General features: G+C 36.9%; 55 protein-coding genes and 1 pseudogene (1 of these 56 running past the window's edge). 50 read left to right on the top strand and 6 right to left on the bottom strand.

The features are described 5' to 3' along the window. From yqeH to HMPREF3116_RS04290, 27 genes are all read left to right on the top strand, one after another. A protein-coding gene (yqeH, locus tag HMPREF3116_RS04420) for a ribosome biogenesis GTPase YqeH (protein WP_070467974.1) crosses the window boundary here: on the top strand, positions 1-1,043 show its 3' portion. It extends 85 nt beyond the left edge of the window; only the last 1,043 of its 1,128 coding nucleotides appear in the window; the start codon falls outside the window, past its left edge; the stop codon is at positions 1,041-1,043. Between the two features lie 38 nt (positions 1,044-1,081). Continuing rightward, positions 1,082-1,390 carry a ribosome assembly RNA-binding protein YhbY gene (gene yhbY, locus HMPREF3116_RS04415; RefSeq protein ID WP_083272761.1) on the top strand — a complete coding sequence of 103 codons (309 nt, stop codon included), beginning with the start codon at positions 1,082-1,084 and terminating at the stop codon, positions 1,388-1,390. Positions 1,391-1,406: 16 nt separating this feature from the next. Continuing rightward, positions 1,407-2,069 (top strand): nicotinate-nucleotide adenylyltransferase, encoded by a 663-nt coding sequence (locus HMPREF3116_RS04410; RefSeq protein WP_070467972.1) that lies wholly within the window; start codon positions 1,407-1,409, stop codon positions 2,067-2,069. After that, a complete protein-coding gene (gene yqeK, locus HMPREF3116_RS04405; protein ID WP_070467971.1) occupies positions 2,059-2,673 on the top strand; it encodes a bis(5'-nucleosyl)-tetraphosphatase (symmetrical) YqeK in 615 nt (204 codons plus the stop codon). Before HMPREF3116_RS04410 ends, yqeK begins: the two co-directional genes overlap by 11 nt. Positions 2,674-2,683: 10 nt before the next feature. Continuing rightward, positions 2,684-3,043 (top strand): ribosome silencing factor, encoded by a 360-nt coding sequence (gene rsfS, locus HMPREF3116_RS04400; RefSeq protein ID WP_070467970.1) that lies wholly within the window; start codon positions 2,684-2,686, stop codon positions 3,041-3,043. Positions 3,044-3,051: 8 nt separating this feature from the next. Continuing rightward, positions 3,052-3,819 carry a class I SAM-dependent DNA methyltransferase gene (locus HMPREF3116_RS04395; protein ID WP_070467969.1) on the top strand — a complete coding sequence of 256 codons (768 nt, stop codon included), beginning with the start codon at positions 3,052-3,054 and terminating at the stop codon, positions 3,817-3,819. 34 nt (positions 3,820-3,853) lie between these two features. Then, entirely contained in the window at positions 3,854-5,125 is a 1,272-nt protein-coding gene (locus HMPREF3116_RS04390) for a tRNA(Met) cytidine acetate ligase (protein ID WP_070467968.1), read from the top strand. Between the two features lie 199 nt (positions 5,126-5,324). Then, a complete protein-coding gene (locus HMPREF3116_RS04385) occupies positions 5,325-5,882 on the top strand; it encodes a YceD family protein (RefSeq protein ID WP_070467967.1) in 558 nt (185 codons plus the stop codon). Between the two features lie 26 nt (positions 5,883-5,908). Next, positions 5,909-6,094: a 50S ribosomal protein L32 gene (rpmF, locus tag HMPREF3116_RS04380; protein WP_016897670.1), complete on the top strand. Its 186-nt coding sequence runs from the start codon at positions 5,909-5,911 to the stop codon at positions 6,092-6,094. A 205-nt stretch (positions 6,095-6,299) separates the two neighbouring features. Next, positions 6,300-6,674, top strand: coding sequence for a DUF3397 family protein (locus HMPREF3116_RS04375; protein WP_070467966.1), 375 nt, complete (start codon positions 6,300-6,302; stop codon positions 6,672-6,674). Between the two features lie 225 nt (positions 6,675-6,899). Next, positions 6,900-7,331: a division/cell wall cluster transcriptional repressor MraZ gene (gene mraZ / locus HMPREF3116_RS04370; RefSeq protein WP_070468014.1), complete on the top strand. Its 432-nt coding sequence runs from the start codon at positions 6,900-6,902 to the stop codon at positions 7,329-7,331. 60 nt (positions 7,332-7,391) lie between these two features. Next, complete coding sequence (gene rsmH / locus HMPREF3116_RS04365; protein WP_070467965.1) at positions 7,392-8,342, top strand: 16S rRNA (cytosine(1402)-N(4))-methyltransferase RsmH; 951 nt, start codon at positions 7,392-7,394, stop codon at positions 8,340-8,342. A gap of 45 nt (positions 8,343-8,387) precedes the next feature. Beyond that, on the top strand, positions 8,388-8,828 hold the full coding sequence (gene ftsL / locus HMPREF3116_RS04360; protein ID WP_070467964.1) for a cell division protein FtsL: 441 nt from the start codon (positions 8,388-8,390) through the stop codon (positions 8,826-8,828). Further along, the gene (locus tag HMPREF3116_RS04355) at positions 8,828-10,966 is read left to right on the top strand and encodes a peptidoglycan D,D-transpeptidase FtsI family protein (protein ID WP_070467963.1); all 2,139 of its coding nucleotides are present in this window, start codon (positions 8,828-8,830) and stop codon (positions 10,964-10,966) included. The genes ftsL and HMPREF3116_RS04355 overlap by 1 nt, the downstream gene beginning before the upstream one ends. Before the next feature lie 59 nt (positions 10,967-11,025). Further along, a complete protein-coding gene (mraY, locus tag HMPREF3116_RS04350) occupies positions 11,026-11,973 on the top strand; it encodes a phospho-N-acetylmuramoyl-pentapeptide-transferase (RefSeq protein WP_070467962.1) in 948 nt (315 codons plus the stop codon). Between the two features lie 29 nt (positions 11,974-12,002). Further along, a complete protein-coding gene (gene murD, locus HMPREF3116_RS04345; protein WP_070467961.1) occupies positions 12,003-13,391 on the top strand; it encodes a UDP-N-acetylmuramoyl-L-alanine--D-glutamate ligase in 1,389 nt (462 codons plus the stop codon). Between the two features lie 28 nt (positions 13,392-13,419). Further along, the gene (murG, locus tag HMPREF3116_RS04340; protein ID WP_070467960.1) at positions 13,420-14,517 is read left to right on the top strand and encodes an undecaprenyldiphospho-muramoylpentapeptide beta-N-acetylglucosaminyltransferase; all 1,098 of its coding nucleotides are present in this window, start codon (positions 13,420-13,422) and stop codon (positions 14,515-14,517) included. 43 nt (positions 14,518-14,560) lie between these two features. Continuing rightward, positions 14,561-15,922: a cell division protein FtsQ/DivIB gene (locus tag HMPREF3116_RS04335; RefSeq protein ID WP_083272760.1), complete on the top strand. Its 1,362-nt coding sequence runs from the start codon at positions 14,561-14,563 to the stop codon at positions 15,920-15,922. 191 nt (positions 15,923-16,113) lie between these two features. After that, positions 16,114-17,553, top strand: a complete 1,440-nt coding sequence (gene ftsA, locus HMPREF3116_RS04330) for a cell division protein FtsA (protein WP_070467958.1) — start codon at positions 16,114-16,116, stop codon at positions 17,551-17,553. 23 nt (positions 17,554-17,576) lie between these two features. After that, the gene (gene ftsZ / locus HMPREF3116_RS04325; protein ID WP_083272759.1) at positions 17,577-18,845 is read left to right on the top strand and encodes a cell division protein FtsZ; all 1,269 of its coding nucleotides are present in this window, start codon (positions 17,577-17,579) and stop codon (positions 18,843-18,845) included. Position 18,846: 1 nt separating this feature from the next. Further along, positions 18,847-19,527, top strand: a complete 681-nt coding sequence (locus tag HMPREF3116_RS04320) for a YggS family pyridoxal phosphate-dependent enzyme (RefSeq protein WP_070467957.1) — start codon at positions 18,847-18,849, stop codon at positions 19,525-19,527. A 15-nt stretch (positions 19,528-19,542) separates the two neighbouring features. After that, positions 19,543-20,115: a cell division protein SepF gene (locus tag HMPREF3116_RS04315; protein ID WP_070467956.1), complete on the top strand. Its 573-nt coding sequence runs from the start codon at positions 19,543-19,545 to the stop codon at positions 20,113-20,115. Next, the gene (locus HMPREF3116_RS04310) at positions 20,108-20,362 is read left to right on the top strand and encodes a YggT family protein (protein ID WP_070467955.1); all 255 of its coding nucleotides are present in this window, start codon (positions 20,108-20,110) and stop codon (positions 20,360-20,362) included. The genes HMPREF3116_RS04315 and HMPREF3116_RS04310 overlap by 8 nt, the downstream gene beginning before the upstream one ends. A 98-nt stretch (positions 20,363-20,460) precedes the next feature. Continuing rightward, positions 20,461-21,252: a YlmH family RNA-binding protein gene (locus HMPREF3116_RS04305; protein ID WP_070467954.1), complete on the top strand. Its 792-nt coding sequence runs from the start codon at positions 20,461-20,463 to the stop codon at positions 21,250-21,252. 12 nt (positions 21,253-21,264) lie between these two features. Next, on the top strand, positions 21,265-22,206 hold the full coding sequence (locus HMPREF3116_RS04300) for a DivIVA domain-containing protein (protein ID WP_070467953.1): 942 nt from the start codon (positions 21,265-21,267) through the stop codon (positions 22,204-22,206). Positions 22,207-22,559: 353 nt separating this feature from the next. Then, entirely contained in the window at positions 22,560-25,346 is a 2,787-nt protein-coding gene (gene ileS / locus HMPREF3116_RS04295; protein WP_070467952.1) for an isoleucine--tRNA ligase, read from the top strand. A 1-nt stretch (position 25,347) separates the two neighbouring features. Continuing rightward, a complete protein-coding gene (locus HMPREF3116_RS04290; RefSeq protein ID WP_070467951.1) occupies positions 25,348-25,560 on the top strand; it encodes a cold-shock protein in 213 nt (70 codons plus the stop codon). Positions 25,561-25,699: 139 nt separating this feature from the next. Here HMPREF3116_RS04290 and HMPREF3116_RS04285 read toward each other — a convergent pair whose 3' ends face one another. The 3 genes from HMPREF3116_RS04285 to HMPREF3116_RS04275 all read right to left on the bottom strand — a co-directional run bounded on the left by HMPREF3116_RS04285 (position 25,700) and on the right by HMPREF3116_RS04275 (position 27,901). Beyond that, complete coding sequence (locus HMPREF3116_RS04285) at positions 25,700-25,945, bottom strand: GlsB/YeaQ/YmgE family stress response membrane protein (protein ID WP_070467950.1); 246 nt, start codon at positions 25,943-25,945, stop codon at positions 25,700-25,702. Positions 25,946-26,047: 102 nt separating this feature from the next. Then, positions 26,048-27,253, bottom strand: coding sequence for a toxic anion resistance protein (locus HMPREF3116_RS04280; protein ID WP_070467949.1), 1,206 nt, complete (start codon positions 27,251-27,253; stop codon positions 26,048-26,050). Positions 27,254-27,265: 12 nt separating this feature from the next. Then, positions 27,266-27,901, bottom strand: coding sequence for a 5-bromo-4-chloroindolyl phosphate hydrolysis family protein (locus HMPREF3116_RS04275; protein ID WP_070467948.1), 636 nt, complete (start codon positions 27,899-27,901; stop codon positions 27,266-27,268). A 240-nt stretch (positions 27,902-28,141) separates the two neighbouring features. Between HMPREF3116_RS04275 and HMPREF3116_RS04270 the strand changes: the two genes are divergently transcribed. The 8 genes from HMPREF3116_RS04270 to HMPREF3116_RS04235 all read left to right on the top strand — a co-directional run bounded on the left by HMPREF3116_RS04270 (position 28,142) and on the right by HMPREF3116_RS04235 (position 36,110). After that, complete coding sequence (locus tag HMPREF3116_RS04270) at positions 28,142-28,684, top strand: NUDIX hydrolase (protein ID WP_070467947.1); 543 nt, start codon at positions 28,142-28,144, stop codon at positions 28,682-28,684. Positions 28,685-28,696: 12 nt separating this feature from the next. Beyond that, positions 28,697-29,434, top strand: a complete 738-nt coding sequence (locus tag HMPREF3116_RS04265) for a hypothetical protein (RefSeq protein WP_070467946.1) — start codon at positions 28,697-28,699, stop codon at positions 29,432-29,434. Positions 29,435-29,461: 27 nt separating this feature from the next. Then, complete coding sequence (locus HMPREF3116_RS04260; protein WP_070467945.1) at positions 29,462-30,151, top strand: 5'-methylthioadenosine/adenosylhomocysteine nucleosidase; 690 nt, start codon at positions 29,462-29,464, stop codon at positions 30,149-30,151. A 222-nt stretch (positions 30,152-30,373) separates the two neighbouring features. Beyond that, positions 30,374-30,985, top strand: coding sequence for a 30S ribosomal protein S4 (gene rpsD, locus HMPREF3116_RS04255; protein ID WP_070467944.1), 612 nt, complete (start codon positions 30,374-30,376; stop codon positions 30,983-30,985). A gap of 285 nt (positions 30,986-31,270) precedes the next feature. Then, complete coding sequence (locus HMPREF3116_RS04250; protein ID WP_070467943.1) at positions 31,271-32,986, top strand: septation ring formation regulator EzrA; 1,716 nt, start codon at positions 31,271-31,273, stop codon at positions 32,984-32,986. Between the two features lie 157 nt (positions 32,987-33,143). After that, positions 33,144-34,289, top strand: a complete 1,146-nt coding sequence (locus HMPREF3116_RS04245) for a cysteine desulfurase family protein (protein ID WP_070468012.1) — start codon at positions 33,144-33,146, stop codon at positions 34,287-34,289. A 13-nt stretch (positions 34,290-34,302) separates the two neighbouring features. Further along, on the top strand, positions 34,303-35,520 hold the full coding sequence (gene thiI, locus HMPREF3116_RS04240; protein WP_070467942.1) for a tRNA uracil 4-sulfurtransferase ThiI: 1,218 nt from the start codon (positions 34,303-34,305) through the stop codon (positions 35,518-35,520). 95 nt (positions 35,521-35,615) lie between these two features. Beyond that, positions 35,616-36,110 (top strand): thiol peroxidase, encoded by a 495-nt coding sequence (locus HMPREF3116_RS04235; RefSeq protein ID WP_070467941.1) that lies wholly within the window; start codon positions 35,616-35,618, stop codon positions 36,108-36,110. 108 nt (positions 36,111-36,218) lie between these two features. On the opposite strand, the gene HMPREF3116_RS04230 is transcribed toward HMPREF3116_RS04235, so the two are convergent. Further along, a complete protein-coding gene (locus tag HMPREF3116_RS04230) occupies positions 36,219-36,389 on the bottom strand; it encodes a MerR family transcriptional regulator (protein WP_083272757.1) in 171 nt (56 codons plus the stop codon). 240 nt (positions 36,390-36,629) lie between these two features. Here HMPREF3116_RS04230 and gndA point away from each other — a divergent pair, with 240 nt between their 5' ends. The 5 genes from gndA to HMPREF3116_RS04205 all read left to right on the top strand — a co-directional run bounded on the left by gndA (position 36,630) and on the right by HMPREF3116_RS04205 (position 44,264). Continuing rightward, complete coding sequence (gene gndA, locus HMPREF3116_RS04225) at positions 36,630-38,063, top strand: NADP-dependent phosphogluconate dehydrogenase (RefSeq protein ID WP_070467939.1); 1,434 nt, start codon at positions 36,630-36,632, stop codon at positions 38,061-38,063. 44 nt (positions 38,064-38,107) lie between these two features. Next, positions 38,108-38,815 carry a response regulator transcription factor gene (locus HMPREF3116_RS04220; protein ID WP_070467938.1) on the top strand — a complete coding sequence of 236 codons (708 nt, stop codon included), beginning with the start codon at positions 38,108-38,110 and terminating at the stop codon, positions 38,813-38,815. Next, a complete protein-coding gene (locus HMPREF3116_RS04215; protein WP_070467937.1) occupies positions 38,815-40,341 on the top strand; it encodes a sensor histidine kinase in 1,527 nt (508 codons plus the stop codon). The genes HMPREF3116_RS04220 and HMPREF3116_RS04215 overlap by 1 nt, the downstream gene beginning before the upstream one ends. Before the next feature lie 693 nt (positions 40,342-41,034). After that, positions 41,035-42,813, top strand: a complete 1,779-nt coding sequence (gene spxB, locus HMPREF3116_RS04210; protein WP_070467936.1) for a pyruvate oxidase — start codon at positions 41,035-41,037, stop codon at positions 42,811-42,813. A 233-nt stretch (positions 42,814-43,046) separates the two neighbouring features. Next, positions 43,047-44,264 carry a cobalamin-independent methionine synthase II family protein gene (locus HMPREF3116_RS04205; protein WP_070467935.1) on the top strand — a complete coding sequence of 406 codons (1,218 nt, stop codon included), beginning with the start codon at positions 43,047-43,049 and terminating at the stop codon, positions 44,262-44,264. A 114-nt stretch (positions 44,265-44,378) separates the two neighbouring features. On the opposite strand, the gene yidC is transcribed toward HMPREF3116_RS04205, so the two are convergent. Then, positions 44,379-45,305 (bottom strand): membrane protein insertase YidC, encoded by a 927-nt coding sequence (gene yidC, locus HMPREF3116_RS04200; RefSeq protein WP_070467934.1) that lies wholly within the window; start codon positions 45,303-45,305, stop codon positions 44,379-44,381. 92 nt (positions 45,306-45,397) lie between these two features. After that, positions 45,398-45,676 (bottom strand): acylphosphatase, encoded by a 279-nt coding sequence (locus HMPREF3116_RS04195; RefSeq protein WP_070467933.1) that lies wholly within the window; start codon positions 45,674-45,676, stop codon positions 45,398-45,400. A 160-nt stretch (positions 45,677-45,836) separates the two neighbouring features. On the opposite strand from HMPREF3116_RS04195, the gene HMPREF3116_RS04190 reads away from it, so the two are divergent. The 10 genes and pseudogenes from HMPREF3116_RS04190 to HMPREF3116_RS04145 all read left to right on the top strand — a co-directional run. Beyond that, positions 45,837-46,214 carry a DUF1033 family protein gene (locus HMPREF3116_RS04190; protein WP_070467932.1) on the top strand — a complete coding sequence of 126 codons (378 nt, stop codon included), beginning with the start codon at positions 45,837-45,839 and terminating at the stop codon, positions 46,212-46,214. A gap of 1 nt (position 46,215) precedes the next feature. Further along, positions 46,216-48,639, top strand: coding sequence for a DNA translocase FtsK (locus tag HMPREF3116_RS04185; RefSeq protein WP_210382476.1), 2,424 nt, complete (start codon positions 46,216-46,218; stop codon positions 48,637-48,639). Positions 48,640-48,717: 78 nt separating this feature from the next. Next, entirely contained in the window at positions 48,718-49,296 is a 579-nt protein-coding gene (gene pgsA / locus HMPREF3116_RS04180; RefSeq protein WP_070467931.1) for a CDP-diacylglycerol--glycerol-3-phosphate 3-phosphatidyltransferase, read from the top strand. Between the two features lie 112 nt (positions 49,297-49,408). Next, positions 49,409-50,635 carry a competence/damage-inducible protein A gene (locus tag HMPREF3116_RS04175; RefSeq protein WP_070467930.1) on the top strand — a complete coding sequence of 409 codons (1,227 nt, stop codon included), beginning with the start codon at positions 49,409-49,411 and terminating at the stop codon, positions 50,633-50,635. Between the two features lie 90 nt (positions 50,636-50,725). Then, complete coding sequence (gene recA, locus HMPREF3116_RS04170; RefSeq protein ID WP_070467929.1) at positions 50,726-51,817, top strand: recombinase RecA; 1,092 nt, start codon at positions 50,726-50,728, stop codon at positions 51,815-51,817. A gap of 216 nt (positions 51,818-52,033) precedes the next feature. Continuing rightward, positions 52,034-53,605: a ribonuclease Y gene (gene rny / locus HMPREF3116_RS04165; protein WP_070467928.1), complete on the top strand. Its 1,572-nt coding sequence runs from the start codon at positions 52,034-52,036 to the stop codon at positions 53,603-53,605. A 499-nt stretch (positions 53,606-54,104) separates the two neighbouring features. Next, the gene (locus HMPREF3116_RS04160) at positions 54,105-55,304 is read left to right on the top strand and encodes an ATP-binding protein (RefSeq protein ID WP_070467927.1); all 1,200 of its coding nucleotides are present in this window, start codon (positions 54,105-54,107) and stop codon (positions 55,302-55,304) included. A 30-nt stretch (positions 55,305-55,334) separates the two neighbouring features. Further along, positions 55,335-56,891 (top strand): VWA-like domain-containing protein, encoded by a 1,557-nt coding sequence (locus HMPREF3116_RS04155; protein ID WP_070467926.1) that lies wholly within the window; start codon positions 55,335-55,337, stop codon positions 56,889-56,891. Positions 56,892-56,900: 9 nt separating this feature from the next. After that, complete coding sequence (locus HMPREF3116_RS04150) at positions 56,901-57,350, top strand: hypothetical protein (protein ID WP_070467925.1); 450 nt, start codon at positions 56,901-56,903, stop codon at positions 57,348-57,350. Between the two features lie 58 nt (positions 57,351-57,408). Next, positions 57,409-57,543: pseudogene (locus HMPREF3116_RS04145) on the top strand (MazG-like family protein); the annotation flags it as partial. Positions 57,544-57,671: the final 128 nt, after the last annotated feature.

Here is a 57,671-nt window from a genome sequence, read left to right as displayed (position 1 = left end):
AAACTGCTTATCAGAAAGGTATTGAATCAGGCTTATTATACTGTCAGCGCTGCTTTAAATTGCGTCACTATAATACCTTGGAAAAGGTTTCAACAACGGCTGATGAATTTTTAGCTATCTTGAATACCCTTAGTGAAAAAGATGCATTAATTGTGAATGTGATTGATATCTTTGACGTAGCAGGTTCTTTGATTAATGGATTAAACCGTTTTGCTGGTAGCAATCCGATTTTAATGGTTGCCAATAAGATGGATGCTATACCAAAGGCAGTAAAACACAGCCGGATTGAAAATTGGTTACGTAAATATTTAAAAGATAACGGTGTGAAAGTAGATGACTTAATACTGACATCTGCTAAAAAACGTGCCAATATTGATGATCTGTTGGCTAAAATAGATGAAATGCGTGAGGGACGCGATGTATACGTGATTGGTATGGCAAATGTTGGGAAGTCATCGTTGATTAATCGTATTCTACAAGCGACTGGAATTGAAGCGGATGTGATCACAACGAGTCAGTTTCCTGGGACAACTTTAGATTTAATCGACATACCTTTTGATGATACTGAGAATAGTGAAGCTAGTTTAATTGATACACCGGGAATTATTAATCCAGGTCAAATGACCGCCATCTTAGAAGGGAAAGAATTGGTAGATGCTTTGCCAAATAAAGAAATCAAACCAATGACATTCCAATTAAATCCAGAACAAACCTTATTTTTTGGTGGTTTAGCTAGATTAGATTTTATTGCAGGTGAACGCACATCCTTTACCGTATACATGTCTAGTCAAATCAAAACTCACCGCCGTAAATTAGCTGGTTCAGATGCGTTTTATCAAGAACATCTAGGTGGGATTTTACAACCACCATATCCAGAGAATACGGATAAATTCCCAGAGCTTGTACGAAAAGAATTCTCAATTAAAAAGCCAACAGATATCGTATATCCAGGCTTAGGCTGGGTGTCAGTGAGCGCCCCTGTTCAAGTTGCTGTCTATGTACCAAAAGGAATCGATATTATTACTAGAGAAAAATTAATTTAAATAGCTTGAAAATAACCAAATGAAAGGAGACCGTTATTTTGAACAATAAACAGAAGAAATTTTTACGCAAAGAAGCACATCATTTAAATCCTGTAGCAAATATCGGTAAAAATGGCTTATCAGAAGAATTTATGGTGCAAATTGATGAGGTCTTAGAAAAACGAGAACTGATTAAAATACACCTTTTACAAAATACTGATGAAGAAACGACTGAAGCTGCAACAGAAATCGCTGAAGCTGTAGATGCTTTTGTTGTACAAACAATCGGCCGAGTGATTACTTTATATAGACCTTCTCAAGAAGCGAAATATCAAGAAATTTCAGCTCAAGTTAAAGCATTAGGTTAATTACAGGAGGCAAGTCGTGGCAAAGGTATCATTTCTAAATCAAGAACATGTTCGTTTAATAAATGACCCAGAGACAGAATTAGCATTTGAAGATAATCCTCACAAGCGTATTGGTATCTTAGGGGGCACTTTTAATCCGATTCATAATGGGCACTTATTAATGGCGGAACAAGTCTATGATAAATTAAAGTTAGATGAAGTTTGGTTTATGCCAAATAAAAAACCACCACATGCAGAAAGTAAAGAAACGCTCGCGGATGCCTACAGAGTGGATATGATCGCGTTAGCCATTGAAGACAATCCACATTTTCGACTTGAGGGTATTGAATTAGATAGGGTTGGAAAATCTTACACAGTAGATACAATGGAGATTTTGACAACCTTATACCCAACATATGAGTTCTATTTTATTATTGGTGCTGACATGATTGAAGATTTGCCTAAATGGCATAGAATAAATGACCTGATAAAAATGGTTCATTTTGTAGGCGTTGGGCGTGAGGGTTACCGAAATGAAACAGACTATCCACTGATATTCATAGATGCTGAGAGGATGACTGTATCATCAACAAGTATACGAAAAGCAGTTGCTGAACAAGCATCTATTCGCTATCTAACGCCAGCATCCGTTGCAGCCTATATTCTAGAAAAGGGGTTATATCAACCGCATGAAAGCTAGAGAACTGAATCAAGATTTAATTCAAATTACGCGAAAAGAACTTGAAGAGTTGTTACAAGCTCGTTTAACTAATAAACGCTTTAACCATGTCCTCCGCGTCGAGCAAACAGCCATTGAATTAGCTGAATTATATCCAGAAGCTAATGTGGATAAAGCGAGTATAGCAGCCTTATTGCATGACTATGCAAAAGATGATAGTCAAAAACACCTACTGACTTTTAAAGACTATCCGGGTTATGATCCGGAATGGATAAATTATGGGTCTGCCATTTGGCACGGCCCATTAGCAGCTATGATTGCAGATACGCAATTTAACGTCAAGGATGAAGACATTTTAAAGGCTGTTTGGATTCACACCATTGGAGGCTATGAGATGACCTTAGACCAAAAAATCCTATTTATTGCTGATTATATTGAACCAGGTCGAGATTTCAAAGGTGTTGAAAAGGCTCGTAAATTAGCCAAAACTGACTTGGATGCAGCTGTTGATTTTAAAATTAAACAGTCTATTACGCATCTAGTGAGATCAGGACGACAAATATATCCGGAAACTATCTTAATCTATAACGATTGGGTGAAAAATTATCATCGTAAAGAGAAATAAAGGAGATTATATGACTAAAAAAAGTGAAGTATTATTAGAAGCTATTGTTAGAGGCGCAGATGACCGATTAGCGACAGATATCGTAGCATTGGATGTTGCAAATATAACCCCAATGGCAGACTACTTTGTCATTATGTCAGGTCGTAATGACCGTCAAGTAAAAGCAATTGTGGAAGCAGTAGAAGAAGCAATTGAAGAAGCTGATTTTAAAGTCAAAGGTATCGAAGGCCAAGATGGTAATCGTTGGATTTTAATCGATGCATTCGACGTAATTATTCATGTATTTACTACTGAAGAACGAGGCTTCTATAACTTAGAAAAAATGTGGTCCGAAGCACCGTTAGTAAATATCGAAGAATGGATTAGCTAGGGCGCATTATGACAGATAATCAACAACAATATGACGTATTCGCTGATGTTTACGAAATCTTGTTTGATGACAGTCTATACTTATCTTGGTTTACCTATGCTACAGATACGATTCAAGCTTTTGGCAAGTATTTAGACGACCAAGATTTTTGGTTAGATTTAGGTGCGGGAGGCGGTCAGTTTGCGATCCTTATGGCTCAGGCAGGCTATGCTATTAAAGGATTAGACCTATCAGAGAAGATGGTTAATGCAGCTATTAAAAATGCCAAAGAAGCCAAATTAGACTTAACATTCTGGCAAGATGATATGACAAGTTTTGAATTAGAAAATCAGGCAACAGTCATTTCTTGCTTCTGTGACACTTTTAATTATCTACAAAATGCCGAGGCTGTTAAAACAACCTTTACACACATCTATCAACAGTTGCAAGATGGCGGCCTATTTATGTTTGATGTCCACTCCGTATATCAAATGAATGAAATCTATCCAGAAAGTTCATTTGTTGTTGAGTGGGATGATGCTGTCTTTACTTGGACATCAGATCAATTTCGTGGCAAAAATACTATTGATCATACGATTAATGTATTCGTCCAAAATGAAGCAGATCAATACTATCAACGATTTGAAGAAATGCATTATGAACAAACACTAGCGATTGAAGAATATCAGAATATCTTAACCCAGGTTGGATTTAAGAATATTAGGGTAACAAGCGATTTCACACAAGAAGCACCAAGCACCAATTCTAAGCGTATATTCTTCTCAGCAGAGAAATAAACCAATATCATAGATTGACAAAAGGGGTGACCCTATGCAAGCTGTCGGAATTATTGCAGAATGGCATCCGTTCCATAACGGCCATGCCTATCAGATCAAAAAAGCAAAAGAACAAGCTAAGGCTGATATTGTAGTTGGTGTAATGTCAGGGAACTATGTCCAACGTGGCGAACCAAGCATGATATCTAAATGGGACCGGGCAGCCGTCGCATTGGATAATGGTTGTGATTTAGTAATAGAATTACCATTTTGGTATGCCACTCAGCCAGCTGACTATTTTGCAAAAGGCGGTGTAAATGCGTTAGCTGCTTTAGGCTGTCGTGCAATTTCCTTTGGTGTTGAGGATGACTACTTTGTAGATTACGAACAGTTGGCGAAATGGATGGTTAACCATCCAGGTGAAGTGGTGGCGGCTGATGAGGCTGTTTCACATATGGAGAATCTTTCTTTTGCTGAGCAACGGATTGCTGCTATTCAACATCTACAAAAAACATATCCTACATTAGCCGCCTTGAACATTCGTTTCCAAGAAAATGCGAATACATTGCTCGCTTTTGCTTATGCCAAGGTGAATGCTGAATTACCAACACCTTTGAATATGATACCAATCAAGCGAATTGGCGATAACCATCGTTTAGCTGTGGTTAAGGAAGAACACCTGTTGGAAAATGACCAAGTGTACACATCGGGTTCAGCTATTCGTCACTATCTCTTGACGAAAGATTTAAAAGAACAGGAAAATATTCATACGCTGAATAAAATGGTGCCGAGTCTGATGGCTGAATCTTTGCGTAAAGCTAATGATGAAAACCGGTTGGTATCTTGGAGTGACTTATTCCCATATTTACGATATCGTTTGTTAACTGGTTCAGCTGATGAGCTTAGTAATATCTACCAAATGGTAGGTGGTATGGAACACCGGATGATTGAGGCCATTAAACAGGTGGATAGTTTTGCGGATTTTGTGAACCAAGTGAAAAATCGCAATTGGTCAGCAAATCGGATACAGCGAACGGCTTTAATGGTTGCTTTAAATATTCACAAGAAAGATATGCAAACAGTACTTTCACCAGGACATAAACAACCTTTGATGTTGCTTGGGGCAACGGCTAAAGGGCGCGCTTACTTGAAAACAATTAAGGGAAGTTTGAATGATACAGAGTGTTCGTGGCAATTGGTGAGTCGTGTGGACCAGGCGAGTGAAAAAAACTGGCCAATGTGGTTGAAGGTTGACCGGATGTATGAAATACTAAAACCACAAATTGGAAACCAAAATTTCAATCATCCGCCAATATTTACGAAATAAAAAAAGGAAAGGGAGCAGGAGAAAAATAGTTTACTTTTTGATAGGAACCTAGTAGTATGGGTAAGTGCGTTTCATCTTATAAATATTATAATCAAAAAGTGGTAATGAGTTTAATTTAACACCCTTGTCAAGGAAAAAACATTGACAAATAGGTATAAACTTAGTATAATTTTTCTTGTTGCTTATTAGGTGGTCAATAATGAAATGGTCTATTCAAGAGTTGCGTCAAATCGCATCTCAACCAATGATGATTCAAGAATCAGTTGATATGAAAGAACAGATGAAGGCAGTAATACCTGACTTGATCGATATGTCACCTGTTTCAGTAGAGGGTATGGTTCTCTATGAAGAACATACAGTATTGACACAATTACGATTAGCACTAAAAATGACGATGCCATCTACACGGTCTTTAGAGCCGGTAGTGTTGGATCTACAGATACCAGTTTCCGAACGTTTCATTGAAGACGGTTGGGAGACAGATATTGTCGATGAAGAACATGTTGTACAGTTAAATATGGATAGCTATACATTAGATTTACGAAATTCTATCCGTGACAACATTCTTTTAAATCTACCAATTCAGATTTTAACTGAATCGGAAGAGGCAGATGATGCGTTTCCTGAAGGGAATGACTGGCGAGTTGTAAGTCAAGCAGAGTTTGAAGCTGAACGCGATGAAGAGAAAGCTATTAATCCTGAATTCGCGAAACTTCAAGATCTGTTTAAAGATTCAGAATCGTCGGATGAAGCATAATTGATATTTAATTAGGAGGTGTAATGATGGCAGTACCAAAGCGTAAAACGTCTAAACAAAGAAAAAACAAACGCCGTACACATTACAAATTAGAAGTACCTGGAATGAACGCATGCCCTAACTGTGGTGAATTACGTAAATCTCACCATGTATGTGCAAACTGCGGTTTCTACGATGGTAAAGATGTAATGACTGACGCAGCAGCTGAATAATTTTATTTAGCACAAGATTTATTAAGTATGGACACATAATAAATATGTGAAAGGCTTAATGGTTTACTTTGATTATATATAATTAAAAGGGCATTAACCGCTTTTGGTTAGTGCCTTTTTTGATTTATTCTAGACATTCTAATCTATCTTAGCTACTATTAATGAATGATTGATATAGAAAATAAAAAAGGAGAGGTTGCTTGAAATGTTTTTTAAATGGAGTGAATTACTATTTTATCTATTACCCATTGTAACTTTATTGCTTGTGGGTACATATGGAAAACCATACCTCTACTTCAATAAACATATCAAATTTGCACCGATTGATGTTGTGTTTCCAATTTTATTGGTTTGCCTTCACTTTATTTCTCGAGCATTATTATTCTATTCAATTATTCCTCATCTAGTAGTTATAATTGCACTTCTAGCGATTGGGGTATTGCTGTGGCGATGGATTAAAAATGAAGAAATCGTGGTAGGTAAATTCTATCGAATGTTAGCCAATATAGCTTTTTCAATTAGTTTTATCATTTATGTCGTTGTGACGATTGGTCGTATTATTCAAGTTGTAACTATGTGAATTGTGTACAATATCATATTGATTAGAACAATAACAAAAAGAAGTTTTAAACCTGTTGAAAATCAGTTTTAAAACTTCTTTTTTTTGTGAAAAACCATAAAAATAGACTTTTCCACAAAATTTATAAAAATAATGCAAAAATTTGGGGAAATATGGTGAAAAGTGGGGAGATATGGTAGACTAAAAACAATAAAGGTTAAGGTTAGGCACAGAAGGTGATAAATGATGTTAATGGGAGAATTCCAACATAATATCGACGCCAAAGGGCGAATCATCATTCCAGCAAAATTGCGTGAGGATTTAGGTTCTAAATTTGTCATTACACGCGGTTTAGATGGATGTGTTTTTGGTTATCCTTTAGATAATTGGGAGAAAATTCAAGAGAAGTTAAAACAACTACCGCTAGCTAAAAAAGAAGCACGTGCATTTACACGTTTTTTCTATTCTGCAGCGGCAGAAGCTGAAATTGATAAACAAGGACGCATCAACATCCCAACAACCCTTGTCAATTACGCAAATCTAGAGAAAGAATGCTTAGTGCTAGGTGTTTCAGACCGAATTGAAATTTGGTCGAAAGAGAAATGGGAAAATGTTTCTTCTGAAATAGAGGAAAGTTTTGAAGAAATTGCGGAAGATATGTTAGATTTTGGACTTTAATAAAATCATAAATGAACTTTACAGAGATAAAGAATTATAGAAGAAGAGGATGGCAGAAGAATGGCAAATGAATTCCATCATATCTCAGTGTTATTAAACGAATCAGTAGACGGATTGGCAATCAAACCTGATGGCATTTATGTTGATTGTACTTTTGGGGGGGCTGGGCATAGTTCAAAAATAGCAGCAAGCCTATCTGATGAAGGTCGTTTAATTGCATTTGATCAGGATTTAGTGGCCATTGGCAATGCTGAAAAAGTGTTCGCTAAAGAGATTGAAAGTGGCAAGGTTACACTTGTTCATAGTAATTTCAGACATATTCAATCAGAATTAAAAAAAATGGGTATTACCGGTGTAGATGGTATCTTATATGATCTAGGGGTTAGCTCACCGCAATTAGATGAGATAGCACGTGGTTTTTCATATCACCAAGATGCCCCGCTTGATATGCGAATGGATCAAACCCAACTGTTAACAGCAGAAATGATTATTAATGAATGGGATTTTAATGATCTTGTGCGTATTTTTTACCGCTATGGAGAAGAAAAATTCTCTAAGCAAATAGCACGTAAAATCGAGCAAAGAAGAGCTGACCATCGCATTACACGTACAGGAGAATTGGTAGATATTATCAAGGAAGCGATTCCTGCTCCAGCTCGTCGTAAAGGTGGCCATCCGGCTAAAAGGATTTTCCAAGCAGTTCGCATTGCAGTAAATGATGAATTAGGTGCAATTGAAGATTCCTTAGAGCAAGCTTTGAATTTATTAAATGTTGGTGGGCGAGTGTCTACAATCTCTTTCCAATCACTAGAAGACCGTATTGTGAAGCAAATGTTTAAAGATGCTTCAACAGGTGAAGAATTACCAGCTAACTTACCTGTGATCAATGCCGATATTGAAGCGCCTTTTAAATTGGTTAATAGAAAACCTATTTATGCCAGCGAAGAAGAATTAGCACACAATTCACGAGCACAAAGTGCTAAGTTACGTATAATCGAACGAATTAAATAGAACAATTGATAAAAGGCGGACAGCCAATAGAAGGGAGCAGTATTTATGGCAATATTCCTATTACAAGATCAAGTAAATGTTAGAATGAATGCTATGCCAGCTGAAAAAGCTATTCCAAATATTCCGGCTAACCCTGAAGAACGTCAACAAGTAGAAGTGAAGCAAGCAATGACGGCACTTCCAACAAGTATACCGGCAAGTAAAAGTCAATCAAAAGTAAGATTTTCAATGTTACAAAAAGTGATGATGACAGTAGCCTTTCTAGTGATGATTTCAGGACTATTAGGGGTTACCATTATGCGTGCAAATGTAAATGCAGCATCACAACAGTTACAAGAAGTGCAACAAAACGCAGAAGAATTAAGCGTACAAAAAGAGAATTTGACTCAAGAAGTTCATGAGCTATCGAACTATTCACGTGTGGTTAAGATTGCTGAAGATCAAGGGTTAGATATGAATGAAGAAAATATAAGGAATGTGGAATAATGGAAGATAGTAAAAAACTTAAAAAGAATCGCAAAAAAACAATTAGAGCGATGATGGGCTTAACAGTTTTTTTACTACTCATATTTGGCATTCGTTTAACACAAATAATGGTTTTTGGGTCTGTAAACGGTCAAGATTTATCCACACAGGCTCAAAACCTCTATGATAGAAGTAGCATATTGTCAGCGCAGCGTGGAACCATCTATGATGTAGGTGGGCTTCCTTTGGCAATGGATGCTACTTCTTATTCATTATACGCTGTTTTAACGGATGCATGGTCTGAACAAGAAGATCCGCAATATGTGGTAGATAAAGAAAAAACAGCTCAAGTATTGTCGCAGTATATTGATCTTTCACAAGATGAAATCTTGGAAAGGTTAAATACTAAAGATGCTTCACAAGTAGAGTTTGGTACAGCAGGACAAGATTTAACTTATGCTGAGATGAAAGCGATTGATGATCAAGGATTACCAGGGATTATGTTTAATGAAACACCAACTAGAATGTATCCTAATGGTGTATTTGCTTCACACCTTATTGGTTATGCGGAATATATGGAAGCAAAATCAGCTATCGATAGTCGATTAACTGGACAAATGGGCTTGGAACTATCAATGGATAATACTTTAAAAGGGCGCAATGGTCGTAAATCCTATCAATCAAGTTCTACAAATGCGGAGTTAAGTGGCACGGGGCAGGTTGAAGAAGAACCTACCGATGGCTCAGATGTTTACCTGACGCTAGATTCTAGATTGCAGACTTATTTAGAAACCTTGATGTCAGAAGTCTATGAAAAATATAGCCCTACTTCAATGACCGCTATGTTAGTAGAACCAGAAACTGGTGAAATTGTTGCTGCATCACAGAGACCAACCTTTAACTTAGAAACTAAGGAAGGTATTGATGATATGTGGCAAAATTTATTAGTTGAAAAAGCTTATGAACCAGGCTCTACAATTAAAGTACTTACAGTTGCAGCTGCGATTGAAGAGGGCGTTTTTGATCCGAATGCATTTTATGATTCAAGTCCAGTGACCATGGGTGATTCTACAATAGCTGACTATAATGGTATTGGTTGGGGTGTCATTTCTGAATTAGAAGGATTGTCACAGTCATCTAATACGCTAATGATCCATTTAGTAGAAGAAATGGGGTTTGATGTTTGGGAATCTTATATCCGCGAGTTCGGTTTACTTCAAGAAACGGGATCAGGTTTCGCCAATGAAGCAAGTGGCTCAATGAACTATGAATATGAAGCTGATAAGGTGACAACTGGTTTTGGTCAAGGGATCTATGTAACACCTTACCAAATGATGCAAGCTTTCACTTCAATTGCGAATGACGGTAAGATGATGAAATTGCAACTTGTGAACCGTTATGAAAAAGACGGTAAAATGCAAGTTGTTGAACCAGAAGAAGTATCATCTCCAATTTCAAAAGAAACAGCCAACAAGACATTGGAGTACTTGCAATCTGTTGTATACGCAGATACAGGTACCGGAGCGGCTTATGATTTGGATGGTTATACAGTATCTGCTAAGACTGGTACCGCAGAAGTTTTCAATCTAGAAACCAACACATATGAAGCAGGCTTAACGAAATACCTATATTCTGTAGTGGGATTTGTACCTAGTGAAGATCCACAATATATTCTATATATTACAGTAGAACAGCCGAAAAAACTGGAAACTACAGCTAGCGATATGATGACAAAAATTTACACACCGCTATTAACACGAGCACTTGAATATAATGCTTTAAGTGATAGCGAGTCGGTGGTTTCTGAAACGGTTCCAGATGTAGAAGGCTTAACGGTAAGTGATGCTCAACAAACACTAGCAGATGCTAGTTTTGTGAATGTTGAAGTGATTGGTAATGGTGAAAATATTATCAGTCAAACACCAGCAGTGAATGAAGAAGTATCTGTAACACAACCAATTTTCTTGATGTCGGATGATTCAAATCCAACTATGCCAGACTTTACTGGACTGAATGCTTCAGCTAGTCAAGCATTGGGCTCTCTCCTTGGTGTAGAAGTCCAACTTGAAGGTGAAGGGCTTGTTGTCGGCCAGTCAATAGCAGTTGGAGAACAGGTCAATAACAACAAGACGATTGTGTTACAATTAGCTGAGTCATAAATAATAAAAAAGAAAATGAACATTTACTACAGTTGTTTAGGAAAGAGAAAGGAAAAATAATGGTATTACTTTTTATTACTACTTTAGTTTTAACGTTAGTAGGCATGCCGTTTTTCATACAATTTATGCGCGAAAAACAATTTGGACAAATCACAAGAGATGAAGGACCAGCTTGGCATAAGGCTAAATCTGGGACACCAGCTATGGGGGGAGTAGTTTTCTTATCTGCAGCCTTAGTTGGATTATTCATCTGGTCTATAATCACCGGCCAATGGCGAGGTGAAGTATGGCTGTTAGTGGGTACGATGTTTTTCTTTGGTGGCATTGGATTTGCTGATGACTTCTTAAAGATCTTTAAAAAACAAAATGAAGGTCTAACTTCACTACAAAAATTAATTTTACAAATCGTCGGTTCAGCCCTCATTGTATTATTAATGCGTATGATTACTTTCCATGTATCTATTCCATTTCCGTTTACAACAGGAATCACTAACGTATTATTCGTTTTTGTTTTCCTATTATTATGGATTACCGGATTCTCAAATGCTTTTAATTTAACAGATGGTTTAGATGGTCTTTCGTCTGGACTTGGTGTGATTTCTTTCTCAACTTATGCTGCTATTGCTTTTGGAATGGGCGAACGAGGAATAGGGGCATTTTGTATCGCAATTGTTGCTGGCTTACTAGGTTTTCTATTTTTCAACCGTAAACCAGCACGTATTTTCATGGGAGATGCAGGATCCTTAGCCTTGGGTGCATTACTTGCTGTTATTTCAGTGATGTTGGGTAATCCTTGGTCACTATTATTAATTGGATTTGTATACGTAGTGGAAACTGCTTCAGTCATTATTCAAGTCACTTCATTTAAATTAACCGGTAAACGAGTATTTAAAATGTCACCAATCCACCATCACTTTGAAATGATTGGTTGGAGTGAATGGAAGGTAGACATCATCTTCTGGGCTGTAGGCTTAGTAACAGCCATCGTAGGCCTATTATTCTTTTAATTTAAATTTTAACTAAAGGGGAAATCATTATGGAAGCATCACAATGGCGTAAATCAGTTCGCAATAAAAAAATATTAGTACTTGGGCTAGCGAAGACAGGTATTTCAGTGGCAAAACACTTACAAGCATTAGGTGCAATTATTACAGTCAATGATGCAAAACCGCTTGAGGAAAATAAGGATGCGCAAGCACTAATTGAGGAAAATAATGCACGTGTCGTTGCGGGCGGTCATCCTGTGTCACTACTTGATGAGGACTTTGCTTTTATGGTTAAAAACCCTGGTATTCCTTATACTAATCCAATGGTTGTTCGAGCCCAAGAGCTTGGTTTGCCCGTATACACTGATATTGAAATTGCTGATAAATTAACAGATGCGACTATTATTGGGATAACTGGATCTAACGGTAAAACAACAACGACTAGTTTAGTTGGTGAAATGTTATCCCAAGCTGACAGTCTATCTGGTGATAGCTTTATTGGTGGAAATATAGGTATTCCATCTTTAGATATCGCAAGTCAAGCGAAAGCTAGGGACCGACTTATTTTAGAATTATCTTCATTCCAATTGATGGGGACTAAAGAATTTAAGCCACATATTGCAGCGATTACGAATATTTATGCTGCTCATCTAGATTATCATGGTTCAATGGAAGACTATATTTCAGCAAAATGGCAAATTACAGCTAACCAAACAGCAGATGACTATCTTATCTTAAATGCAGATCAGCAGGCTGTTTTTGGGGAACGGTCGACAAAAGCGACTATCGTACCCTTTTCAGCCACTGTTGCTCAAAAAGATGGTGCTTGGTTTGACCAAGAAAGTCAAAATTTTATGTGGCATGAAGAAGAAGTCTTTAATAGAAAAGACTTCTTCCTACCTGGTCATCATAACTTGGAAAATATGTTAGTAGCTGTCGCCATTGGTAAACTATTAGGTATCTCAAATGAAGAAATAAAAAATGGTGTATCTACATTTCATGGTGTAAAACATCGTCTACAATTTGTTGCCGAGATTGATGGGCGACGTTTTTATAATGATTCTAAAGCAACGAATAACGATGCAAGTATCACAGCTTTGGATTCATTTAATCAAGCCCAAGATCAAGTGATTTGGCTAGCTGGAGGTTTAGATCGAGGGAATGAAGTCACTGAATTGGCCAAACATATGCGTCAGGTGAAAGGGATGGTCGTTTTTGGTCAAGCAGCAGACAAATTTAAAGCCCTTGGTCAATCACAAGGCTTATCTACTATTGAAAAAGTAACATGGATTGAAGATGCTGTTCAAGCTGCATATAATATGTCAGAACCAGGCGATACCATTCTACTATCACCAGCTTCTGCTTCATGGGACCAGTATCCAAACTTTGAAGTACGCGGTGAACGTTATATTAAAGCTATTGATCAGCTAAAGAAATAAAATGAATCGCTAGAAAAAGGAGATTATCATGCGTATTTTACTTTCTGGTGGGGGGACTGGTGGTCACATCTATCCAGCCCTTGCTTTAAGAAAACAAATTTTAACTCGATATCCAGATGCAGAATTTCTATATGTCGGAACTGAAAATGGGTTAGAGTCGAAAATCGTTCCTAATGAGGGTGTCGATTTTAAAACAGTCCAAATTCAAGGGATTAAACGTTCTTTTTCCCTAGATAATGCTAGAACGGTATATTACATGTTTGATAGTATCCGTAAGGCAAAGCAAATCGTTCGTGAATTTAAACCCGATGTAGTCATTGGAACTGGTGGCTATGTTTGTGCGCCGGTCTTATATGCAGCTGCTCGATTAAATATACCTAGTATAATTCATGAACAAAATTCTGTGGCAGGTATGACCAATAAATTTTTGGCACCATTTATGTCAAAGATAGCTATTTGCTTTGAAGATGTGAGAAATGATTTTAAGCGCTATGCTAACAAAGTTGTTTTCACTGGTAACCCGCGTGCACAAGAAGTAGCTTCTATCACTGATAAGGCTGACTTGACTGTTTATGGCTTAGAAAACAATAAGCCGACTGTCTTGATTTTTGGTGGTAGTCGTGGTGCATTACGGATCAATGAAACTGTAAAAGAAGCGATTCCAGCTTTTACTGAAAAAGACTATCAAGTTTTAATCGCATCTGGAGACACTTATTATCAAGAGTTCCAAGAAACCTTTGCTGACTTTAATGACTGGGATAATGTACAAATTGTCTCATATATCAACAATATGCCAGCTTTATTCAATACAATCGATTTGGTTGTATGTCGTTCTGGTGCAACTACCATGACAGAATTAACTTCATTAGGAACGCCATCTATTTTAATCCCGAGTCCAAATGTTACCGCTAATCACCAAGAAATGAATGCACGCTCATTAGTCAAACATGATGGCGCGCGCATGATATTGGAAAATGATTTAAATGTTGGTGACTTGTTGTCAGAAATTGATGATTTAATGTCGAATAAGAGTGAACGTGACCGTATCGCCAATAATGCTTTAAACCAAGGGGTGCCAGATGCGGGTGACCGTTTAATTAAAATCATTGAAGACTTGTTAAAATAGGTTGTCCTTTTTCCAATGAATAAAATAGAAAGGGGGCATGATGATGGATTGGGAAGAAGAAGAACGTATTCGTCAAGAACGGCGAGAGAAAAGACGACGTCTGCATGAAAAAATTGCTGAGACAAGTAAAGTAAATTTTGATAAGGGTCAACAGACTAGGAATGATGGTAAAAAGACACCTATAGAAGGTAGTGAAGCTCAAGCGAGTGTACAAAATAGTCCTAATGATGGCCAATCAAATGCTTTAAACAAACAGTCTAAACAAAAAAAACAAGCATCCAAGAAGAAAGCTAAATGGCAACTACCTAAGTTGAAGGTAAAAAGAAAGTCAAATACCAAGAGTGAGCCTGAAAGCAATCACCGAATAGCAATTAGTGACCAAGCTGAAACGACTAACGATAAAATGCCTCCGACTAAGAAGGTACATAAGAAGAATGCAAGCAACTGGAAGAAGATGACATGCTTATTGCTACCATTCATCATTGCCTTATTGGTTGCTGGTTATTATGCATCACCATTTAATCATGTAGCTTCAATCAGTGTTGAGGGTGTAGAGCAAGCAGATGATGTGAATCTGTACCCTCTTAAAGAGGGTATGTCTGTGACAGCATTGAAAAATACAAAAGGTGAAGTGGAGCAGGCTATTGTTAACCAAAATCCCTCAGTCAAGTCTGCAACCGTAAACGTATCTGAGTGGAATAAAGTGGCTGTTAATGTGTCAGCTTATCGTCAACTCGGTTATATACAAGTTGCTGACTTTTTCTATCCTTTACTAGAAAATGATGAAATTATTGATTCGCCCTTACCATCACTTGAAAAAGACCTACCACTTTTTGAAGATTATGATATTTCTGATGATCAAGAAAGAACCAAGCTAACTGAAACAATCAAAGCATTCTCAAATTTATCGGACGATATTATCCAAAAAATTTCACTAGTGTCTTATAAAGGCGATGATAGTAACAATGATCGAATTGCCTTACAAATGGTTGATGGTAATGTTGTCAAAGGCTTTATTAGCTCAATAGGGGACCGAATGAGTTATTATAATGGTATTGCTAGTCAATTAGACGGTCAAACAGGATTAATTGATATGGAAGTAGCGATCTACTTTACTGAACTAAATGATGGCAATAATCCTTATGCTTCAGCGGAAGATAAGAAAGCATATGAAGAATCGGTTGCAGCTGAATCAAAAGCTTCAAGTGAAAGTGAAGCGAGTGCGTTGGATGTATCTAGCAATAATGGATCTAGTAGTGAAGCAGATTCATCAACAGAATCGACGACAGAACAGTCAGCTAGTGAAACGAGTCAGGTTGAAAATGCTGGTACACAAGCAGATAGTCCGACTGTAGAAACGGAAGCAACGACTGGAAATAATAGTGCCACAACTTCAAGTGAGTAAAGTGGTAAAACCATGTGAAAGCAATTAAAAGTGTTTGCCTGTGGGAAAACGTCATCACTATTGATAGACCTTGACTATGCCTATAATTTCTATTAGAAAGTCGCGGTAATTCGATTGGTAATTAGTACCGTCTATGTTAAAATAATAACGATACGATTAAATATTAAATTTTCTAGGAGGTTTCAATAAACATGGTTCAGCCAGAAATTTTTGCAAGTTTAGATATTGGAACCACTTCAATAAAAGTAGTAGTTGCAGAATATGTAAACCAACAAATTAATGTTATTGGAGTAGGTCATGAGCGGTCACAAGGGCTCAGTAGAGGTGTGATTGTGGATATTGATAAGACTGTTGAGTCTATCAAGCGTGCAATCAAAAAAGCCGAACAAAAAGCAAATTATACGATTAATGATGTTATTGTAGCTGTTCCAAGTAACCAAGTGAACATCGAGCCTTGTTACGGTATGATTGCTGTGTCAAATGATAACAGAGAAATTACAGATAAAGATGTAAAAAATGTATTGGCAGCAGCGAAAGTTCGGTCAGTACCAGCTGAAAGAGAAATTATTTCCGTAATGCCAGAAGAATTCATAGTTGATGGCTTTGACAACATTAAGGATCCACGTGGTATGATTGGTGTTAGACTAGAATTATATGCTAGTCTGGTTACTGGACCTAAAACACTAGTCCACAATATTCGCCGTTGTGTAGCAATGGCAGGTTTGAATATACGGGACTTAGTTGTGCAATCTTATGCAAATGCATATGCCGCAATGAGCAAGAGTGAACGAGAATTCGGGACAATATTAGTTGATATGGGTGGTGGACAAACAAGTGTGTCTGTATTCCATGATGATCAATTAAAATTTGCAACAGTCGATCACGAAGGTGGGGAACTTGTTACAAAAGATATCTCGACAATATTGAATACCTCAATTGAAAACGCTGAACAAATTAAATTAGAGTATGGTTATGCCTTATCTAAAGATACAAGTGATTCGGAATTCTTCCCAGTTGAAACAATTGGTAAAGTGAATCCAGAACGGGTTGATGAGCATTATTTAGCTGAAATTATTGAAGCTCGGGAACGTCAAATATTCGAAACATTGAAAAAACCTCTAGACAAAATTGAAGCATTTGCTTTACCAGGTGGCATTATTGTTACCGGTGGCGCAGCGTCATTACCTGGCGTACTTGACTTGGCTGAAGAAGTATTCGGACACGAGGTGCGTTACTACATCCCAGAATATGTTGGATTACGTAACCCAATTTTTACCACAGCTATTGGATTAATTCAATATGTTGCACAATTAGATGATATTCATCACCTAGCGCAAGATTATGGCCAACCAATAAAAGCTGCATCTACAAGTCGGGCTAGTCAATCAACACCTGCTCGTAATGAGCAAATTGCTAGCACAAAGCAAACAGAATCAGTTGACAATTACAGACAAGTAAAAGATGATAGTGCTAACGATGAACCTAGTGTATCACCTTCTAATAATGGACAAAATTATTATGAAGAAAGACCAGCTAGCCAATATGATGAATTAAATGACGAAACTGAAACGGGCGAAGAAGAAAGCCCAGTTGATAAAATTAAGAATTTCTTCAAAGACTTTTTTGTTTAATTTATTTACCAGGAGGATATAAAATGGATATGGAATTCGAATACGAAAACATGGATATGAACAACGCATCAATTAAAGTAGTTGGTGTTGGTGGTGGTGGTAATAACGCTGTTAACCGGATGATTGAAGAAAACGTACGTGGCGTTGAATTTATCGTTGCTAATACTGATACACAAGCATTGAAAAGCTCAAAAGCAGATATTAAAATCCAACTTGGGCCAAAATCTACGCGTGGGTTAGGTGCCGGTGCGCAACCAGAAGTAGGTGCTAAAGCTGCTGAAGAATCAGAAGATCAAATTCGTGAAGCTTTACAAGGTGCAGACTTAATCTTCATCACTGCTGGAATGGGTGGTGGTACTGGTACAGGTGCTGCACCAATCGTTGCACGTATCGCTAAAGAAGAAATCGGCGCATTAACAGTAGGTGTTGTCACTCGTCCATTCACTTTTGAAGGACCAAAACGTGGTCGTTCTGCCGCCCAAGGTATCGCTGAAATGAAACAACATGTAGATACTTTAGTGACAATCTCTAACAACCGTTTATTAGAAATCGTTGACAAGAAGACACCAATGCGTGAAGCATTTGGTGAAGCTGATAATGTATTACGTCAAGGTGTTCAAGGTATCTCTGATTTAATTACTGCACCTGGTTACGTAAACTTAGACTTTGCGGATGTTCGTACAGTAATGGCTGATCAAGGTACTGCCTTAATGGGTATCGGTGCATCTACAGGTGAAAACCGTACTGCAGAAGCAACTAAGAAAGCTATCTCATCTCCATTATTAGAAGTATCTATTGATGGTGCTGAGCAAATCCTATTGAATATTAAAGGTGGCGACGATTTAACATTATTCGAAGCACAAGATGCAGCGGATATCGTAGCAGCGGCCTCTTCGTCAGAAGTAAATATCATCTTCGGTACAACAATTGCTGAAAACTTAGAAGACGAAGTTATCGTTACAGTTATTGCTACTGGTATTGATACAGAAAAACGTCGCGATGAAAAACGTGCTAAACGTTCAGGTGGACACTCAGCTTTCCAACAAAGTTCAGGTCGTGATTTCGCAAACCAACCAGATAACTTTAAAGAAAAACAAGTAACTGAACGCCGTCAAGAAGAAAACCGTGACATCTTTAATGATTTTGATAGCAATCGTTATGAAGATTCAACAAGATCTCGCAGAGCTTTTGAAGATACACCGTCTGCACCAGTAGACAATGATTACTTATCAAACAACTTAGATGATGATGAGTTAGATACACCACCTTTCTTCAGAAAGCGTCGTCGTTAATATGAAAATTCGCAATAATTTGCAATCTATTGAAGGCACTATTGCAAAAGTACAACAATCATCAGCGTTATCATCAAATGATGTGACGCTGATTTGTGTTTCTAAATATCATTCAATAGATGAAGCTATGAGTGTTTATGACGCAGGCGTAAGACATTTTGCAGAAAACCGCCCAGAAGGCTTTCAAGAGAAATCTACCGCCATGCCAGATGATATTACTTGGCATTTGATTGGTACTTTACAAACACGCAAGGTAAAAAATGTGATTAACCACATTGATTATTTTCATGCGCTTGACCGATTAAAGTTAGCTAAGGAAATTGATAAGCGTGCAGACAAAGTTGTGAAATGTTTCCTACAAGTGAATGTTTCTGGAGAAGCATCGAAACATGGTATCCAACCGGAAGAAATATATCATTTTATTGAAGCCATTATTGACTTTCCCAAAGTAGAAATTGTAGGGTTGATGACAATGGCGCCTATTGATGCGAGTGATGATAAAATTCATCAATATTTCGCTCAACTACGTCAATTACGTGATGAAGTACAAGCAATGGGTAAAACATATGCACCTTGCAAACATTTAAGTATGGGAATGTCAGGTGATTATCCAATTGCAGTGGCAGAAGGCGCTGATTTTGTGAGAGTAGGATCAGCCATTTTTAACACAGACACCGAATAAACGGAGGAAATCACTATGGGTTTTAAAGACTTTTTTGCCAATTTCTTTGACAATGAAGACGATTATGAAGCTGACTATTACGAACAGGAACCAGTAGAAAGCAGTGATTATGCGCCATCTGAAGATAACACTTCTGAAACAATTGCTAAACCGGTCCAATCGAGTCAGACAAACTTTATATTTGAACAAGCAACTAAGGAGCAAAATAAAACGATGACAAATGATGCAACTCGAAATAATGTAGTCAATTTAAATGAGTCACGTAAAAATATAGCTACTGTGGAGATTTTTAAACCACGTATTTTTGCTGAAGCAGAGCGTATTAGTCAATCACTTTTAAGCAGTAAATCAGTCGTATTAAATTTGGCACAAATGTCAGATGAAGATGCTCGTAGATTTGTCGACTACATGACTGGTGTTGTGTATGCTATAAATGGGGATTTACAACGCGTCGCAACAGATGTGTTTATTGCTGTTCCTGAAACCGTACAAATTGAAGGTTTATATGAAGAATATAGCAATACACATGGCAAAGCATCACGTGAACGCGGTAATATCTGGAATCGAGAGGGTGAAAGCCGTGAATAGTTTAGTGAATATACTTCAAGATTTAATATACCTTTATACACTTGTATTAGTGATCTATGCATTATTAACCTGGTTCCCTGGAGCCAGAGAATCCAAATTTGGTCAACTTATTGATCGACTAGCATACCCATATCTATCATTCTTTGATAATATGCTACCAAGTGTGGGAGGTATATCATTTTCCGTACTTGTAGGCGTGATTGTCCTACAATTAGCCTCTAATGGATTAAATATTTTACGATTTTAATAACAACATGGGTATTATAAAACGGGTGGGTCTAGGTATCTACCCGATTTTTTTGTATAATAAGAGTAATCAATTGATGGAAAGGGATGGGAAAATAGTTGGCAAATATTGAAGTTTTACAGCACTTCCAACCTGATGAACATGCTTTTGTTGAAAAAGTAACCGACTGGAAGAACCTAGTGCTTGACCAGTACGCGCCTATAGTAACACCCTTCTTAAATCCGAGGGAAGTTGCCATTGTTAAGCTGATTATTGGCCAAGACAATGAGATGCATTATGATTTTTTTGGCGGGTATCCTAATGCAGAAAATCAACGCTGTGTGCTAGCACCAAGTTATTACACCATTCAACCTGAAGATTTTGAAATTACACCATTTGACATCCACTATGCGAGTAAATTTAATACCTTAGAACACAGACAAATATTGGGCACTATTTTAGGCCAAGGTGTTGAACGTAATCGACTCGGAGACATCATTCAAGCTGGGGCAAAATGGCAATTTTTTGTTGATAAAGCAATTGCTGATTTTCTCAGTTTTCAAATGGATAAGATTGGCGGTACTAAAATTAAGTTAGTACAAATTCATCATAGTGATCAAATTATCCAACCTCAATCGGACTGGCAACCTATGGAAATCACACTTTCTTCATTAAGATTTGATACGATTATTTCAGATGGATTTAGAATCCCAAGAGCAAAGGCTAAGTTACTTATTGAAGGTGGTGCTGCCAAATTAAATTGGTCATTAGTTCAGGATGCAAAAAGACAATTAAGTCCAGGAGACATTGCTTCGGTTAGAGGTTATGGTAGATTAAAATATGTAGCTACACAGATGGAAACTAAAAAAGGTAAAATTAGAGTAGCAATTGAGGTCATTAAAAACAAATAGGAGGCTCATTTTATGCGCGCATCAGAAATTAAAAATATGAAATTTAAACAGAAAATTTCAGGTTATGGAAAAGCTGAGGTAGATGATTATCTGAATAAAGTACGTGTCTCAATGGAGAAGTTGGAAGAACAAAATAAATCCTTACAAGAGCAACTGAATGAAGCGAATAAGGAAGTGGATGCTGCTCATCGAAAAGAAGCGACAGTTAACCGTTCTATTTTTGTGGCCCAAGAAGCAGCAGACCGTCTACGTGAAGAAGCGCTGAATGAGGCAAGTTTAATCGTCGAAAGAGCAGAAGAGGAAGCGCGCTTATTATTATCTGAAGCTGCTGAGAAAGCTGCAGTTGTAAATACCGAAACAGATAATCTTCAAGAGGCAGCACGTACATACTTACACCAATCATTTGCCATGATTTTACAAGCCAAAGATATGTATGAGGATCCTCGATGGGAAAATTTATTCTTTGAAAAACCTGTAGGAGAAGTAGCCACACCACAATTAGATGAAATTGTGAAAGCATATGATTTACCAGTTCGTTCAAATAAGGGTGCAGCGATATTCGATGAAGCTGCTGTTAAAGCAGAAAAAGAACAACGAAGAGAGGAATTCTTTAACAACGATATTCCTGCTATTGCGCCTGTTTTAAACGGATTCAAAGATAGTACAGTTGCTAAAGAAGAATCCTCAGTAGCAGATTCAGCAATTGAAAATTCGGAAAAAAACAATTCAGAAAATGCTTATTCAGAAGTTAGCAGCTCTGATAATACTCATTTTGAAGATGAAGTCATTCAAACGACTAGTGTAGAAGATAGTGCGTCTTCTGAATTTGAGGAAAGCGATCAAACAGGTACAAGTCAATCTGTTGATGAATCAAGTACAGAAAAAGCGGATGTAAACCAAGCAAAGCAAAATGAGGATGACTTGGAAAGTTTATCTGATGCTACTGAAGAATAATTAGAGAATTTTACAAGCTAAAAGTTGTTTTTACAATATTTTTATAGTAATATTATGACGTATGGAAATAGAACACGTAGAGTGGAACAAAATAAATAACATAATGTATCGAAAGAGAATCTATGTTAGCTGCGAAATAGAGCGAGAAAAGTTATTTATTATCATCCAGGAGTAGTTTATTGAACAGGACATTTAATTAGTGCCTTAATAGTTAAACCGTTGACTGCGATAAAGTCATAGAGTGTATGCCGTTTATTTTGGTATACAAAATCTGGGTGGTACCACGGTAGCTTCGTCCCTTTTTAGGACGAGGCTTTTTTATTTCTAGGAAATTGATGAGGGGGCTTTAAGCGATGAAAATGAAAGATACATTAAATTTAGGAAAAACAAAATTTCCAATGCGCGGAAACCTACCAGTTAAAGAGGTAGAGCGTCAAGCGGAATGGCATGAAGAAGATGTTTATGCAAAACGACAAGAGAAAAATAAAGATAAAACACCTTGGATCTTACATGATGGACCACCATATGCAAATGGAAATATCCACACCGGACATGCCATGAACAAAATCTCAAAAGATATTATTATTCGTTCAAAATCAATGTCTGGATACCGTGCGCCATATGTACCAGGATGGGATACACACGGATTACCAATTGAACAGGCTTTAACCAATTCAGGTGTTGACCGTAAGTCAATGACAGTAGCTGAATTCCGTAAATTATGTGAAGAATATGCTTGGCAACAAATCAATGGGCAAAGAGATGATTTCAAACGCTTGGGTGTTGCTGGTGATTGGGAGCATCCATATCTTACTTTATCACCAGAATTTGAAGCGCAACAAATCCGTTTATTCGGAGATATGTATGAAAAAGGTTTAATTTATAAAGGTGCAAAACCAGTTTACTGGTCACCATCTTCAGAATCAACTTTAGCGGAAGCAGAGATTGAATATCATGATGTTGAATCACCATCAATCTATGTAGCTTTTAAAGCCCGTGATACAAAAGGTAAATTACCTGAAAATGTAGAATTTATTATCTGGACAACAACACCTTGGACAATTCCATCCAATATGGCTATTGCTGTAAATCCAAATTATGAATATTCAGTAGTCGCTGTTAAGGACCGTAAGTTTGTTGTAGCTACAGATTTAGTGAATAGTTTAGCAACAGAATTAGATTGGTCTGATTATACAGTTGAAGGAGAACCTTTAAAAGGGACTGATTTAGAGTATATGGTTGCTGAACATCCATATTATGACCGTGACTCTTTATTAATCTTAGGTGATCATGTTACTGCGGAATCTGGTACTGGGTTAGTGCACACCTCTCCTGGACACGGGGAAGATGACTATTTTGCATCATTAAATTATAAATTAGAAGTACTTTCACCAATTGATGACCAAGGTTACTTTACCGATGAAGCACCTGGATTTGAGGGGATATTCTATGAAAAAGGAAATGAACTTTCTATTGAAAAGATGAAAGAGAATAATCGTTTACTAAAATTAGATTATTTCACTCACTCATATCCACATGATTGGCGTACGAAAAAACCAGTAATTTATCGAGCTACACCACAATGGTTCTGTTCAGTCGAAAAAATTCGTGAACGTACTTTAGATACAATAGATAACGAAGTGAAATGGTGGCACCCATCTGGTCAAACACGCATTTACAATATGATTCGTGATCGTAAAGACTGGGTAATTTCACGTCAACGTGTTTGGGGTGTACCTCTACCAATTTTCTATGCAGAAAACGGGGAGCCAGTATGTACACCAGAAACAATTGCACATATAGCTGATTTGTTTGATGAATTTGGTTCAAATGTTTGGTTTGAACGTGAAGCTAAAGATTTATTACCGGAAGGTTTTACACATCCCGCTTCTCCAAATGGTAAATTCACTAAAGAAATGGATATCATGGATGTATGGTTTGACTCAGGGTCATCTCACCATGGTGTGTTACGTACGCGTAAAGACCTAACTTTCCCAGCTGATATGTACTTAGAGGGTTCTGATCAATACCGTGGTTGGTTCCATTCATCACTACTAACCTCAGTGGCTGTTAATGATGAAGCACCATATAAATCAGTGCTCTCTCAAGGATTTGTAAACGATGGTGATGGCCGCAAGATGAGTAAATCTCTCGGTAATACCGTCTCACCAAACGATGTCATTAAGCAACGCGGTGCTGATATCTTACGGCTATGGGTATCTTCAGTTGATACTTATTATGATGTACGTATTTCCGATGACATCTTAGGACAAGTCGCTGAAAACTATCGTCGTATCCGTAATACAGTACGTTTCTTACTAGGAAACTTGTACGACTTTGATGTGAAAAAAGATGCAGTTGCCTATGAAGACTTAGCGTCCATTGATCAATACATGATGAATCGTTTAAATGAAATGGTACGTAATGTCCGCCATGCGTATGATACATATGACTTTATGACAGTTAACCATGAAATTACAAACTTCCTAACACTGGATATGTCTAACTTCTACCTAGATTATGCTAAAGATGTAGTGTATATTGAATTACCAGATTCTAAAAAACGTCGTAATATGCAAACAGTAATGTATGAAGTGGCTAAGGCAGTAACAATCTTACTAACACCGGTTATTCCGCATACAGCTGAAGAAATTTGGGCTTATTTACAAGAAGAGGAAGCTTACGCACAATTAGCTGAATTCCCAGAGGTTGTCACTTATGACAATAGTGAAGCGTTAGAAAGTAAATGGTCAGCTTTCATGTCATTACGTTCTGATGTAAACAAATCTTTAGAGACTGCACGTGAAGAAAAAGTGATTGGTAAATCATTACAAGCGAAATTACATATCTTTGCTAATGATGAAACAAAAGCATTATTAGAAAGTGTTGGTGAAGAATTAGCTACATACTTGATGGTATCTCAGTTAGCCATTCATGATTTAGTGGAAGCTAGTGAAGATGCCACAGATTACGAAGGTTATAGCTTAATGATTGAACATGCGCACGGAGAAACTTGTGAACGTTGTCGTGGTGTTTATGAAGAAGTAGGTACAATTGAAGCTGCGCCACATTTATGTGCTCGTTGTGCTGATATTGTGATTAACCACTATCCTGAAGCTTTAGTTGAAGAGGAGAATTAAGATGGCCTATTACGGCATTGTAAAAAACTTTAATGCAAAAGAAGGCTTTGGTTTTATTGAGTTACCAGACTTTCCAGAAGAAGATGATATCTTCGTGCACTTTTCAGCATTGCGTCACCTAGATCAACCTTCATTAGCAGTTGGTCAAAAAGTACAGTTTGAAATTGCTCAAGGGAAACGTGGACCTCAAGCAGTCAATATTGAATTAGCTTAGTATGCATACGAATAAGATAGCGGTAGCGACGAATTAAATGTTGCGCCGCTATTTTTCTGATATATTTTTGATTGTTTAATACATAGAAAAAGGGCACTGAACGAAATTGTTCAATGCCCTTTATTATTGAGTCGTTATACTAGTTTAAACGTTTTAAAATAAAGTTTAATATTAAAATTAATACGATAGATCCAATTAGTGAAGGGACAACTGCATATCCACCAATTACAGGACCAAAGTCTTGTAAGAAAGTAGAAGCTACCCATGAACCTAACATACCACAGATAATATTACCAATAATGCCTCCGGGAACATCTTTACCTAGGATAGCACCTGCACCCCAACCAATAAGTCCACCGACGATTAAAGACCATAACCAGCCCATAATAATTCCTCCATTTCATTTTGTTTAGGACCTCTTGTCCATGCATATATTATAACATATGATAGAAGACGGATGAAGTGATAACCCCTTAACTAGATAACATTATGATTTTTTTGAACTGCTATTTAATAAATGTTGTTTTAACTCACTTTCCATTTGTACCATTTCTCGTTCTGCTTGTAGTCTTTTTGCGCGACCTTCTTCTTGAATTTGCATAGTTTCTGTAATCGTATCAATCAATTTTTGTTGAGAGTGTTTCAAGGTATCAATGTCTACTACACCACGTTCAGATTGTCTAGCTGTTTCAAGAGAAGACTGTTTTAATAATTCAGCATTTTCTGTTAATAATTGATTAGTTGTATCTGTAACGGCAATTTGGGCATCCAATGCATCTTTTTGACGATACAGTGATAGTTGGATAGCAATTTGGTTTTTCCATAAAGGAATTGCCGTATAAATTGAAGATTGAATTTTCTCAGCTAAGTTTTGATTAGCATTTTGAATGAGACGGATTTGCGGAGCTTGTTGAATAGTAATTTCACGTGTTAGCTCTAAGTCGTAAATTCTTTTTTCTAGACGATTTATAAATTGCTCTAAATCAGCAATCTTTTGGATAGTCATTTGATCATGGTCACTTGTGATTTGGTTTTTTAGTGAGGGGAGTTCCTCTTGGCGTAAGCGATCTGCTTTGATTTGTGCGGCAGCAATGTATACATTTAAAGCTTCAAAGAACTCAAGGTTTTGTTGATAGAGACTTTCAAGTTGTAAATTATCATTTAATAAGCCATTCTTTTGACGGTTTAATTGACTAGCAATCTCATCAATTTGGTAACCTACTTTTTGATACTTGGCGTTCATTTCATATAATGAAGCTTTCTGTTTCTTAAACCAACGTTGGATTCGACTTTGATTTTGATTCGCTAACTGGCTAGGATCAGTATCATTTAACCGGGATAGCAACGCTCTTAGTTGTTCACCTACAACATCTAAATCTTGGTTTTGAACTTGAGCTATGATCTGATGTGAAAAGTCTCCGATTTCCTTTTGTGCCATGGCACCGTATGAAACGATTGATTGACTATCACTGGCATCAATTTTTTCAGATAAGGCTTTTGCTTGGTCTTGGCGGTCTTTTGATAGTTGTTGGTAAATAGTTTGTTCGATACTCGTTTCATCGTTAGTATTGGTGATATTTTTTAAGGGAGGGTTAGCTAAATTCGCATCTCGGAAGGGATTAGCAATCAGATCATCCACTGATTTAGATAAATGGGCTGTTTGACTGTATGATTGTTTTTTGTCTTCTGTCATTATAATTCTCCTTTATTTGGAATCTTGAATAAAATGTTCGAATGATTCTTGTGCTTGTTCAGCTAGATTAGCGATTTCTTCACGTAAGTTCGTCAATGCTTGGATTTTCTTTGGCGAGCGATGCATTTCTTGGTTAATATTAGTGTATTGCTTAAGGACATTCTCCAAATTAGGTAAAATTTGGTAAAGGAAGTCACTTGCCTGGCTTAAACGATAAGGCGCTAGGGTAATCGCTTGAAAATAGCTTTTTAATAGGATACTCATGTCATAGCGCTTAAACACCATATTTAAATGTGTATTATAATTTTCAAAGTTTAATATCGTTTCAATATGTGCTAAGCTTTCTGCCATTTCGGACCGAAAAAATTGAATTTCTTGATCAGTTAAATTAGCAGAATCATAAATTTGTTTCCTTGATTTGGGTATGCGTCCTAGTCTATATCTTCCATGGTAATCTTTACTAGCTGCTATATTTGAACAAAAGCTATTTTTAACAATAAATACTAAAAATGATAAAGCAATTATCCAGAAAGCGATTTGATAGTACGGAGCATCAAGTATTAGTAATAGTGTAAGCAAAGGTAAATTCATGGGCCAGTATAATGGATATTGGCCTAATTTGGCGATGTATCGAAGTGGGCGGTACATGTCTAGTCACTCCTTTTATGGTTTATATTCATTATAGGGGATATGCCTAAATGCAACATCGGCCTCTAGTCTTATTTAAAAACGCAAAGCTATTTATATACAATAGTAGGTAAATAATCGTAATGTCCTAAAAAGTAAATAAATCCCTAAAATTCCTCCTTCTTACCCATACTTTAGATAAAAATGCTAAAATATAAAGGGATATACGGGAAATATCAAACTCCAGAAAGGTTGACTAGGATGACATTTGGTGAAAAAACGATTCGTAAAGAGACGCTTTATGAAGGAAAAATTTTAAACTTAGAGAAGCACCAAGTTCTTTTACAAAATGGTGAGCTTGCTGCTCGAGAACTTATTTTCCATGGTCCAGCAGTAGGTATCTTTGCCTTGCGGGATGAACAAATTGTCTTAGTACGACAATTTCGAAAAGGGATAGAAGCTGTTAGTTTAGAGGTGCCTGCTGGTTTGGTAGATCCAGGTGAAGATTTATTATTAGCAGCTAAGCGGGAGTTTGCTGAAGAAACGGGTATGGCTGGTGAAAAATGGCAGGCCCTGGATGGTTTTTATGTAACACCAGGTTATAACGATGAATTTATTCAGATGTATATGTGCGAAGAAGTTCATGACTTACCAGAGCCGCCAGCACAAGACGATGATGAAAATATCGAATTAATATACTTAGATTATACTGCAGCAAAAGCAGCCATTGCCAAAGGTGAAATTACAGATATGAAGACAATTTACGCCATTCAATATTGGCAAATTATGAAATTACAAGGATAGTAGGTGACATATATGACGCCAGATGATGAACAGCAGTTAACACGTGCCCAGTATCGGGCCTTAAAAAATAAAAAAGACAAGGCTGATAAGACGGGCGGTGAAGTGACTGATGGTATTCAAGAAAGTAAACAACCATTAAATGTTAATCGGAACAATACTACGCGTGATGTACGCCACCTTAAGTCAGCGGCTTTTAACCGTAATGCAAGCGCAAGTGATAGAAAGGTATTTAAACGAGAAGAAGATCTGGATGCACCTAGAAAATTTTCAGCGGATATGTTAAACCAAGCGCTTTATGAAAAGGAAAGGCAGCAAACACAGTCAGTTAAACCAGCTTCCGTTGGGCGTGAAACGGTTGATCAAAGTCAGTGGTCGACCCCAGATGATCATGTAATAACGACTGCCAAATCAATGCAAGACCATTCAGACAAACACCCGGTTAAAGAAACGGCTACAAAGAAAGAGCGGCTTTCATTTAAAGAAAGATTATTTGGACCATCCGAAGAAATAGATGAAAAAACAAATGAAGAGATCAGTACTAAGACAAAATATCAAGAGAATGCTTACGTGACTGAGAAACCAATGGACGATGGGGTTAAAGACGGCGATATTTTAGTGTCTGTTGACCAGGAAGCAAAGAAAGAAAGACATTTCTTTGGGGCGACAAAAATTGACCGCTTCCTAAATATCACTATCGTTTTGTTAACAATAGGGGTAATCGTTTTAACGATTATCGCATTTTATGTGTAGATATTACGAATAAAGGAGACTGAGTAGATGAAAGTAGCAATTATTTGCCCAATGGAAGAAGAAATTGGTTACTATAAGGAACACCTTGGATTAACGACTAGTGAAGTTGTAGGGCCAACAGAAATTTGGACTGCTAGCTATGAGGGCCATGACTTAATTGTCGCACGGTGTGGTATAGGAAAGGTCAATGCAGCAATTGCGACAACTTTAGTTGCACAAAGGCAACCAGATTTAATCATTAATACAGGTTCAGCAGGTGTTGTTTCTCCCGACCGTCAAATAGGAGACATTATCATTGGAGAAGCTACGATGTACCATGATGCGGATGCACGTGCCTTTGGCTATGAATTAGGACAAGTACCTACGATGCCAGCTCGTTATAAGGCACCTGAAAACTTGATTCAAGGATTCCTAGATGCTTATCATGAAACAGAATTAACAGCAACGCCAGGGTTAATTTTAACTGGTGATCAATTTATTGCTGATGTAGATAAGGTGAGCAGCCTGTATCAAACTTTTAGAGGTGCGCAATGTGCCGAAATGGAAGGTGCAGCGGTTGCTCAGGTGGCAAATCAGTTTGGGATTGATTGTATCGTTATTCGAGCTATTTCAGACACAGCGCAACAAGACGCGAATGTTATCTTTGATGAATTTGTGGTAACGGCTGGACAGAATGCTGCGAAGGTCACTTTGAGCTACCTCAAACACCTAAATTAACTTCCTATTGACGGAATTTAAGAATAATGGTATGATGAAAGGCGTGTAAAATAATGCAGCAAAATTGAAGCAAGCTCGTCAACATTTCAACCACTGACTTTAGGCAGTAAGCCAAGTAGTCTGCGGCTGCAGAAGACGAAAACGCTAAGGTGAAATGCACGAATGCGGTCAATTTAAAAGGTTATTTTACTCCAAAATTTTATTTTTATGGAGGAATATATAATGTCTCGTTTTACAGGATCTAACTGGAAAGTTTCTCGTCGTTTAGGTATCTCAATTTCAGGTACTGGTAAAGAAATCGCTCGTCGCCCATATGCGCCAGGTGAACATGGTAATGGTCGTCGTGCTAAATTATCTGAATACGGCTTACAATTACAAGAAAAACAAAAATTACGTTTCATCTACGGTTTGAGTGAAAAACAATTTGCTAACTTATTCGTTCAAGCTGGTAAAATCAGAGAAGGTAAACATGGTGTTAACTTCATGATATTACTAGAACAACGTTTAGATAACATCGTTTACCGTTTAGGTTTAGCGACTACTCGCCGTCAAGCGCGTCAATTAGTCAATCACGGTCACATTACTGTAGACGGTAAGCGAGTTGATATCCCATCATTCCGCGTTCAACCAGGTCAAGTAATTGCTGTTCGTGAAAAATCTAAAGACATTAAAGTAATTAAAGAAGCAGTTGAAGGTTTATACGGTCATGTACCTTACGTACAATTCGACGCTGAAAAATTAGAAGGTTCTTTAATTCGTTTACCTCAACGTGACGAAATGAACCAAGAAATCGACGAATCTCTAGTCGTTGAATACTACAACAAATTAATCTAATTTTAGATGATTTGTTACTGAAAAGGGTCGGGACATTGTTCCGGCTTTTTTTATTTAAATAATGTAATTTCTGTCGTTAGATACTATATGAAAGCACTACCATAATTTTAAAAAGTTTAATGGTATTTTATGATAACAACATCTGAAATACAATATTCACACCTCTTATTTGAAGTATTATTTTAATATAACGCATATTTTTTTTACTTAAATTGTGATAATATAGGGATTAAATAACTCTTAAAAATTTTATGAAAATATCAACGGATAGAAGGAGGCGTGCGTGTGCCATTTTTAATAGCATTATTAATCTTAATTATCTTGGTATTACTTGGTTACGGACTCATTTATTACCTAGGACGTAAACAGACACAAGCCAATATTGAACTAGATGAGCAAAAGCAAGAGATTATGTCTACACCGGTAGCGGACAAGCTATATACATTACGCAACAAGAATGTATCAGGAGCAACGCGTAGAGTTTATGAGAGTGAGCAAGCCAAATGGCAAACAATCACTCGTTTTCGTTTGCCAGAGATTGAGGCAGCGTTAGTATCTGCCCAAGATTATACGGATAAATATAATATCGTTAAAGCGAGAAGTGTAGCTGATGAAGTAGAAACCATTCTTGAAGAAACAAAAAATGAAGTGAGTGGTATTAATGACCGATTAACTGAAATACTAGCTAGTGAGAAAGCATCGGAAGACAAACACGAAGAAACATATGACCGTTATGCTGCTTTACGGAAGCAATTATTAGCACATGGTTATAAATTTGGCGATGCACTAGAAACCTTGGAGCACCATTTAGCTTATATTGAGCTTGATTTTACGAAATACCACCAACAAATGAATGACGGGGATTTCTTAGGTGCACAAGAAGTACTTGTACAAATTGATGCCGACTTGAATGAGCTGGAACAAATGATGGAAAAAATTCCAGATCTATATACTAAGTTAAATGAAGAGTATGTGGAACAAGTTGCTGATATGAAACAAGGTTTTGCGCATATGGAAGAGGAGCATTTCCAATTTCCTATTGATGTGGACATACCTAAAGAAATTTCCAATTCTGAAAAGAAAGTCGTAGAAGCTAAAAGAGCTGTTTCAGATGCAGATTTAACACAAGCTTCTGAATTAATGGAAGCAGCAGGCGTACAGATTGATCACACATATACTTTAATGGAGAAAGAGATCGCTTCTAGAGAGTATATTGGAAAAAATCAAGGAGCTGTGCAACGTCGCTTGGAGCAAGTTACACAAAGCAACCGCTATGGGGCTTTAGAAATTGATCGTGTATCTCAAAACTATTTGTTATATGATAATGAAATGGGCAAAATGCAAGAGTATGCTGATCAAATAGAAAGACAAAAAGAGCTACTAAAAACAACGGATGATCAATTAGCTGAACATCAAATTGCCTATTCAGACATGGAAGCACGTTATCGAGAAATCTATGATCAATTAACAGAAATTGATAAAGGGCAGTCAGCAATCGTTGTTGCTTTAGCTAACCTACGTCAAAGAGAACGTGATGCGCGTGATGATTTATACATGTTTGAATTGGATTTACGTAATATTAAGCGTTCAGTAGAGATTCACCATTTGCCAGGTTTAACAGATGATTACTTAGATTATTTCTTTGATACAAGTGATCGCATTGATCATTTATCAGAATTGCTAAACCGTGTCAAATTAGATATGTTAGAGATTGAAAAACTTACTGATCAAATTGCAAAAGGTATTGAGTACTTAGATGATGAAACTGAAAAGCAAGTACGTGCTGCACAATTAACTGAAAATGCTATTCAATACGCGAATCGTTTCCGCCCACAACATCCAGAGTTGAATGAGGTAATTGAACGGACCTATTACCTTTTTGATAAAGAATTTTTATATGAGGATGCTTTTGAAAATATCGCCCAAGCAGTTGATCTCATTCAACCAGGCGCTAGACAAGAAATCATTCAACAATATGATCAAGAAAATCAAGTACGATAATTTTTTATAGGGACCGAGATATATGCTCGGTCTCTTTGTTTTTGATTGGTTTGTCTAAGAAATAAAGACTTTAATTCAGTTACTTGCATTTTGCGATATATGCCTATAATATGTTAAGAGTTGAAAAGGGAAAAAGGAAGGAACGACCATGGCAGAAATGATTTATTTTGATAATAGCGCAACTACTAAAATTGCGCCGGAAGCATTACAAACGATGATACAAGTCATGCAGAATTATTATGGTAATCCATCTAGTTTGCATAAGTTGGGAAATGAATCAGCTAAACTATTAAATTCTGCACGAAAACAAGTTGCCGACTTACTTGGAGCACAGTCGCAAGAAATATTCTTTACCTCTGGTGGCACAGAATCGAATAATTGGGCCATCAAAGGAACAGCTATGGAAAAAGCTAAATATCATGGCAAACATATTATTGTTTCTGGTGTTGAACATCCATCTGTCCGAAATACGATGGAAGCATTGCACCAAGATGGCTTTGATATTACTTATCTACCAGTTGACAAATCAGGAAAAGTCCATGTTGAAGATGTAGCGGCAGCTATTCAAGAGAATACGATACTTGTATCTGTAATGGCTGTAAATAACGAAATTGGTACGATCCAACCTATCACTGAAATTGGTGATTTATTAGAAAAATATCCAACTATCCATTTCCACGTTGACGGTGTTCAAAGTGTGGGCACTTTCGAAAAACCACTTATTCATAAACGAGTGGATTTGATGAGTTTTTCTGCCCATAAATTTAATGGACCTCGTGGTATCGGCATTTTATATAAAAAACAAAATCGTGTAATCAGTCATCTATTGGATGGCGGGGGTCAAGAGATGGGCCAACGATCAACAACAGAAAACTTAGCGGGGATTGTAGCAACAGCAAAAGCACTTCGAATGGCTTTAACCGAAGCGAAAGCAGTAAAAACAAAAGAAAATGCAATGCAAGAAAAATTACGTACCTTTTTAGCGCAACACACAGATCTTGTACAAGTTTTTAGTCCAGGAGATGCAGCGCCACATGTATTATGCTTTGCATTAAAAGGTGTTAGAGGGGAAGTAATGGTTCATGCTTTAGAAGATGAAGATATTATCGTCTCTACAACTAGTGCTTGTTCAAGCCGAGCTGTGAATAATACTTCATCAACCTTAGGTGCGATGAAGGTTGATCCAGTTTGGGCTAAACAAGCTATTCGTGTAAGTTTTGGTAAGGAAAACACTATGGCAGAAGTAGATCGCTTTATTGAAGTTTATAGTCAACTAATGAAGAAATTTGAACGTATTCAATAATCTAGGAGGTAGTATGAAAGAATTAATCATGATTCGCTATGGTGAATTATCAACTAAAGGGAAAAACAAGCGAAATTTTGTGTCGACGCTAGCGAAGAATATCCGTGAAGCTTTAAGTGAGTATCCAGACATTAAGATCAATCAACAACATGACTTTATGTTCATGGAGTTAAATGGTGCGCCTCAGGAAGAAGTTTTATCTGGTTTGGAGAAAGTCTTTGGTATACAAAGTTTTTCACCAGCTATTGAATTAGCGCGTGATTTTGATTTATTAAAAGAAGCTGCCATAAAATTAGTGAAAGCAGAAATCGCTAAAAATGGCGTGCAATCTTTTAAAGTGGCGACCTCTCGTTCAGACCACAATTATTCAATGGATACAAACGATGTGAATCAAGCATTAGGTGGTTTTTTAGCAGAAGAATTTCCTGAATTAAAAGTCCAAATGAAGAAACCTGATTTAACTATTCGAGTAAAGGTACGCGAAAATGATTTCTTGGTTTCATCTGAGTGGATTAATGGAGCAGGCGGATTACCAGTAGGGACATCAGCGAATGCTGTTTTGATGCTTTCTGGCGGCATTGATTCACCGGTTGCTGGTTATTTAGCTATGAAACGTGGTATTAGAATTACAGCCGTCCACTTTGCTTCACCTCCCTATACAAGTCCACAAGCTCTAAATAAAGCTAAAGATTTAACTGAAAAATTAACTAAATTTGGCGGTTGGATCAATTTTGTAGAAGTACCATTTACGGAAACCCAGGAAGCCATTAAAGAGCATGTGAACCCAGCTTATTTAATGACCATTACCCGCCGGATGATGATGCGGATTTCAGATGAATTGCGTAAACAATACAATGGCTTAGCGATTATAAACGGTGAATCGATTGGCCAAGTGGCGTCACAAACATTAGAATCAATGTTTGCTATCAATGAGGTGACGAGCACACCCGTGATTCGTCCGGTTGTATCTATGGATAAGCTAGAAATCATTGATATTTCACAAAAAATCGATACCTTTGATTTATCTATTCAACCATTTGAAGACTGCTGTACTGTCTTTGCACCACCATCACCTAAAACCAAGCCAAAATTAGATGATATTGCCTACTACGAAGCGAAATTAGATATCGAAGGTTTGGTACAACGGGCTGTTGAAGGAGCTATGGGAGAGAAAATTATGCCTGGTTCACGCAGCAAGGAAGATTCGGAAGCCTTCAGTGACTTATTATAATGTAAGAGCTAACCCTTTTGAATTGAGTTCTTATTAAAGTTATTGTTATACTATTGATAGACTGAAGCTAATCAATCAAAGGAGGAATTAACATTATGGCAACTGTTACATTTAAAGGCGAAGTTGTAGAATTAGAAGGTACTCCGGTAGAAGTAAACCAAGTGGCACCTGATTTTGAGGTGAATGAAGTAAATGGTGGCAAAGTAAGTAAAGCAGACTTTGCTGGCAAAGTACTTTTATTATCCGTTGTACCAGATATTGACTCATCTGTATGTTCTATCCAATCAAATCGCATCAGCGACTATGCTAAACAAGCTGGTGAGGGCGTAGAAGTTGCAACAATATCTATGAATACTGACGAATCTTTATCTAACTGGAAAGCTGAAAATGATTCAGACATGCGTATGTTAAACGATGCAGCAGCATTCGGTAAAGACTACGGTATTTTCTTACCAGAATTAGGCAAGTTAGCACGGGCAATGTTCGTTATTGATAGTGAAGGTAAAGTTGTTTATAAAGAAATTGTAAACGAGGTAACAAACGAACCTGACTATGAAAGTGCTATTCAAGCAGTTGACGGTTTAGCATAAAAAGAATCATATCTTAGTCGGTTACAATTATCACTAGTGAAATGATCATAATAAATAAAAAGGGTCTACGATGCTATGTTGTAGACCCTTTATTTTTATTCAAATGATTTATAAACCAAAGTAGCTATATAGTGCAAAGCCTAAAGATAAAACGACTGATGATAACAGAAGGATTAACATTATCCAAGTAAAGATTTTACCCGTTTTCTTATCTTTTTTATCGTACATTTTATCGAAGCCACGTTTTTCTGGTTGATGTTTCTTTTGACCTTTACGCATATTAAAACTCCTCATTTTTATTCTCAATTATTATAACACAAAAATATACGCCTTTCTTCTGGTATCCTATCAATGTTTTTTTTCAAGATAGTGGTATAATGAGAGATGAATTATGAATAATCGCTAAAAATAAGCGTGAAATTTACTATGATTATGATGAGATACTTTTAAATTATGAGATTATTTGATACTATATGAGAAGGTTTTATCATCAAGTTGTTACCTTAAGGAGGAAAATAAATGACTGAAGCACATATTGGTGTTGTCGGAATGGCCGTAATGGGCAAGAACTTAGCATTGAATATTGAAAGCCGTGGCTATACGGTTGCTGTATTTAACCGTACTACTAGCAAAGCAAAAGCTGTTGTTGATGAAAATCCAGATAAAAACTTAGTTTTTGCTGAGACTATGGAAGCGTTTGTGAACTCATTAGAAAAACCTCGTCGTATCTTATTAATGGTACAAGCAGGTAAAGCAACAGATGCAACAATCAGTCAATTGATGCCATTATTAGACAAAGATGATGTGATTATTGACGGAGGAAATACATTCTTCCAAGATACCATTCGTCGTTCTAATGAAATTGACGGTTCTGGTATCCACTTCATTGGTATGGGTGTTTCTGGTGGTGAAGAGGGTGCTCTTAAAGGACCTAGCTTAATGCCAGGAGGCCCTAAAGAAGCATATGATATTGTGGAACCAATCTTGAAGCAAATCGCTGCTAAAGCACCTAGTGATGGCGAGCCATGTGTAACTTACATTGGTCCTAATGGCGCTGGTCATTATGTAAAAATGGTTCACAATGGTATCGAATATGGTGATATGCAATTAATCGCTGAAACATATGATTTATTACGTCGTCATTTAGACTTACCTGTGACAGAAATTGCTGAGTATTTTGCAGAGTGGAATACTGGTGAATTGGACAGTTTCCTAATTGAAATTACTGCAGATATTTTAACTAAACATGATCCAAAAACAGGTAAACCAATGGTTGATGTGATCTTAGATCGAGCTGGTAATAAAGGTACAGGTAAATGGACTTCTCAATCTGCACTTGATGTTGGTGTGCCATTACAAACAATTACTGAGTCAGTTTACGCGCGTTACATTTCAGCATTGAAAGACCAACGTGTACGTGCTTCTAAAGTATTAGCTGGTCCAGAAAACACAACATTTGAAGGTAGCAAGGAAGACTTCGTTGAAAAAATCCGTAAAGCGCTATACTTCTCTAAAATTATGTCTTACGCTCAAGGTTTCTACCAATACCGTACAGCGTCAGAGGAATATGATTGGAACTTGAACTATAAGGAAATCGCAGCAATTTTCCGTGCTGGATGTATTATACGAGCAGGTTTCCTAGAGAAAATTATGGATGCTTACGAAAATAATGCTGACTTAGAAAATATTTTACTAGACGAATACTTCATGGATATCGCAAAAGATTACCAACAAGCAACTCGTGAAGTAGCAGCTGAAGCAATTAAATCAGGAATTCCAGTTCCTGGATTTACATCAGCACTATCATACTATGATAGCTACCGTTCAGAAACTTTGCCAGCAAATATTATTCAAGCGCAACGTGATTATTTTGGAGCACATACCTATGAGCGTGTTGATGCTGAAGGTTCTTACCACTTATTATGGGATAAAGAAGAACAAATTGATGCTTAATTTTGGGTTTGCCCATGAATTTGTGCAGGAAATAGGGTGAAATTATGAGTGAAGAAAAAGCAAAACGTATCTTAATCGTTGAAGATGAAAAGAATTTAGCACGTTTTGTGGAATTAGAACTTAAACATGAGGGCTATGAAACAGAACTTGCTAAAGATGGTCGTATTGGACTTGAAAAGGCACAAGAAGGCGACTGGGATTTAATCTTACTAGATTTAATGTTGCCAGAGATTAATGGTATTGAAGTATGTCGTCGTTTACGTCCAACTTCAGATGTTCCAATTATTATTATGACAGCAAGAGATTCAGTGATTGACCGTGTATCAGGTTTTGACCATGGTGCGGATGACTATATCGTGAAACCATTTGCGATTGAAGAATTGTTAGCACGTATTCGTGCGTTACTTCGTCGTATTGATATCGAAGAAGAACAACAACACAGAAAACAAACAAAAATTACTTTCCGAGACCTTTCTGTTGAAAAAGAGAACCGTATCGTACGTCGCGGGGAAGAAATAATTGATTTAACAAAACGTGAGTATGAGTTATTGGTGATGTTAATGGAGAATGTTAATGTCGTCTTACCTCGTACTGAACTATTAAACAAAGTATGGGGCTATACAACTGAAGTTGAAACCAACGTCGTTGATGTTTATATTCGTTACTTACGAAATAAAATTGACGTTGATGGTCAACCAGGTTACATTCAAACTGTACGTGGCACAGGTTATGTAATGAGGACGCCAGAATAATGTTTGATAACGTTTTAAGTGATTTTAAAACAAAACTACAGCACCCATTTTCATTAATTTGGAAATGGGGCTTAGTTTTATCTAGCTTGTTTTGGTTGGCCTTGAGTGTGAGCCCCATCACATCAAACATTCAAGAACAACAATCATTAGAGCAAGATTATATTACTGAAGTTACACAAATAGATACATACTTACAAACTTATTTAAATTCATTAGCGACACGCCCTGCTTCAGAAGTCCGTGAATCATTCCAATCAAGGATGGCCATTGAAAATATTTCTCTAGAGGACTATCTAAACGAACATGGTGTAAAGATTCAAGTTTATAATGAAAATGGTAATTTAATATATAACTCAGGTAATACAGTCGACAATTATTCAACAAGTAGAACAATGGGTAGAACACGGTCTGATGAAACAGGTGATTTCTTAACATATCAATTACTTTATGATGGATCAGACCAAATTGGTTATTATTTTGCTACATTTGAATACCAACAAGTACGCGATCAACTTTCAAATAAACGTACTGAATTAATTATGATTGTAGGGATTAATTTATTCATCGCGATTGTGGTTGGTTTTAGTGTAGCTTATGTATTTATTCAGCCAATTCAAAAAATGAAACGATTTTTGAAGAATATTACCGCAGATAATATTGCTGATCGTCGTTTAAATGTTTCAGAATATCGTGGTGAAATTACTGAAATTTCTGAAAGCATCAACCAAATGTTAGATCAAACGAGTGAGTATATAGACCAACAAATCCACTTTGTTGAAGATGTATCGCATGAATTGCGTACACCTGTAGCGATTATTGAAGGACATTTAAATATGTTAAATCGTTGGGGTAAGGATGATCCAGAAATACTAGAAGAGTCGTTATCGGCATCTGTAAATGAACTGGAACGTATGAAAGTACTGGTTCAGGAGATGTTAGACCTATCACGTGCTGGTCAAGTAGATACGCAATACTATGATAAGACAACATTAATTAACGAAGTGATTAATCAAGTATACCAAAATTTCAAAGTCTTATACCCAGACTTTCAATTCTTCTTGGAAAATGACTTGCGACGTAATTACGAAATTCAAATCTACCGTAGCCACCTTGAGCAAATACTGATTATCTTATTGGATAATGCGGTAAAATATTCAACAGATCGCCAAGAAATCCATATCTCAGTCGCGACAAATGCTGTAGATTATATTGAAATCGCTATACAAGACTTTGGAGAAGGGATGTCTCAGGAGGATCAAAATCGTATTTTTAATCGATTCTATCGAGTAGATAAAGCAAGATCACGCGAGCGTGGTGGGAATGGTTTAGGATTATCTATTGCTAAGGAATTAATTAAAGGATATAAAGGGTCTATATTTGTAGAGAGTGAGCTAGGGCATGGCTCTATTTTCCATGTACGCTTCCCAATTTTAAATACTTTAGATGAAATTTCTGCAGCTGATCGTGAAAGAATTGATCTATTGCTAGAGGAAGCAGCAACTGATGAGGATAATCATTTAATTTAATAAACCATGACAGGAGGCTGAGATAAAAATATCTCAGCCTCCCTTTACTATAAAAGAACGTTCATAATCAGGTTTCAAAAGTCAGTATTGTCCGACATCTCCCAAATGTCTCCAATAACATTTCATTATTGAAGACATTTGGTCTAGTAAGTCAATTCTAAACGACTGTTGTCTCATCTTCCTTATTTTAATGTATAGAAGAAAGGGGCTGTGACCAAAGATGTAGCAGATTATTCATTTGTTGGTGGGGTACCAACAAAATAGCTAAAAGAAATTCCGAATGATGTTGCATAGCCTCTAAAAATCGCGATCAGTAGTCTTTTAGAGCGATAGATTATATTTAAGATATTCTTCACTAACTTTCTAATGTGAGCATTTTTAATAAGATAAATGATAAAAATGAGTAAATAATCTCTATATTTTATAACAGTAACGATGTGTAATAATGATAATAATGGTTGCTTTTAAAAAGTGCTTGATTAACAAGGGTTTTGGGTTATCAAACTGTACTAGTACAACTTATCGCCTTGTATCATTTTTTGTATAGTAAAAACAATATTGTACTAAAAACGGCCTATTTTTGGTAAATTAGTGACATCACAATGAATATTTAGAACAATTCATTGGATTCAACTGTTTTAAGTGCTATGATTTCAATTGTGATATTTTTAAATCAAATGGAGGGTAATCTAAATGTCAGATAATAAAATTAGCATCGGTTTAGCAGTTATGAAGATCTTAGAATCTTGGGGAGCAGATACTGTTTATGGTATTCCTTCAGGTACTCTAAGCTCATTGATGGACGCAATGGGTGAAGAAGAAAATAACGTTAAATTCCTACAAGTGAAACACGAAGAAGTAGGTGCTATGGCTGCAGTAATGCAAAGCAAATTCGGTGGTAACCTAGGTGTTACTGTTGGTTCTGGTGGTCCAGGTGCGTCTCACTTAATCAATGGTTTATACGATGCAGCAATGGATAATATCCCTGTAGTAGCAATCTTAGGATCTCGTCCACAACGTGAATTAAACATGGATGCATTCCAAGAATTAAACCAAAACCCAATGTACGACCACATTGCAATTTACAACCGTCGTGTAGCATATGCTGAACAATTACCAAAATTAGTTGACGAAGCTGCACGTATGGCGATTGCAAAACGTGGTGTAGCAGTATTAGAAGTTCCTGGTGATTTCGCTAAAGTTGAAATTGACAATGACCAATGGTACTCATCTGCTAACAGCTTACGTAAATATGAACCAATTGCTCCGGCAACAGCAGATATTGACGCAGCAGTTGAATTATTAAACAAGGCTAAACGTCCAGTCATTTACGCTGGTATTGGTACTATGGGTCATGGTCCTGCAGTTCAAGAATTAGCGCGTAAAATCAAAGCGCCTGTTATTACTACTGGTAAAAACTTTGAAACTTTCGAGTGGGATTTCGAAGCGTTAACAGGTTCTACTTACCGTGTAGGTTGGAAACCAGCTAACGAAACTATCCTAGAAGCAGATACAGTATTATTTGCAGGTTCTAACTTCCCATTCGCAGAGGTTGAAGGCACTTTCCGTAACGTTGAAAACTTCATCCAAATCGATATTGACCCAGCTATGTTAGGTAAACGTAACCACGCTGATGTGGCTATCTTAGGAGATGCTGGTTTAGCAATTGACGAAATCTTAAACAAAGTTGATGCTGTTGAAGAGTCTGCATGGTGGACAGCTAACTTGAAGAACATCGCTAACTGGCGTGAATACATCAACAAGTTAGAAACTAAGCAAGAAGGTGACTTGCAATTCTACCAAGTGTACAACGCAATTAATAACCACGCTGATGAAGATGCAATTTACTCAATCGATGTTGGTAACTCAACACAAACATCTATCCGTCATTTACACATGACACCTAAGAATATGTGGAGAACTTCTCCTTTATTCGCTACAATGGGTATTGCTATTCCTGGTGGTTTAGGTGCTAAAAACACTTATCCAGATCGTCAAGTTTGGAATATCATCGGTGATGGTGCATTCTCAATGACTTATCCAGATGTAGTAACAAACGTTCGCTACAACATGCCTGTAATCAACGTAGTATTCTCTAATACTGAATATGCCTTCATTAAAAACAAATATGAAGATACAAACAAAAACTTATTCGGTGTAGACTTTACTGATGTAGACTATGCTAAAATTGCTGAAGCACAAGGTGCTAAAGGATTTACTGTAAATCGTATTGAAGACATTGATCGTGTAATGGCTGAAGCTGTGAAAGCTAACAAAGAAGGCCACACGGTAGTTATTGACTGTAAGATTACTCAAGATCGTCCAATTCCTGTAGAAACATTGAAATTAGATTCAAAACTATACAGCGAAGACGAAATTAAAGCTTACAAAGAACGTTACGAAGCTGAAAACTTAGTACCATTCAGAGAGTTCTTAGAAGCTGAAGGCTTAGAGTCAAAATACATTAAATAATCGCTATTAACAAATAGTATATTCATCCGAGAGAAGAACAGGTTGGGATTTTCCCAACCTGTTTTTGTGTATAGCAATTTATTGTAAGAAAGGGCTATACAATATTTGGTTCTAAGTTGATTATTGTGTTCAAAATTTTCTAATCAAGCTTGATAGGTTTTCTGTACTTTTATCTAGGTATAATAGTTTTGTAATTATGTTACAATTTACCTAAACAAGATGGAGGTTTTCCTATGACGAATAAGAAAATATTAACGACACATGTTGGTTCTCTACCAAGACCAAAAGCATTATTAGAGGCAAATGAACGTCGTGCTAAAAATGAAATTTCAGAAGAAGAATATAACCAAATTATCCAAGAGTCGGTGAATGAGGTAGTAGCTAAACAGAAAGCTTTGGGTATTGATATCGTAAATGATGGAGAATACGGACATATTACATCAGGTCCAGTTGACTTTGGCGCTTGGTGGAACTATTCATTCTACCGTTTAGGTGGTTTAGAGATGACTGACCAAGACCGATGGGCAAATCCAGAGAAGATTCGTTCAACGCCAGGAAACATTAAGTTGACATCTTTTCCAGATCGTCGTGATCGAGAGAAGTTTAGAGAAGCCTATGAAGATCCCGATTCAGGCGTTTTAGGTAAGCGAAAAGCAGTTGGAAATCCGGTATTCAGTGATAAGGTAACTTATATTGGTCAAGATCAGGTAAAGCGTGATGTTGATTACTTAAAAGCAGCTTTAAGAGAAAATAATATAGATAAAGGATTTATTGCAGCTATATCACCAGGGTCAGCAGCACGATTACAGGACAATTATTATGATGGCGATCAAGAAGCGTTGTTGAATGATCTAGCAGATGCTTTACATGAAGAATATAAGGCTATTACAGATGCAGGATTTATCGTTCAATTGGATGCACCAGACTTGGCTGAAGCTTGGGATCAAATCAATCCAGAACCTTCAGTAGAAGACTTTCAAAGATGGTTGCAACTACGTATTGATGCCATCAACCGTGCTTTAAGGGGGATTGATCCAGATTTAGTCCGTTTACATATTTGCTGGGGATCATGGCATGGGCCACATACAACAGATATTCCATTAGAGTATATTGTTGACCAATGTTTACAGGTAAATGCTGCAGGATTCACTTTTGAAGCATCTAGTCCACGCCATGCCCATGAATGGAAAGTATGGGAAAAAGCAGGACGCTTAAAAGAAGGTCAATATATTATACCGGGTTTAGTATCTCACTCAACTAATGTTGTTGAGCATCCGGAATTGATCGCTGAACGTTTAATTCGTTTTGGTGAAATTGTGGGGCCTGAAAATGTGGTTGCTTCTACTGACTGTGGTTTAGGTGGTCGACTACACGAACAAATTGCATGGGCTAAATTAGAATCTTTAGTAGAAGGAGCAGCTATTGCTTCCAAACATTTTTATGGCGAATAGAGCATAAGTGAATATTTACAATTTGATCCCTCAAAATCGTTAAAAATTACATAAGAAATGCCTTCTAACCGGTGTGATGAAACCGAATTAGAAGGCTTTTTTTGTTATCTTAATTTATTTTCGTTGCTTACCAGCATTACGATTTGCTTTATTTTTGTGAGTTGTTAAAGATTTGTTTGTATCTTCATTCACTACTGAGTTGGTAACATCTTTACGGCCATTAGAGGATTTCTTCACCTTGATTGGATTTTCAGCCATTTCCTTATCAACTTCTGCTTGAATTTTTGGTCTATAGTAGAAAGTTGTATATAGTGATTGTACGATTGACCAAATGGCACCTGCTAGGAAGTATAAGGTTAATCCGGCTGGTGTGGTAAATACAATGAATCCCATCATTATAGGTGTCATGAACAAGGTAGAACGCATTTGTGCTTTTTGTTCTTCGGGTACACCTTGGAGGGTGATAAATGATTGAAGAAGATACATCACAATAGTGATAATAGCTAAAACCATATGGGATTCACCGAGAGAAATACCAAAGAATTCAGAATTTGCAATAGGCTCACTCACGCGAATAGCAGTGTATAAACCAGAGATAATTGGTAATTGTAGCAATAAAGGTAAACATCCCATACCACCAAGCATAGAAACATTATTTTCGCGCATGAATTCTTGTTGTTCAGTCGCTAAAGCTAACTTCTCTTCTTGGGTTGTAGCATTTTTTTGACGTTCTTGAATTTCTTTAAGATAAGGTTGGAAAGCCTGCATCTTAATTTGTTGACGCGTTGAGCTTTTTAGTTGGTTTAAGGTAAGCGGCAATAAGATAATTCGTATAGCAATGGTAATAATAATAATAGCAATTCCATAGTTACCAGCAAACTGTGAGGCAATCCACTCGATAAGTTGACTAATGGGTCCAACTGTTAAACGATACATTAGACCGTCTGGTTTATTTGGATTAGCGCAACCACCCAAAAATACCACGAGCGACATTACTAATATGATGAGTGATAGGCGTTTATTCTTTAGACGGCTTGACAAAACTTCACGTCCTTTAATTTTATATAGTTATTTGAAACTTGTATTTGCTGTCTTGATTAACGTTATTATTGTAGCTAATTTGCGAAGCTATTTCAATAAATGATACGAAATTTCACCATATCTTCACTTTCAAAGGTTTCGACAATTTGGATATCACTTACTTGCGCAGAAGGATTTTCAGGCATTTCTTTGACCTCTTCAACAAAAGCACGCAATGTAGTATCGTCAGCTTGGACAACAATTTCGACAGACCCGTCATTTTTATTTTCAACCGTTCCAGCTAACTTCATCCGTTTGGCGATTCTTTCCGTAAAATAGCGAAAGCCTACACCTTGCACACGACCAGTTACAATAATTCGACTTGTTTTCATGAATATCCCTTCTTTCATTATGTTCTTTTAATTATACTAGATTTCAGTGCAATAATACATCCTTCTAAATGCTTATTTGTAAATAGTTAGTAGAACTGCGGCAAGATGAAAACCGACCATAAGTTTGATATAATAGGGTGCTGATTGGAGAGTGAAAAAGATGAGTTTCCAAGTATATCAAATAGATGGTTTTAATGAACCCTGGTGGTTTGAAGATGATTGGTACGAGCAAGTGGTAGCAGTTGAAACAACTGATGACTTAGTAACAGCTGCTGTTATTTTTCAAAATAAATCATTGAAATTGCAAAATTTATTCCCGAAATCGTGTAGTAGGGTGGAAGGTATGTTGGCTTTTTGGCAACCGGGTGAAACAGCCTGGTGTGAACCATGTGCTAATGATGAGCAGATTTATCATAGTTTAGTACTGTATGAAAACCAACAAGCCTTAACAAGCGAACGAGTGGCTGAGTTAACGCAGATTTTAGAAGGTTTAAAATCACATCCTAGCAATCAAAATAAACTAGAAGAGGAGGGATAGTGTGGCAAGGAAAAAGAAAAGACGAACTAAAAAACAACAAGCGCTATTCCGCATGCAATTATTTTCAGGTATTTCTCTATTTTTTGCAATTATTGGTGTGTTAGAACTAGGTGCCTTAGGACGATTATTTATGGATCTAATGGCATTTTTTGTTGGTGGATTAGCTGTTCCAGTATTTATCTTAGAAATTATATTCATGGGATGGGTTCTTGTTACAGGGCATGGGCCATTAGCGTTAGGAAGGGTGATGAATACATTTATTTGGGCCATTCCAATTTTAGCTATATTAATGCATGCTTGGGACTATCTTGCGATTGCTTTATCAAGTGATACTACAGTTTTAGAAGTAACTTGGCAGCGTGTAATCGCTAATTTTACTGCTGAAGGTGCTGGTCAACCATTGGGTGGCGGACTTTTAGGCGGATTATTATATACCTTTACGTTCTATACAGTCAGTCAATTAGGTACCTATATTTTTGTAGGCATTGCCTTAATGGTCCTACTATGTTATTTATTCAGTATTACTTGGTTTGACTTAGTTGAAGGTATTCAATCGATTATAAATGTTGTGTTTAACTGGCTAAGCGAATTTTGGGAAGCCTCTAAACAACAAATCTCAAGTTATCGTGAAGAAAGAGAAAAGTATAAAGCTGAACAATCTAAACGAAAAGGAGCATCTAATAAAGCTTCTAAAAAAGATAAACAGAGTGGGTCAGATTCGATTGTTCATAAAAACAGCAACTTTATCAAACCTAAGCAAGTCGAAGAACAAGATGAAGATGTTGTGATTGTTGGACCAAATGCTAGTAAAACTGCTCAGACAAGTGAAATCGAACAAACAACATTAGAGATTGGTACACATGCTGATGAATTCCAACAGGATGAGCAGGTGGCAAAGCAAGTTGATGAATCAGTGAGTGAGAAAGCTAACGAATTAGCTGATGAGCCAGATGATGGTAAAGAAATTGTGATGGATATGGCTGCAGAGCCAGAGAATCCTGAATATAAGTTGCCACCAGCAAACTTATTGAAACCCGTTAAGGCTACTGATCAAAGTGGTGAATATTCAGTCATTAAAGAGAATGTCCGTAAATTGGAAGCGACATTTAAAAGCTTTAATGTAGATGCTAAAGTGACTAAAGCAAATTTAGGACCAGCAGTTACCAAATATGAAATCCAACCTGCTATTGGTGTGAAAGTTAGTAAGATTGTTGGATTAGCAGATGATATTGCTTTAGCTTTAGCTGCCAAAGATATCCGTATTGAAGCCCCAATCCCAGGAAAATCCTTTATTGGAATCGAAGTACCAAATCAGGATGTATCTTTAGTCTCATTCCGTGATTCATTTGAACATCAATTACAATCCGGGAAAGTCTTAGAAGTTCCTTTAGGAAAAGATATTTCCGGAAACATCCGGTCAGCAGACTTGACTAAAATGCCCCATCTATTAGTTGCGGGATCTACTGGATCTGGTAAATCAGTTGCAATTAATGGCATTATCGTATCTATTTTGATGAAAGCTAAGCCAAATGAAGTTAAATTAATGATGATTGATCCTAAAAAAGTTGAATTATCGATCTATAATGGAATCCCTCATTTGTTGACACCAGTTGTCACGAACCCACGAAAAGCAGCGCAAGCTTTACAAAAAGTCGTACAAGAAATGGAACGTCGATATGAATTGTTTGCAGCTTCAGGACAACGGAATATTGATGGTTACAACGACTTCATTCATGAAGAGAATCTTAATGAAGGGACAGCACATCCATCATTACCTTATATTGTTGTAATAGTGGATGAGTTAGCTGACCTAATGATGGTAGCTTCCAAAGAAGTAGAAGCGGCAATTACTCGTTTAGCGCAAATGGCGCGTGCAGCTGGTATTCACATGATTCTAGCGACTCAAAGACCGTCTGTTGATGTAATCACAGGAATTATTAAAGCGAATGTGCCATCGCGTATTGCTTTTGCAGTATCATCAGGGACAGATTCAAGAACAATTATCGACCAAAATGGTGCTGAAAAATTATTAGGGCGCGGAGACATGTTATATCTTCCAATGGGTGAATCAAAACCTATTCGTGTCCAAGGTGCATTTATCACTGATGATGAAGTAGAGCATGTGGTTACCTATGTCAAAGAGCAACAGGAACCTAATTATGTCGAATCAATGATGCCAACTGAAACAAAAGAATCAGCACCGGGCGAAGATTTGGATGACATGTGGGATACGGTATTGGAATTTGTTAAAACCCGTGAAACTGTATCAATCTCAATGTTACAGCGTCAATTTAGAATTGGCTATAACCGTGCAGCACGTTTAGTGGATGATATGGAACAGCGAGGAATTGTTGGTCCACAAGAAGGCTCTAAGCCACGAACTGTAAATATTTTCCAGGAAAACGCGGACGAAACAATGGAATAGTGTAATCCACATATTTTATAGGGTAAAAAAATGCTATACTATAAACAATATAGCTGACGGTCAACTAGGAGGGATTATTTGAATTTACCAAATAAATTAACCATCATTCGAATCTTCATGATTCCCATTTTTATGATTTTTATATCTATTCCAGCAAGTGGAAATGGTATTCAAGTGTTAGGTAGTCAATGGCATTGGCAGTATGTAGTCGCAGCAGTAATTTTTGCAGTAGCCTCATTTACCGATTGGTTAGATGGTTACATAGCACGACGTGATAACTTAGTGACTAATTTCGGGAAATTTGCCGATCCATTAGCTGACAAAATGCTTGTTGCTACAGCTTTTATCTCTTTAGTGGGGATTGATTTAGCCCCAGCTTGGTTAGTGTCTATTATTATCATGCGAGAGCTTGCGGTAACAGGTTTACGTTTATTACTAGTTGAAAAAGGGACAGTCATGGCAGCGGGAGGTGCTGGAAAGTTGAAAACTTTTACGCAGATGCTGTCAATCATCTTCTTGCTAATTGGAGATTTCCCATTAGGATTTTTGCCATTTTCAATAGGACAAATTCTGTTGTATCTGGCGCTAATCTTTACGATCTATTCAGGCGTAGACTACTTTATTAAGAATATTTCGGTCTTTTCCGATGGATTATAATAATCATTTAAGGGCTCAGGTTTTTACCTAGCTCTTTTTTATTCTATAATATATAGGGCTGACTATGCGCTTTCGCATAAATAAAACGTATAATCTAATAGGTGGGAATAGAATGAAAGTAGAAATTATTGCTGTTGGAACTGAATTATTGATGGGGCAAATAGCCAATACCAATGCTCAATTTCTTGCAAGAAAATTAAATGAATTAGGATTTGACCATTATGTACAAACGGTTATTGGTGACAACCCAGAAAGACTTAAAAAAGTTACTGCGCAAGCTGAACAAAGGGCCGATATTATTATCTATACGGGTGGCTTGGGACCTACACGAGATGACTTAACTAAACAAACGATATCGGAATATCTGGCGCAACCATTAATTCATAATGAAGCAGGGATGGAATCAATTAAAGAAAGTTTTAAGGGTAGAGTAATGACAGAAAATAACTTGGCTATGGGTCTCACTTTTGAAAATGGCCACACATTCCCAAATGATGTGGGACAAGCCTTAGGTACTGCTATTGAACACAATCATCATACATATATATTACTACCTGGACCACCGTCCGAAATGAAGTACATGTTTAACCATTATGTAACAGACTATCTAATAGATCAATATCAAAATGACTTGGTACTTAGCTCAAAATATCTGCATTATTTTGGTATTGGTGAATCACAATTAGCAGATACCATTGATGACTTAATTATGACTCAGGGCAATCCGTCTGTAGCTATCTATTTCGGTAATTTTATGGTGACAGTCCGATTGACAGCTGTCGGTAAAAATGAAGCTGAAACGAATCCTATGCTGGCCTCACTTGCAAAAACGATTAATCATAGACTTAGTGACTACTATGTTGGAGAAGGTGAAAATCTAGGTATCAACGAAGTCTTGGTGAAAAAACTAACTGAACGTCAGCAAACGATAGCCTTTGCTGAGAGTTTTACAGGTGGTCTTGCTGCTAAAAAGGTGGTTGACGTACCTGGTGCTTCAAAGGTTTTACAGGGATCAGCAGTGACATATACAAAAGCAGCTAAGGCGAATGTATTAAAGGTACAACAACAAACCCTTGAAGCCTTTGGTATGGTAAGCGCTGAAACAGCCACTGAAATGGCAGAGAATGTACGAAACCTATATCAATCGGACTTTGGTGTATCTTTTACAGGAGTTGCAGGACCGGATGCTATGGAAGGTAAGGAAGTTGGGACGGTCTATATAGGTATCGCTCAAGCAGGTAAACCAACAATAGTTTTAACACCAACTTTAAGAGGTAGTCGTAAAAATATCCAATATCGCTCTGTATATACCGCCTATTTCGATATCATAAAAAAATAACAGAACATTCGTTCGCTTTTTCTCTTGCTTAATTAGCAAAAGAATTATAAAATAAAAGAGAATTAAGAGAACATTTAGGAGGATTTGCGCATGACTATAGATAAAAACGATAGCAACCGTCAAAAAGCATTAGACGATGCAATGAAAAAAATTGAGCGTAATTTTGGTAAAGGCTCAATCATGAAAATGGGTGAGCGTGGAGATACGAGAATTTCGACAGTACCAACCGGCTCACTAACTTTAGATATAGCTTTAGGTGTTGGTGGCTACCCACGAGGTCGTATTATTGAGGTTTATGGACCAGAATCTTCAGGTAAAACAACTGTTTCATTACACGCTATTGCAGAAGTGCAAAAACGCGGCGGTATTGCTGCTTTTATTGATGCAGAGAATGCGTTAGATCCTGAATATGCTGCTAAATTAGGGGTAAATGTAGATGAACTATTATTATCACAACCCGATACTGGTGAGCAAGGTTTAGAAATTGCAGACGCTTTAGTGAGTTCAGGCGCGATTGATATCATTGTTGTCGATTCCGTTGCAGCCTTAGTGCCACGTGCCGAAATTGAAGGTGAGATGGGTGATTCACATATCGGTCTTCAAGCTCGTTTGATGTCTCAAGCATTGCGTAAATTATCAGGCACCATCAATAAAACTAAAACGATTGCTATCTTTATCAACCAAATTCGTGAAAAAGTTGGGGTTATGTTCGGAAGTCCTGAAACTACGCCAGGAGGTAGGGCTTTAAAATTTTACTCAACAGTTCGTTTAGAAGTTCGTCGTGGTGAACAAATAAAAGAAAGTGGTAATGCAATTGGTAACCGAACTAAAATTAAGATTGTAAAAAATAAGGTTGCCCCACCATTCAAAGTGGCGGAAATAGATATCATGTATGGTGAAGGTATTTCTCAAGAAGGTGAGTTAGTTGATTTAGCTGCTGACTTAGATATTATTAATAAAGCTGGTTCATGGTATTCATACGGTGAAGATCGTATTGGCCAAGGTCGTGAAAATGCAAAACAATTTTTACGTGAGAATCCAGAAATTCGTGAAAGAATTGATGCACAAGTTCGTCAACATTTTGGTTTTGGTCAAAATGGTAAATTAAGTGAAGAAGAACTTGCAGCCTTGGAAACAAAAGATGAAGCACAAGCAGCATTGTTTGAAGAAGAAACAGAATAAAATATATTTTTACAAAGTCTTTCCTGTTTAAACACGACGGAAAGACTTTTTTACTATATTTTTTTGAAAAGGCTATCATGCTTTTGCCGGTTGACTTGATTGACAATCGTTCCACTTAAATATAAAATAAACCTATGTGCATGTGATGCATGTTTTATAGTATTTTAATATTTATGTAAAATAATAACACAATTAAATAGATACGGAGGTGAAACTATGGGATTTACTGAAATTGCCTTCGCTATCATTGCTTTAATTGTTGGTGTATTGGGTGGCGTTTATGTAGGAAAAAGATCTTTATTACAAGCACAAGAACGTGAAAAAGATGAAGCTCACATAACCGCACAAGGAATCATTGAAAATGCTAAACGTAGCGCAGAATCTGAGCGAAAAGAAATTATCTTAAACGCAAAAGAAGAATTGCAACGATATAGAAATGAAGTAGATAGTGAAGTTAGAGATCGCCGTAGTGAAGTTAAGAAACAAGAAGATCGTTTAAACCGAAAAGAAGAGAAATTGGATAGACGTGATGCATCTATTTCTGAAAAAGAAAATAAATTAAGTGATGAAGAGCAATCTATACGCGACCGCAAAGAAAAAATTGCAGAAGCTGAGCAAGAGGTAGAAGCATTAATTGAAAAACGAAATGAAGTTTTAGTTAATGTGGCTGCAATGTCTCGCGAAGATGCTAAAAACTTATTATTAAAAGAAATGGAAGAAACATTAGCTCATGAAAAAGCTATTTTAATTAAAAAAGCTGAACAAGAAGCTCATGATACGGCAGATCGAGTTGCAAAACAAATTGTACTTCAGGCTATTGAACGCTCTGGAGCGGATACAGTTACAGAATCTACAGTTACAGTTGTCCACTTACCAAATGATGACATGAAAGGACGTATCATAGGTAAAGAAGGACGAAATATCAAGACATTAGAATCCTTAACAGGTATTGATTTGATTGTTGATGATACACCTGAAGCTGTCGTATTAAGTGGATTTGATCCAATTCGTCGTGAAATTGCCAAAATTGCCTTAGATAAATTGATTGGAGATGGACGAATTCATCCAGCCAAAATTGAAGAGGCAGTTGAAAAAGCACGTAAACAAATGGATAGTAAAGTAAGAGAAATAGGGGAAGAAACCATTTTTGATTTAGGCATTCATGCTCTTCACCCTGATTTAGTGAAAACACTAGGTCGCTTATACTATCGAACTAGTTACGGACAAAATGTTTTGAATCACAGTATCGAAGTTGCTAAATTAGCAGGTGTAATGGCAGCAGAACTTGGTGAAGATGAACAGCTAGCTAAACGCGCTGGATTAATGCATGATATCGGAAAAGCCGTCGACCATGAAGTGGAAGGATCTCACGTGCAAATTGGCACCGAATTTGCAATCAAATATCAAGAACCAGAAACTGTTGTGAATGCCATAGCGAGTCACCATGGTGATGTTGAAGCAACAAGTGTTATCGCAAGCTTAGTAGCTATCGCAGATGCACTTTCATCTGCTCGACCTGGTGCCCGCAGTGAATCATTAGAAAACTACATCCAACGATTACGTAGTCTAGAAGCTATTGCAAAAGATTATGACGGTGTTCATAACGCTTATGCAATTCAAGCTGGTCGAGAAATTCGTGTAATGGTTAAACCAGATGAAATAGATGATTTAAAAGCCATTGAATTAGCATATGACATTTCAAAACGCATTGAAAATGAACTGGATTACCCAGGACAAATTAAAGTAACCGTGATACGCGAAAAACGAGCGGTTGATTACGCAAAATAGTTTACCAAGAGGCTGGGACAAAAATGTCTCAGCCTCTCTTTACTATATAAGAACGTTTATCATTGGGTTCCAAAAGTCAGTATTGTCCGATACTTCCCAAATGTCTCCAATAATATTTCATTATTGTTCGCCTTTTGGTCCAGTACGTCAATGCTAAACGACTTTTGTCTCACCTTCTTTTAATGGTCATTTTTGTATGATTAATGTGCTTTTATATGTTAATTGCTTATAATATAAATGAGAGATTAAGAAATTGATGATTAATAAGTGGATCACTAAAACATCAAACTTAAGACGACAATTTTAATGATGGATGTTACTATGAGGATGATGGCTATATTTTTATAAGTAACATACTTATTGATGGACAAAGTATCATACAGATATAATGAAATACAATGATGTATTCCTTGTTAGTTATATATGAAAAGAGATGGCTTTAAGAAGTGAAACTCGTATAATAAATAGGAACAATCAATACAGAAAGTGTGGATAAATTATGACAGATAGAATAGCTGGGTTACCTTATACAGCTGTATACAAAGGATTGAATTTACTATTAGCCCAAGATACAGATATTGTCCCTAATATTGTCGGACATGGTGGGATTGGTAAATCGCAAATGATTCGAGATTTAGCTAAAAATAATGATTTCGCTTACTTTGAAATTACCTGTTCTTTACTGCAACCAGGTGATTTAACGATGCCGGTACCAAAAGAAGACCATATCAAATATTATCTAAATCCACAAATTCAAGGAGCGATTACAGCAGCAGAAGCGGATCCAGATCGTAAAGTGATTCTTTTCTTGGACGAATTTAATCGACCGATTGCTATGGTTCAAGGAGAGTTAATGAACTTAGTACTACAACGTAATTTAATGGGACAAGCTTTACCTGATAATGTGGTCATTATTACGGCTGAAAACCCTTCAAGTGATGTAGAAGGGTTTGAAAATACGTCATATGCAACCAATGCTCGTGATATGGCTATTAATGACCGGACGATGCGGATTAGAATGGGGGCTAACTTAGAAGATTGGATTATTTCTTTTGCACAAAAGACACAAGAGAACAATCCAAATCGTACGATGATTCATCCACTGATTACAGAATTTCTACAAGCGGATGGTCGCCAATACTTTATTGTAATTGATGAAACGAGAGATAAAAATCCCACACCTCGTGCATATGAACGATTATCTAACTTATTATATGCTTTTGAAGATGCAGGACATGATATTTATCATTTAGCGGATGATTATCTTGAGTTCTTAATAGAGGGTATTGAAGGAAACATCGGTGATGAGGCTGGGCAAGTCCTTGTAACTTTTTTGAGACAACAACAAACTGATTTCATTAAACCAACCGAAGTTGTGCAAGCAACAGGAGCTCACCTATCTCAAAGTATCTTAGATAGATATCAAGCTATGCCAATAGTACGCCGTAAACGCGTCATAGAAGATTTAACAGATTATATTGTGGATAATTCAGATTTAATTGAAAATAGTGATCTAATTAGCCGGTACACAGATATCTTCGTAGTATCTGAGCCTGATGAAATTTATATTTTGATTAAACGGATGCATGACGCACCGGCTGATTCAGCAATGGCACGATTTTATAGTGCTTTGAATCAAAATGATGACTTTGTTGAGAAAACTTTTGATATTACAATGGCCGTTAATGCTAATGCGTAAGCGCGTGTATGGAAGAAAGTAGGTGTTTAAGTGTCTGAGAATGAATTATTTTCCGCCTTCGAGTTTGAAAATATTGAAACCACTTTTCAAAAAATGCGTATTGCATATATAACCTTTTTAAATCATGGTCAACATGAGGACTATGAAAAATTTAGCGATGCCCAAAATCAACTGCTAGGCATATTGACGGCTAGTTTGATGAATCATCAAGATTCAACAAAGGGTGCAAGGGATGTGCTTTTCGCTGGGATTCTTTTTCATACAGACCGAGAAATGAATGGGTCACTCGCTAAACCAATTACCATTGGCTTTCGCGGATTAGACTTGGTGATGACAATTAACCCTATTTTATTTTATCTGTACTATGAAACACCTGCTGGAATGCTGGCGGCGATTAGACAGATGTGTTATCACGTCCTATTTGGTCATATTGTCGAGTATGACTGGGCCTTTAAAGACGAAGAATCAGCTAAAGTGATGAGTGTCGCGATGGAAGCTGAAGTGAATCAATATGTGGATGATTTACCAGATATGGTGGTAACTTTAAAATGGGTGAAGCATATTACAGAAAATCGCCTTATTTTACCAAAGGCTGGGACGCTATATTACTATAATGAATTAAAAGCTGTTAAGAATGATCCGAAAAAACAGGGGCACAACCGGACGGAATCAACCTTTAATAAAATGTTAGGTTCTGGTCAAATGGATGATTTATATAGTCAATTAGCAGGCAATTTTGACCCAAATAAAGCAGAAGAACTGCGAATTGATTCAGCCAAGCAATTAAAAGAGGAAATGAAAAATAACCGTACCATGCAGCCAATTACGCCTAATAGTCAGCATGCGGACTTATATCGGAAGTTGATGAATGGTTTAATTAAAGATGCTTACAGTCAAATGACTGAAGAATTACGATTAAAATTGTCAAGTGAAGTGAAAGTCAGCATCGATCAAATTACGAAGCAACGAGCACTAAATTGGCGAGATGTTATTAAAAGAGGTATGGGTACATCTTTAGTTCCTTATAAACTGTCTAAAAATCGTATGAATAGAAGGCAGCCACATCGAGTGGATTTGCCAGGCCGTGTTTTAGATACGGCTAGTCGATTGGTAGCTTTCTTTGATACCTCAGCTTCACAGAATGAAGAAGCCTTAGCATATTCATTAGGTGAGTTAGCCAATATACAAAAGACTTTACACGCTGAAGTATGGGTAGTTCATGTGGATACGACTGTCCAGTATGCAAAACAGTTATCATTTCAATCTTTAAAAGATATGGAATTTGCTGGACGAGGAGGCACCAGTTTTGCCCCGGCTTATCAATGGCTTCATGACCAAGGTTTTACCAATGAAGATACTGTAGCAGTCTACTTTACAGATGGTTATGGAGATGATGATTTTGAACGGTATGGGTTCACTAACATGTATTGGATTCTAACAGAAACTGAAGTGGGCGACCCCTCTCCTTTATCTACGGATGGTGAAGGTAAGGTCTTATACCTGAAAGCTGATGAACGATATAACCGCCATATCTTGCGCCATCATAAGAATGCGCCAATCAATCATCAGCAAAGTGATCATATTTAGGAGGGTTATATGGATGCTATAAAAATCAAAAAAGCTTTAGTTAAGGCCCAAATGGGTGACTATACTGCCATGGTGAAAGAAATACCATATGCCACATTTGAAAAATTGAATATTCCCTTACAATTTGATTTCAAGAAAATTGATGAAGAAGTTGCTGCTTATATTGTAGCGAATGGCTATTTAGAGATGTTTCCTAGCCAGATGAACCAGTTAAATCTTCTACAAAAAGGGAATCGCTTTAGGTTAGAAACCGGTATCTCTAAAGAGATGGATAATCAATTTCTGGAAGAAGCATGGTCCAGATATGAAACAATAAAGCGGAATGACTTCACTAATGAAAAAAAGGAATCGATGATCAGTCGAACTGGAAGTCAAATTTCTATGTGGGATAAATTAATAGCGAATGATATCCCCGAATTAAAGAAACGCCAAGAAATACTCTTAAAAGAATTTGAATAAGAAAGGCAAAAAGGTCAGAAGTCTTCAAAACGCCTGACCCTTTTTTGGATAGAATTGTATTTACACTTATATGTTAGCAGACAATTTAGGTTTAGATATTGATGAAATCATTGAACGTAAATTAATCAAAAATAATGAGAAATATCCTATTGAAAAAAGTCGTAACAATAATCATAAATATACTGAATTATAAAAAATGAAGGTGAGATAAAAGTCGTTTTAGCATTGACGTACTGGATCAAAAATCGAATAATAACGCAATGTTATTGGCGCATTTTGGGAAGTGTCAAACAATGCTGACTTTTGAAACCTGATGATAAA

Origin of the sequence: Aerococcus sp. HMSC10H05, from assembly GCF_001806975.1 — a bacterium.
In the GTDB taxonomy this organism is placed as follows: domain Bacteria; phylum Bacillota; class Bacilli; order Lactobacillales; family Aerococcaceae; genus Aerococcus; species Aerococcus viridans_B.
Note: the sequence above shows the minus strand (reverse complement) of the source record. Positions and strands in the feature narration are given on the sequence as shown.

Bases quoted from the DNA above. Each gene is read 5' to 3' on its own strand.
- yqeK (WP_070467971.1), top strand. From the start codon at position 2,059: ATGAAAGCTAGAGAACTGAATCAAGATTTAATTCAAATTACGCGAAAA.
- rsfS (WP_070467970.1), top strand. From the start codon at position 2,684: ATGACTAAAAAAAGTGAAGTATTATTAGAAGCTATTGTTAGAGGCGCA.
- HMPREF3116_RS04395 (WP_070467969.1), top strand. From the start codon at position 3,052: ATGACAGATAATCAACAACAATATGACGTATTCGCTGATGTTTACGAA.
- HMPREF3116_RS04390 (WP_070467968.1), top strand. From the start codon at position 3,854: ATGCAAGCTGTCGGAATTATTGCAGAATGGCATCCGTTCCATAACGGC.
- HMPREF3116_RS04385 (WP_070467967.1), top strand. From the start codon at position 5,325: ATGAAATGGTCTATTCAAGAGTTGCGTCAAATCGCATCTCAACCAATG.
- rpmF (WP_016897670.1), top strand. From the start codon at position 5,909: ATGGCAGTACCAAAGCGTAAAACGTCTAAACAAAGAAAAAACAAACGC.
- HMPREF3116_RS04375 (WP_070467966.1), top strand. From the start codon at position 6,300: ATGTTTTTTAAATGGAGTGAATTACTATTTTATCTATTACCCATTGTA.
- mraZ (WP_070468014.1), top strand. From the start codon at position 6,900: ATGTTAATGGGAGAATTCCAACATAATATCGACGCCAAAGGGCGAATC.
- rsmH (WP_070467965.1), top strand. From the start codon at position 7,392: ATGGCAAATGAATTCCATCATATCTCAGTGTTATTAAACGAATCAGTA.
- ftsL (WP_070467964.1), top strand. From the start codon at position 8,388: ATGGCAATATTCCTATTACAAGATCAAGTAAATGTTAGAATGAATGCT.
- HMPREF3116_RS04355 (WP_070467963.1), top strand. From the start codon at position 8,828: ATGGAAGATAGTAAAAAACTTAAAAAGAATCGCAAAAAAACAATTAGA.
- mraY (WP_070467962.1), top strand. From the start codon at position 11,026: ATGGTATTACTTTTTATTACTACTTTAGTTTTAACGTTAGTAGGCATG.
- murD (WP_070467961.1), top strand. From the start codon at position 12,003: ATGGAAGCATCACAATGGCGTAAATCAGTTCGCAATAAAAAAATATTA.
- murG (WP_070467960.1), top strand. From the start codon at position 13,420: ATGCGTATTTTACTTTCTGGTGGGGGGACTGGTGGTCACATCTATCCA.
- HMPREF3116_RS04335 (WP_083272760.1), top strand. From the start codon at position 14,561: ATGGATTGGGAAGAAGAAGAACGTATTCGTCAAGAACGGCGAGAGAAA.
- ftsA (WP_070467958.1), top strand. From the start codon at position 16,114: ATGGTTCAGCCAGAAATTTTTGCAAGTTTAGATATTGGAACCACTTCA.
- ftsZ (WP_083272759.1), top strand. From the start codon at position 17,577: ATGGATATGGAATTCGAATACGAAAACATGGATATGAACAACGCATCA.
- HMPREF3116_RS04320 (WP_070467957.1), top strand. From the start codon at position 18,847: ATGAAAATTCGCAATAATTTGCAATCTATTGAAGGCACTATTGCAAAA.
- HMPREF3116_RS04315 (WP_070467956.1), top strand. From the start codon at position 19,543: ATGGGTTTTAAAGACTTTTTTGCCAATTTCTTTGACAATGAAGACGAT.
- HMPREF3116_RS04300 (WP_070467953.1), top strand. From the start codon at position 21,265: ATGCGCGCATCAGAAATTAAAAATATGAAATTTAAACAGAAAATTTCA.
- ileS (WP_070467952.1), top strand. From the start codon at position 22,560: ATGAAAATGAAAGATACATTAAATTTAGGAAAAACAAAATTTCCAATG.
- HMPREF3116_RS04290 (WP_070467951.1), top strand. From the start codon at position 25,348: ATGGCCTATTACGGCATTGTAAAAAACTTTAATGCAAAAGAAGGCTTT.
- HMPREF3116_RS04285 (WP_070467950.1), bottom strand. From the start codon at position 25,945: ATGGGCTGGTTATGGTCTTTAATCGTCGGTGGACTTATTGGTTGGGGT.
- HMPREF3116_RS04280 (WP_070467949.1), bottom strand. From the start codon at position 27,253: ATGACAGAAGACAAAAAACAATCATACAGTCAAACAGCCCATTTATCT.
- HMPREF3116_RS04275 (WP_070467948.1), bottom strand. From the start codon at position 27,901: ATGTACCGCCCACTTCGATACATCGCCAAATTAGGCCAATATCCATTA.
- HMPREF3116_RS04270 (WP_070467947.1), top strand. From the start codon at position 28,142: ATGACATTTGGTGAAAAAACGATTCGTAAAGAGACGCTTTATGAAGGA.
- HMPREF3116_RS04265 (WP_070467946.1), top strand. From the start codon at position 28,697: ATGACGCCAGATGATGAACAGCAGTTAACACGTGCCCAGTATCGGGCC.
- HMPREF3116_RS04260 (WP_070467945.1), top strand. From the start codon at position 29,462: ATGAAAGTAGCAATTATTTGCCCAATGGAAGAAGAAATTGGTTACTAT.
- rpsD (WP_070467944.1), top strand. From the start codon at position 30,374: ATGTCTCGTTTTACAGGATCTAACTGGAAAGTTTCTCGTCGTTTAGGT.
- HMPREF3116_RS04245 (WP_070468012.1), top strand. From the start codon at position 33,144: ATGATTTATTTTGATAATAGCGCAACTACTAAAATTGCGCCGGAAGCA.
- thiI (WP_070467942.1), top strand. From the start codon at position 34,303: ATGAAAGAATTAATCATGATTCGCTATGGTGAATTATCAACTAAAGGG.
- HMPREF3116_RS04235 (WP_070467941.1), top strand. From the start codon at position 35,616: ATGGCAACTGTTACATTTAAAGGCGAAGTTGTAGAATTAGAAGGTACT.
- HMPREF3116_RS04230 (WP_083272757.1), bottom strand. From the start codon at position 36,389: ATGCGTAAAGGTCAAAAGAAACATCAACCAGAAAAACGTGGCTTCGAT.
- gndA (WP_070467939.1), top strand. From the start codon at position 36,630: ATGACTGAAGCACATATTGGTGTTGTCGGAATGGCCGTAATGGGCAAG.
- HMPREF3116_RS04220 (WP_070467938.1), top strand. From the start codon at position 38,108: ATGAGTGAAGAAAAAGCAAAACGTATCTTAATCGTTGAAGATGAAAAG.
- HMPREF3116_RS04215 (WP_070467937.1), top strand. From the start codon at position 38,815: ATGTTTGATAACGTTTTAAGTGATTTTAAAACAAAACTACAGCACCCA.
- spxB (WP_070467936.1), top strand. From the start codon at position 41,035: ATGTCAGATAATAAAATTAGCATCGGTTTAGCAGTTATGAAGATCTTA.
- HMPREF3116_RS04205 (WP_070467935.1), top strand. From the start codon at position 43,047: ATGACGAATAAGAAAATATTAACGACACATGTTGGTTCTCTACCAAGA.
- HMPREF3116_RS04195 (WP_070467933.1), bottom strand. From the start codon at position 45,676: ATGAAAACAAGTCGAATTATTGTAACTGGTCGTGTGCAAGGTGTAGGC.
- HMPREF3116_RS04190 (WP_070467932.1), top strand. From the start codon at position 45,837: ATGAGTTTCCAAGTATATCAAATAGATGGTTTTAATGAACCCTGGTGG.
- HMPREF3116_RS04175 (WP_070467930.1), top strand. From the start codon at position 49,409: ATGAAAGTAGAAATTATTGCTGTTGGAACTGAATTATTGATGGGGCAA.
- recA (WP_070467929.1), top strand. From the start codon at position 50,726: ATGACTATAGATAAAAACGATAGCAACCGTCAAAAAGCATTAGACGAT.
- rny (WP_070467928.1), top strand. From the start codon at position 52,034: ATGGGATTTACTGAAATTGCCTTCGCTATCATTGCTTTAATTGTTGGT.
- HMPREF3116_RS04160 (WP_070467927.1), top strand. From the start codon at position 54,105: ATGACAGATAGAATAGCTGGGTTACCTTATACAGCTGTATACAAAGGA.
- HMPREF3116_RS04150 (WP_070467925.1), top strand. From the start codon at position 56,901: ATGGATGCTATAAAAATCAAAAAAGCTTTAGTTAAGGCCCAAATGGGT.